This window comes from Fictibacillus sp. WQ 8-8 (assembly GCF_024494405.1).
GTDB lineage: Bacteria > Bacillota > Bacilli > Bacillales > Fictibacillaceae > Fictibacillus_C > Fictibacillus_C marinisediminis.
The window spans coordinates 1-55341 of record NZ_JAMXKG010000019.1 but is presented as its reverse complement, the minus strand read 5'-3'; the positions used below and the strand labels follow the sequence as shown (position 1 = coordinate 55341).

Sequence of the window (55341 nt, the reverse complement as noted above, 5' to 3'; positions counted from 1 at the left end):
TGTGCCAGGAATGTGGGTATGAATCACCGAAATGGATGGGAAAATGCCCGGGATGCAACAAATGGAACACAATGGTGGAAGAAGTCATCAAGCGTGATACCCAGACAAGAGGCCTGACAACTTCTTCGGCTTCAGGCACCCAGCAAAAGCCCCAATCCATAGTTGATATAAAAAGTGAACAGGAGCCGCGCATCAACACTCATACGATTGAGCTGAACCGGGTGCTCGGCGGAGGGATTGTTCCTGGTTCATTGGTGCTCGTTGGAGGAGATCCTGGAATCGGGAAGTCCACCCTTCTGCTGCAAACCTCGGCAAAACTGGCCCAGCACGGGCAAAAAGTGCTTTATATTTCAGGTGAAGAATCAGTAAAACAGACGAAACTCCGGTCTGATCGGCTAAATATATCGGCGGGAGATCTTTTTGTCCTGGCTGAAACTGACCTTGATCTTATTGAAAAAGCCGTAACAGAAATCAATCCGTCGATCGTCATTATCGACTCCATACAGACGGTCTACCGTCCGGAGGTCACAAGTGCCCCGGGAAGTGTCTCTCAGGTCCGGGAGTGCACGTCCCATTTTATGAGGATTGCCAAGACGAAAGGGATTGCTATTTTTATCGTCGGACACGTAACGAAGGAAGGTGCGATTGCCGGACCGAGAATGCTTGAGCATATGGTGGATGCGGTGCTTTACTTTGAAGGTGAGAGGCATCACACGTACCGAATCTTGCGTGCAGTCAAAAACCGCTTTGGATCAACCAATGAGATCGGCGTGTTTGAGATGAAGGAGCTTGGGCTGTCAGAAGTCCTCAATCCTTCTGAAATTTTTCTTGAGGAGCGTTCAAAAGGAGTAGCCGGATCGACTGTTGTTGCTTCTTTGGAAGGAACAAGGCCCATGCTTGTAGAAATACAGGCATTAGTATCTCCTACAAGTTTTGGAAATCCGAGAAGGATGGCAACAGGCATCGATCATAACCGAGTCTCATTGCTTATGGCGGTCCTTGAAAAAAGGGTGGGCCTCCTGCTTCAGAATCAGGATGCCTATTTAAACGTCGCCGGCGGTGTGCGTCTGGATGAACCAGCTGTTGATCTGGCCGTTGCCGTAAGCATAGCATCGAGCTTTCGGGATGCTCCTACCCGGCCGACAGATGTTATGATCGGGGAAGTCGGCCTGACAGGAGAAGTGCGCCGGGTTTCAAGAATCGACCAGCGGATTCATGAAGCTGCGAAACTTGGTTTCGAGCGGGCGATTATCCCGGATAAAAACCTCGGGGGATGGACAATCCCTAAAGGAATTGAAGTGATTGGTGTGTCTACTGTTGAAGAGGCATTGCACTATACTTTGGGAGGATAAGGTATGGATCATATACTAAGAGAAGCGATCATCAGCAACATGCTCCAGCTCGTTGCGCCAGGAACACCCCTCAGAGAGGGTATAGACAATGTACTCCGCGCCAATACTGGCGGCCTCATTGTTGTCGGCTATAATGATAAAGTTACACAGCTTGTTGACGGAGGATTCTCCATCAACTGTAAATATTCCCCGGCATCTCTTTATGAGCTCGCTAAGATGGATGGAGCCATCATCCTGAGTGAAGATGCCTCTCGCATCCTATATGCCAATACGCAATTGGTGCCTGACACGTCTATTCCGTCTACCGAAACCGGAATCCGGCACAGGACTGCTGAGCGTGTAGCCCGGCAGACCGGAAATCTTGTTATATCGATATCTCAGAGACGTAATGTCATCACACTCTATCAAGGTGTGATCCGCTATTCATTGAAAGACATCGGTGTCATTTTAACAAAAGCAAACCAGGCCATCCAGACCCTCGAAAAATACAAGGTTGTGTTCGACCAGAGCGTAACAAACCTTGGTGCTCTTGAATTTGAGGAGCTTGTGACATTTCAGGAGGTCTCCCAGGTCATCCACCGTATTGAAATGGTTCTAAGAATAAAGAGCGAAATCATAAAATATGTTAATGAATTGGGTGTAGAGGGAAGATTAATACGGATGCAGATGGAAGAACTTGTATCTAACATAGAAGATGAGGCAGTTCTTTTAATCAAAGATTATGTAAAAGACAGAAAACATGACCCGGCACACATTCTCCGTCAGCTCAAAAAGCTTTCCAGCGACGAGCTGTTTGATGAAAATGTCATTGTGAAACTGCTGGGACACTCCCCTTCTTCCAATGTGCAGGATGAAACCGTTCATCCGCGTGGCTACCGCATCCTTTCAAAGATTCCAAGGCTGCCGACGCTCATTGTGGAAAATTTAATCGGAACATTCGACAGTCTTCCGAGTATTTTGCGAGCTTCTATCAAAGAGCTGGATGAAGTAGAGGGCATCGGAGAAATCCGTGCCAAGAAAATTAAAGAAGGCCTGAAACGGATTCAGGAGCAGCTTTTTGTAGACAGGCATATATAAATGGGTAATTTTTATGGAAATTATCAAAAGAGCACGTTTCAAAACAGACAATCTGTAAATAATGGTTAAGGGAGGTGAAATGCATGCTTAAAAGATTTGTACAGCTGTTTTTTGTTGTTGTTGGTGGCATGCTTGGTTTTATCTATGTCCCTGACATTATCCGTATTCTCAATTTGGGTGATCTGCCGTCAGAATTGACTTCATCTTATGCGGGCGCCGTCTTAGGGGCACTTATATTCTTTTTATCTACGTTTTGGGTGACTGATTATATTGTTGGGCTGATCCGGTGGGTGGAAGAAACCGTCGTAAAAGCTCCGGTCACTGATGTTCTTTTTGGAACGATGGGACTTATATTCGGACTTATAGTTGCTTTTTTTGTACAACTTCCTCTTAATAACATCAATATTGTGGTGTTCAGTTCGGTTCTGCCCATATTTCTAACGTTGTTATTAGGCTACCTCGGTTTCCAGGTTGGTTTTAAAAAGCGGGATGAGCTGATTAATCTGTTCTCCATTAACCGCTCAGGAAAAGAACGGAAAAAGGATACGGAAGAAGAAAAGCTTAAAGGAAAATATAAGATTCTAGATACGAGCGTCATCATTGACGGAAGAATCGCGGATATCTGCCAGACCGGTTTCCTTGAAGGCCCGCTCATTATTCCTCGCTTTGTGCTGGAAGAACTTCAGCATATTGCCGACTCGTCCGATGTATTGAAACGGAACAGAGGAAGGCGCGGACTTGATATTCTCAACCGCATCCAAAAGGAACTCTCCATCAAAGTGGAGATCTACGAAGGCGACTTTGAAGAAGTGAGCGAAGTGGACAGCAAATTGGTGAAACTCGCCCAGCTTCTGTCCGGTATCGTTGTAACGAATGATTTTAATTTAAACAAAGTATGCGAGCTTCAAAATGTGTTAGTATTGAACATAAATGACCTTGCCAACGCGGTTAAACCGGTCGTATTGCCTGGTGAAGAATTGATCGTGCAGGTGATAAAAGACGGCAAGGAGCATAACCAGGGTGTTGGCTATCTTGATGACGGAACGATGATCGTGGTGGAAGAAGGCCGAAACTATATCGGTAAGACCATCGATGTCCTCGTGACGAGTGTACTGCAGACTTCTGCGGGACGGATGATTTTTGCCAAGCCGAAACTTCTGGAGAAAGCTTTATAATTAACGAGCTTACAAGAGAGCCATGGATTTCTCTGTACGCGGTATAGTGTGGTGGAGAAGGTTGTTGGAATATAGCGTAGTCATTCCTGCTGCAGGCCAGGGAAAAAGGATGAATGCAGGAAAGAACAAACAATGGATCGAACTGAACGGGAGACCGCTCATTGCTCATACACTTTCTGTATTTGAGCAAGATCCGTGGTGCCGGGAAATCATCCTGGCTGTGAATCGGTTAGAACAGGCTCAATTTCAAGAATTGGCTGAAAATGGGCGTTTTCAAAAGATTGCCCGGATTGTTGAAGGCGGGGCAGAACGGCAGCACAGTGTTTTTGAAGGATTAAAAGCAGTGCAGCACACGGACCTGGCACTGATTCATGATGGTGCACGCCCTTTTGTGGAAAGAGAAAACATTCATGAACTTGTGCTGAAAGCGAATGAAACAGGAGCGGCCATTTTGGCTGTTCCTTTAAAAGATACGGTAAAAAAAGCAACAGGCGGAACCGTGAGTGAAACGGTAGACCGTGCGAGCTTGTGGGCTGTCCAGACCCCACAAGCTTTTCGTCTTCCCGTCGCACTGGACGCTCACCGGGTGGCAGCTGAAGCTGATTTTCTCGGCACGGACGATGCCAGCCTCGTAGAAAAAATGAACTACCCTGTATCCATCGTCGAGGGAGATTATTTAAACATTAAATTAACAACGGTGCATGACATACTATTCGCCAATGCCATTTTGGCACAAAGGGAGAGGGAAAAACATGATTCGAGTGGGACAAGGCTATGATGTACACCAGCTCGTCGAAGGGCGCCCTCTGATTATCGGAGGTATCACTATTCCTTATGAAAAGGGGCTGCTCGGCCATTCAGACGCTGATGTTCTGCTTCATGCCGTAACCGACGCGTTGCTCGGAGCAGCGGGTGAAGGCGATATCGGCAAGCATTTTCCGGACACGGATGAGGCTTTTAAAGATGCGGATTCTAAAAAACTGCTTCAGGAGTCGTGGGAATTTGTAAAGAACAAAGGCTTTATTCTAGGAAACGTCGATTGCACAATCATTGCGCAAAAGCCAAAGATGGCTCCATATATTGAAGAGATGCGAAGTGTAATCGCCGGAATTTTCGGAGCAGAAACGGACCAGATTAATGTGAAAGCGACAACGACTGAGAAGCTGGGTTTTACAGGCCGCAGTGAAGGGATCGCCGCAAACGCAGTCATCCTTATTACAAAAATATAGACAAAGTGTTACAATGGGAAAAGCAAAAAAATATCGAGGTGGAATTGAAATGTCAAACGAAGTAAGGGTAAGGTATGCACCAAGCCCAACAGGACATTTGCATATAGGGAACGCAAGAACAGCATTGTTTAACTATTTGTTTGCCCGCCACAATAACGGCAAGCTTATCATCCGTATTGAGGATACTGACCAAAAACGAAACATCCAGGGCGGAGTGGAAAGCCAGCTGACGTACTTAAAATGGCTGGGCATCGATTGGGATGAAAGCATAGATGTAGGCGGGGAGTATGGACCGTATACTCAGATGGAGCGCCTGGATATTTACAAAAAATACTATGAGGACTTGTTAGACCGCGGTCTGGCTTATCCTTGCTACTGTACTGAGGAAGAGCTAGAAGCATCACGTGAGGAACAGGTCGCTAAAAATGAAACTCCGCACTATTCAGGCAAATGCCGCCATTTGACGGAAGATGAGCGTAAAGCGCTGGAAGCGGAAGGAAGAAAGCCAAGTATTCGTTTTGCTGTGCCGGCAGACCATACGTATGCGTTTGATGATATGGTAAAAGGTCATGTTTCGTTTGATTCCAACGGGATCGGCGACTATGTCATCGTGAAAAAAGACGGCATTCCGACTTATAACTTTGCAGTTGCCATAGATGATCACTTGATGAAGATCTCTCACGTATTGCGTGGAGATGATCATATCTCCAATACACCGAAACAGCTTATGGTATATGAAGCGTTTGGCTGGGAGCCGCCGGTGTTTGGCCATATGACGCTCATTTTTAATGAAAACCGCAAGAAACTGAGCAAACGCGATGAGTCCATCATCCAGTTTATTGAACAGTACGAACAGCTGGGATACATTCCTGAAGCTTTGTTCAACTTCATTACCTTGCTTGGCTGGTCTCCGGTTGGAGAAGAAGAGATCTTCACGAAGGAAGAGTTCATTGAAATCTTTGATCCTTCCAGACTGTCAAAAGCACCCGCTATTTTTGACAAGCAGAAGCTGCTTTGGGTAAACAACCAATACATGAAAAAGCAAGACCTTGAAACAGTGATGGAACTTACCCTTCCGCATCTTATTGAAGCAGGAAGGCTCAAAGAGAACATGACTGAGGAAGACCGCGAGTGGGCATCCAAGCTCATCGCCCTCTATCAGGAAAAATTAAGCTATGGCGCTGAGATCGTGGAACAGACAGATGTCTTCTTTAAGGATCAGATTGAATATGAAGAAGAAGCGCTTGAAGTTTTGAAAGGCGAAACGGTTCCTGAAGTCATCGCTGCCTTTAAAGGCCATGTCGAAGCGATCACGGATTTCTCTGCGGAGGAAGTGAAAGCGGCGATTAAAGCGACACAAAAGGAAACGAAGCAAAAAGGGAAAAATCTGTTCATGCCGATTCGCGTGGCGACTACAGGCCAGACGCATGGTCCAGATCTACCTCAAGCTATCTCATTGTTTGGCAAGGAAGAGATCCTGAAACGCCTGGATAAAACAGCATCCCGCCTATCATAATTTTTTGTCAGGCAAAATTAGTTAACATTTTGCTCCTAATGTAATATATTAAAAGAAATTAATTACAGCGACAGCAAGGATGAGGAGAGTAAGTTTGCCATTTTCCTATCAGAGAGAACCGCCATGGGCTGAGAGCGGTTTATGAAAAGGAAACTGAAATGCACCTCGGAGCCTTTTATCGAACCGATACAGTAGATAAAAGCGGCCCTCCACGTTACGGAGTACAAGGGGAACAGCAAAAATACGGCATTATATTCCGTTTTTGCTGTTAAACAGAGTGGAACCGCGCAAAAAGCGTCTCTGTGCATACGCACAGTGGCGCTTTTTTTGCTGGAGCGGGCAGAGCAAGGGCCATGGATAAGTTTACTGGCGGAAATGAAGGGTTTACTGTCCGAAAGTGCACATTTACTGTCTAAAATGAAAATTTACTGGCGAAAAGCACACGTTTACCGGCCGAATGGGGATTACGGTAAACTAGCGGTTCAGCAGCTGCAGGAGCTTCAGCTTTTCTCGATCCAGCTTCAGCAGGCAGGGCCTCGGCCGCTTCACACTCCCACCACAACACAAAAAGCGTGTTGCTGTGTAAGTGTTCCACCGTCTTTCGGCCCTAAACGCCTGCTTCAGCTTTTCTAACTAAGGGGGGATTACAATGTGGAAACGCATGAGGGAGGATATACAGGCTGTCTTTGAGAATGATCCGGCAGCGCGCAGCAAGCTGGAGGTGGTTCTTACCTACTCTGGCCTGCATGCAATATGGGCACATCGGCTGGCACATAAGTTGTTCAAACGAAACTTTTTGTTTTGGGCCCGCGTCGTTTCGCAGATCAGCCGCTTTTTTACAGGAATTGAGATTCATCCGGGTGCACAGATCGGGCACCGGTTTTTTATAGACCATGGTATGGGTGTGGTCATAGGGGAGACCTGTATTATCGGTAATGATGTTACCTTGTATCAGGGGGTAACACTTGGTGGTACTGGTAAAGAAAAAGGGAAACGCCACCCGACCATTGAGGACCATGCTTTAATTGCGACAGGTGCAAAAGTATTGGGATCCATCACAATTGGGAAACATTCTAAGGTAGGAGCAGGATCTGTTGTTTTGCGGGATGTACCTCCGAATTCGACAGTTGTTGGGATTCCTGGTCGGATTGTTATCCAGGATGGAATGAAAATTGGCAAAGAACTGGATCATTGTAACCTGCCTGATCCGGTGGCCTCTCAGTTCAGAGAGGTTCAGCAAGAGCTGGAACGATTGCAGGAAGAGATTGAACGTTTACGAAAGGGAAGTGAAGTACGATGAGTTTAGTTATTTATAATACGTTGACGCGTCAAAAAGAGGTATTCAAACCTCTCGAAGAAGGGAAAGTAAAGATGTATGTATGCGGACCAACCGTCTACAATTATATTCATATTGGCAACGCGCGTCCGGCCATCGTCTTTGATATCGTAAGACGCTATCTCGAATATCGGGGCTATGATGTAAACTTTATTTCCAACTTTACGGATGTGGATGACAAACTCATTAAGGCGGCAAAAGAGCTTGGTACTGGTGTGCCGGCAGTCGCAGAGCGTTTTATCCAATCCTATCATGAAGATGTTTGCGCGTTGGGTGTACAAAAAGCGGACCACCATCCGCGGGTGACCGAAACGATGCCTGAAATCATTGATTTTATCAGCAAGCTGATTGAAAAAGGTTATGCATATGAAGCAAAAGGCGATGTTTATTTTAAAACCCGCTCGTTTGAAGGATATGGCAAGCTTTCTCATCAGTCGATCGATGACCTTCGTTCGGGTGCACGTATCGAAGTGGGTGAAATTAAGAAGGATCCGTTGGATTTCGCATTGTGGAAAGCGGCGAAAGAAGGGGAGATCTTCTGGGAAAGCCCTTGGGGCAATGGACGTCCGGGATGGCATATCGAGTGCTCGGCCATGGCTAAAAAATACCTTGGTGATTCCATTGATATTCATGGCGGCGGCCAGGATCTTACCTTTCCGCATCACGAAAATGAGATTGCTCAGTCTGAAGCCCTGAACGAAGCACCGATGGCCAAGTATTGGATGCATAACGGCTATATTAATATCAATAACGAAAAAATGTCCAAATCGCTTGGGAATTTTGTTCTCGTCCATGACATGATCAAAGAATATGATCCTCAAGTCATCCGCTTTTTCATGATGGCGGTTCACTACCGAAATCCGATCAATTTCAGTGATGAACTGCTTCAAAGCGCACATGCCAGTTTGAGTCGAATCCGTACAGCATACGAGAACTTGAAACACAGACAGGAAGTCAGTGCTGACCTGGCGGAAGATACAGCAGTTTGGGAAGCGAAAGTTTCGCAGTTTAAAAAGGACTTCATTTCTGAGATGGATGATGATTTTAATACAGCCAACGGAATTGCTGTCTTGTTTGACGCGGCTAGGGAAGCTAACGTTTACCTGCAGTCTGAAAACACATCCAAAAGTGTGCTGTCTGATTTTATCACCCTCTTTGAAGAGCTTACCGGGGTACTTGGTTTGGCCCTGTCAGCAGAAAAAGAACTGCTTGATGAAGAAATTGAAGCACTGATCGAAGAACGCAACAAATCAAGAAAAGACCGTAATTTTGCGAGAGCAGATGAAATTCGTGACCAGCTGAAGGATATGAACATCATCCTGGAGGATACTCCGCAGGGTGTCCGCTGGAAGAGGCAATAAATGAGCAGACAGATTTCGAGTTCGGATATAAAACAACTGAACGGGATGACGCTGGCTTACATGGGAGATGCTGTACTTGAAACATTTGTACGGCATCACCTCATCCATACCGGCCAGGTGAAACCGAACCGGCTTCATACCCTGGCAACCAAATATGTTTCAGCCAAGGCCCAGGCTTCTGTTGTTCTTCGCTTGCTTGACGAGAAATTTTTTGACGAAGAGGAAGTTAGTGTCATTATGCGGGGCAGAAACGCAAAGCAAGGTTCCGTGCCCAAAAACACAGATGTACAAACGTACAGGTATGGGACAGGCTTTGAAGCGATTATTGGCTATCATCATCTGCTTGGGAATGAAGAGCGGTTACAGACCATTTTTGAAAAAGTAGTTTCTTTCGTCGAACAGGCGGGAGAGGGAGGAAAAAAATGAGCGAAGAATTTATTATTGGCAGAAACCCTGTACTTGAGGTATTGCGTGCGGGAAGAGACATAAACAAAATATTTGTAGGTGAAGGCTCACAGAAAGGGCCGGTCAGCCAGGTCATTCATATGGCGAAGGAGAACAATGTCCTCGTGCAGTTTGTTCCGAAGCGCAAACTCGATCTGCTGAGTGACGGGGGCAATCACCAAGGAGTGATCGCTGCAGTTGCCGCATACGAATATTCAGAGATCGATGATTTATTTAAAAAAGCAGAGGAAAAAGGTGAAGAGCCTTTCTTCATCATCCTTGATGAGATTGAAGATCCCCACAACCTCGGATCCATTATGCGTACGGCAGACGCAGCAGGCGCCCACGGAATTATCATCCCTAAGCGGAGGGCGGTCGGATTGACGGCCGCTGTAGCAAAAGCCTCAACTGGAGCGATCGAATATATTCCGGTCGTGCGTGTGACCAACATCGTACAAACAATGAAAGAGCTTAGGGAGCGCGGCATTTGGTTTGTAGGAGCCGATATGAAAGGAAAGGAAGATTACAGGGAAGCCGGACTTGATATGCCAATCGGACTTGTCATCGGAAGTGAAGGCAAGGGCATGGGCAGGCTGGTTAAAGATACGTGTGACTTTCTTGTACGGCTGCCGATGGAAGGGAAAGTTACTTCTCTCAATGCTTCAGTCGCAGCCGGCCTTTTATTGTATGAGGTTTACCGCAAACGCCATCCGCTGTCATCTAATGGATAGTATTTTACTCGTTGATGGCTATAATGTCATAGGCGCCTGGCCTGAACTCCGGTCATTAAAGGATACGGACTTTGCAAAAGCACGCGATATACTGATTGAAAAAATGGCAGAGTATCAGGCCTTTACAGGCTGCCGGGTCATCATTGTATTCGATGCCCATATGGTAGCTGGAATGGAGAAGAAAGCAAAGAATTACAAGGTTGAAGTGATTTTCACAAGGGAAAACGAAACGGCCGATGAAAGAATCGAGAGGCTGGCTTCAGAGTACAAAAATGTGAATACACGCATCTTTGTAGCAACCTCCGATTATACGGAGCAATGGGTTGTTTTTGCCAAAGGCGCTTTAAGAAAGTCATCCCGAGAGCTAAAGGTCGAAATGGACGATATAGAGAAAAGAATTGAGCGGAAAGTCAAGAAAGCGAGAGAACGAAACTTTTCCAGCATCTCCCTGTCCGAGGAAGTAGCTGAAATATTCGAAAAATGGCGAAGAGGTCAAAAATAAACAATCTTGACGCTTTTTCATGACATGCTGTATAATATTGTTATATTTTGCCTTGCATTCAGGCTCTGACGGGGGGATTGTCGTGAGCATTTACCTCAAAGAAATGACGGTTCTGGATTATGAACAGATTGAAGATGAAAGTCTGGTTGAACATGTCCATGAAGGAGACAGTGCTGCACTGGAATTTTTAATTAACAAGTATAAAAATTTCGTGCGCGCAAAAGCTAGATCCTACTTTTTAATCGGAGCTGACCGGGAGGATATTATCCAGGAAGGCATGATTGGCCTTTATAAGGCAATCAGGGATTATAAAGAGGACAAGCTTTCATCCTTTAAGGCTTTTGCCGAACTGTGCATCACGCGGCAAATGATAACGGCTATTAAGACAGCCACAAGGCAGAAACATATTCCGCTCAATTCCTATGTATCATTGGACAAGCCGATCTATGATGAAGAATCGGACAGGACGCTGATGGATGTAATTTGCGGGACGAAGGTTACGGATCCGGAAGAGTTGATCATTAACCAGGAAGAGTTTGATGATATTGAACTGAAAATGGGAGAGATATTGAGTGACCTCGAGCGGAAAGTGCTGATGCTCTACCTGGACGGAAGGTCGTATCAGGAAATTTCGATCGATCTGGACAGGCATGTGAAATCGATCGACAATGCATTGCAGCGGGTGAAGAGGAAGCTCGAACGATATCTTGAGTTAAGAGAAATAACGTTATAAGCAGGGATCCCCCTGCTTTTCTTTTTTTATTTCAATAAAGTTTTCCGGAACGCGAAAGGGCACGATCTTCTCTCATGAGCCGTTCCGACCTTCATTGACAAGCCTTTTGGGCTGTGATAATGTGGTAAAAGTAGTATAGATATTGTGGATGAGTGGGTCTTAACAGCATGGAAGGTGTTATTATGCGAAAAAAAGTTATTTTAGCCTGCGGTCAATGCAACAGCCGAAATTATACCACCATGAAAAACCAGGCAGAAAATCCTGAACGTATCGAGGTTAAAAAGTTTTGCAGTCATTGCAATTCGCACACTACCCACAAAGAAACGAAATAAAAGGCTGGCTAGCCGGCTGTTTTCAAAGTAAGAAAGGTAAGACTGTGAGGAATTCGGCAGGGCTATGTCTAGCTGCAGCGCCCACCCAGATCGCTTCCGCTTTTCTTACTCATATATCAATCAGGTAATGGGGGTAACATGATGGCTGACATTGCTGAAAAAACAAGGAAATCACCTGCAAAGTTTTTATCCGATGTTAAGAAGGAAATGAAAAAGGTAAGCTGGCCGAAACGTGATGAGCTGATCCGCTATACAACTATAACGGTCGTAACAGTGGTTTTGATGGCAATCTTTTTCTGGGCAGTTGATCTTGGTATTTCGAAGCTTATTGAACTCATTTTAGACTAGTTTGATTATATAGAAACATAACTGGATACAATGCTAGAGTATATCCGCTTAGGAGGGAAAGGACACGGGTTGTCCCGATGAATATGGAAAAAAACTGGTATGTCGTTCATACTTATTCAGGGTATGAAAACAAAGTGAAAACGAACCTGGAAAAGCGCGTGGAATCAATGGGAATGTCGGACAAGATCTTCCGTGTACTGGTTCCTGTTGAAGAAGAAACAGAAATCAAGAACGGCAAAACAAAAACCGCTATGAAAAAGGTGTTTCCTGGATATGTTTTGACTGAAATGGTCATGACGGATGATTCATGGTATGTGGTTCGAAATACGCCGGGTGTTACAGGATTCGTCGGATCTGCAGGAGCGGGTTCAAAACCGACTCCGCTCTTGCCTGAAGAGGTTGAACACATTCTTAAAGGCATGGGCATGGAAGAGCCTCGCATCGAAGTGGATTATGAGCTGAAGGAAGCGGTCAAAGTTAAAGAAGGACCGTTTGCTGACTTTGTCGGTACCATCGAAGAAATCGATCCGACAAAACGAAAACTCAAAGTTCACGTGAATATGTTTGGCCGCGAAACCCCGGTTGAATTAGATTTCAACCAGGTCGTCAAGCTTTAATTTTTGAAGTAATTTCAAAAACACTTGAAATCCAACTTAAAAAGTGATAGACTTTTTAATGTTTGATATTTCTAAACAACTGCTTTCTCCTAAGCAAGGGGGAAGCGTATTTTTGAGTGGGAGGGTATATCATACCCATATACCACATCACGGACTTAAGGAGGTGTGTCGCGTGGCTAAAAAGGTTATTAAAATGGTAAAGCTTCAGATCCCTGCTGGCAAAGCAAATCCGGCACCACCGGTTGGACCTGCACTAGGACAAGCTGGTGTTAACATCATGGGATTCTGTAAAGAGTTTAACGCTCGTACTGCTGATCAAGCTGGTTTAATCATTCCGGTTGAAATCACGGTTTTTGAAGACCGTTCATTTACATTCATCACTAAAACTCCTCCGGCTGCTGTTCTACTTAAAGTAGCTGCTGGAATCGAGTCTGGTTCAGGTGAGCCGAACAAGAAAAAAGTTGCAACTGTAAAACGTGATAAAGTTCGCGAAATTGCAGAATCAAAAATGCCTGACCTAAACGCTGCAAATGTTGAATCTGCAATGCGTATGGTTGAAGGTACAGCACGCAGCATGGGAATTGTTATCGAAGACTAATTCTAATGCTTCCAAAGGGTTGCGAGTAAAGGAGACATCCTACCGGTAACGGTTCGCAACCTTTATTAATGGAACCAAAGCCGGACGGAACGCGCGATAATCATCGGCGTTCCCAAAAAGGCATGGCGGCCTCAAAATCTCGAGAGACCGCTTAAGTGGGAGGAATATCCGCTAAACCACATAAGGGAGGAAATTTTTACAATGGCTAAAAAAGGAAAGAAATACCAAGAAGCGGCTAAATTAGTAGACCGCCAAAAATCTTATGAAGCTTCTGAAGCAATCGAGCTTGTTAAAAAGACTGCGACAGCTAAGTTTGATGAGTCTGTAGAAGTAGCAGTACGTCTTGGAGTAGATCCTAAGAAAGCGGACCAACAAGTTCGTGGCGCTGTAGTACTTCCGCACGGAACTGGCAAAACTCAACGTGTGCTAGTATTTGCTAAAGGCGAAAAAGCGAAAGAAGCAGAAGCTGCTGGAGCAGATTTCGTAGGCGATACTGACTACATCAACAAAATCCAACAAGGTTGGTTTGATTTTGATGTAATCGTAGCAACACCGGACATGATGGCTGAAGTTGGCCGTCTTGGACGCGTATTAGGGCCAAAAGGTTTAATGCCTAACCCTAAAACGGGTACAGTTACATTTGAAGTTGAAAAAGCGGTTAACGATATTAAAGCTGGTAAAGTAGAATATCGTGTAGATAAAGCTGGAAACATTCACGTGCCGATCGGTAAAGTTTCTTTCGACAACGACAAGTTGGCTGAGAACCTTGGTACAATCATCGACACATTGCTTAAAGTGAAACCAGCTGCTGCGAAAGGGACTTATGTTCGTAACGTAGCAATCTCTTCAACAATGGGACCTGGAATCAAAGTTAACCCATCTAACTTTTCTCTTAAAAAATAGTTGACACACATTAATTAGACTGTTATAGTTGTTAATGTTGTAAATAAATATCTATGTCATGCCGTAGACAGCGGGGGCTTAATGCTTAATTATCCTGCCGAGGTGTGTAGCACAGAATAAATCAATTATTGATTGCTTAATTTCTGACACTACGCCTTCATGTCTAACATGAAGGCTTTTCTTATGGCTACGGTATGAAGATGACTAGACTATTCTACAGGAGGTGTAAGGATGAGCAGTATTCTTGAAACTAAGAAGCAATTGGTTTCTGATATCGCTGGACAATTGCGTGAGAGCAAATCAACAATTCTTGTTGACTATCGCGGTTTGACTGTAGCGGCAGTAACTGAGCTTCGTAAACAACTTCGTGATGCTGGGATCGAGTTTAAAGTATACAAAAACTCAATGGCTCGACGTGCAGCTGACGAAACTGGCTTATCTGAGCTTAACGAGCATTTGGTTGGTCCTACAGCGATTGCGTTCAGCAATGACGATGTAGTAGCTCCAGCTAAAATTCTTAACAACTTTGCTAAGGAAAATGATGCTCTTGAGATCAAAGCAGGTGTAATTGAAGGCCGTATCGCATCGGTTGAGGAAGTTAAAGCTCTTGCAGATCTTCCATCACGCGAAGGACTTCTTTCTATGGTACTCAGCGTGCTTCAAGCGCCAATTCGCAACTTTGCGTTGGTTACTAAAGCAGTTGCTGAACAAAAGGAAGAACAAGGCGCATAAGCTTTGCGTTTTAACTGATTTATAGATTTAACTAACTAAGGAGGAAATTATAATGTCTAAAGAAATCATTGAAAGCTTAAAAACTATGACAGTTTTAGAACTTAACGACCTAGTTAAGGCAATTGAAGAAGAGTTTGGTGTTACTGCTGCAGCTCCTGTAGCTGTAGCTGGTGGAGCTGCTGGTGCAGAGGCTGCTGCTGAGCAAACTGAGTTTGATTTAGTTCTTACAAGCGCTGGCGCTTCTAAGATCAAAGTTATCAAAGTAGTTCGTGAGCTTACAGGCCTTGGTCTTAAAGAAGCTAAAGAACTAGTTGACGGCGCTCCAAGCAATGTTAAAGAAGGCATTGCTAAAGAAGAAGCTGAAGAAATGAAAGCTAAACTTGAAGAAGTTGGAGCTTCTGTAGAAGTTAAGTAATTTTAAATCAAAAAGGGTTCGCCAACAGGCGGACCTTTTTATTTGGAAGATAAGAAAGCATGAAAACTATGGAGTATTCGGCGCAGTATTGTCCAGCTCCAGCGCCCAGGGCTGAAAACGTATTTCTTGTTTTCAGCATAAGTCCTCGGAGGACGAATTGAAAAACCACAATTCGTCTTAGGTCGCTTCACTCTTGCCCCTCAACACAAAAAGCGTGTTTCTGTGCATGAGTTCCGGCGCTTGTCGGACTTAAACGGGGCACTTGCGCTTATCTTGAGTAATCTTGGTCATACTGATAACAGGAATTCCTTTTAAGGAAAGGAAGATGAACATGGGTGGTCATTATTATTCTGAGCGGCCGGACGTAAAGAGCGATCCGAAAAACTGGACGTTTACGCTTAGAAACCATGAGTTCAAATTCACATCTGATTCCGGTGTCTTTTCAAAAAAGGAAGTGGACTTCGGAAGCCGATTGCTGATTGAAGAATTTGTATCTCCGGGAATTGAAGGAGATTATTTGGATGTTGGATGCGGCTATGGACCGATTGGACTCGCGATTGCTAAAGAAAATTCTGGCCGGCGTGTGCTGATGGTGGACATTAACGAGCGCGCCCTGGAATTGTCTGCGGAAAACGCGAAGAAAAACGGGATCTCCAACATCGAAGTGCGAAAAAGCAGCCTGTTTGAAAATGTTGCAGAAATGGGATTTGCGGCCATTCTTACAAACCCGCCCATCCGTGCAGGAAAAAAGGTTGTCCATCAGCTGTTTGAAGATTCGTATGATAAATTGCAGACTGATGGGGAATTATGGATCGTCATTCAAAAGAAACAAGGTGCTCCATCTGCGATTGAAAAACTTCAGTCCGTATTTGCGGAAGTGGAGACTGTTTCAAAAAGTAAAGGGTACTATATTATTCGAGCGATAAAACGTTGACTCTGTATGGAGTCTATGCTAATATTATAAAATGCCAATGAATTCACATTTTCTGCCCTTGTGTTCAAATGCAGAAAAAACCTCGATATTATAACCTTTTAAGGTATATCAAGAGAAGAATTTGGACAAAATTATATAATCTGTTGCTCGATTGAAATTGTGGTTTTTATAAAAACCCTTTTTCTTTTTGTCTTTCTGACATTCAATAATAGAATGTTAGAGTATATAGGAACAAGAAAAAACGCTGGATTTGAGGGGTGAATCAGTTGACAGGTCAACTAGTTCAGTTTGGACGCCACCGCCAACGAAGAAGTTACGCAAGAATTAGCGAAGTGCTTGAATTACCGAACTTAATCGAAATTCAAACTGCTTCCTATCAATGGTTTCTTGATGAGGGACTGCGTGAAATGTTCCAGGACATTTCGCCGATTGAAGATTTCACTGGAAATCTCGTGCTAGAGTTTATTGACTATAGTCTCGGAGAGCCAAAGTATCCTGTGGAAGAATCAAAAGAGCGTGATGTAACTTATGCTGCGCCGCTTCGTGTAAAGGTGCGTCTCATTAATAAAGAGACTGGCGAAGTGAAAGAGCAAGAAGTATTTATGGGAGATTTCCCGTTAATGACAGATACAGGCACGTTTGTGATCAACGGTGCTGAACGTGTAATTGTTTCCCAGCTTGTTCGTTCACCAAGTGTCTATTACAGTGAAAAGATTGATAAAAACGGTAAAAGGGGTTTCACTGCCACTGTTATACCAAACCGAGGTGCCTGGCTTGAGTTCGAAACAGACGCCAAAGATATAGTATATGTGCGCATTGACCGCACTAGGAAAATTCCTATTACCGTATTGCTTCGCGCATTAGGGTTTGGGTCTGATCAAGAAATCATCGACTTGCTTGGGGAAGATGAGTATTTAAGAAATACCCTTGATAAAGACAATACAGAAGGTACGGAAAAAGCACTCCTAGAAATCTATGAGCGCCTTCGCCCCGGCGAACCTCCTACTGTTGATAACGCCAAGAGTTTGTTAGACTCACGCTTCTTTGATCCGAAGCGTTATGATCTTGCAAGTGTAGGACGTTATAAAATCAATAAAAAGCTTCATATTAAAAACCGCTTATTCAACCAAAAGCTGGCTGAAACCCTGGCTGATCCAGAAACGGGCGAAGTGCTTGCTGAAGCAGGGACACTACTCGACCGCCGTACGCTGGACAAGATACTTCCTTATCTTGAGAACGGCATTGGTTTCCGTCATGTGACTCCGGCAGGCGGGGTAGCTGAAGATCAGGATATTCCGCTTCAGTCTATTAACATTTATGCTCCGGATGATGCTGATGGAGAGCGCGTTATTAAAGTAATTGGCAATGCTTATGTTGAGAAATCAGTTAAGAACATTACGGTTTCTGACATCATTGCATCTATTAACTACTTCTTCAACTTGCTTCATAGTGTTGGTAATACAGATGATATTGACCACCTTGGAAACCGCCGCTTGCGCTCTGTGGGCGAGCTTCTCCAAAATCAGTTCCGCATCGGGTTGTCCCGTATGGAACGTGTTGTTCGCGAACGTATGTCGATACAAGATACAAATGCGATTACACCACAGGCACTGATCAATATTCGCCCTGTTATTGCTGCGATCAAAGAGTTCTTCGGAAGCTCTCAGCTTTCTCAGTTTATGGACCAGACCAACCCACTTGCAGAACTTACGCATAAACGCCGTCTTTCAGCCCTAGGGCCCGGCGGACTTACGCGTGAGCGCGCAGGGTTCGAAGTCCGTGACGTTCACTACTCCCACTATGGCCGTATGTGTCCGATTGAAACACCTGAGGGACCGAATATCGGTTTGATCAACTCATTATCAAGCTATGCAAAAGTAAACGAGTACGGCTTTATTGAAACACCATATCGCCGTGTAGATCCTGAGACTGGTAAAGTAACAGGACGAATCGATTACCTGACAGCTGATGAAGAAGACAACTATGTGGTAGCACAGGCGAACTCCCTTCTTGGTGAAGACGGGGAATTCCTGAACGAAGACGTCATCGCACGTTTCCGCGGTGAAAACACCATTGTCAGACGCGATCGCATCGACTATATGGACGTATCACCGAAACAGGTCGTATCCGCCGCTACAGCTTGTATTCCTTTCCTTGAAAATGATGACTCCAACCGTGCACTGATGGGTGCGAACATGCAGCGTCAAGCGGTTCCTCTAATGGTACCGGAAGCACCAGTCGTCGGAACAGGAATGGAGCATGTGTCTGCAAAAGATTCTGGTGCGGCTGTTATCTGTAAATACGAAGGAATTGTTGAGAAGGTTACTGCGAAACAAGTCCAAGTACGCCGCATTGAAACTATTGACGGGAAAGAAGTAGAAGGTCAGCTTGACCGCTACAACTGCCTTAAATTCATTCGTTCCAACCAAGGAACTTGCTATAACCAGCGTCCGATTGTCAGTAAAGGCGACCGTGTAGTTAAAGGAGAAATTCTTGCAGACGGACCATCCATGGAAAAAGGAGAACTCGCTCTTGGGCGAAACGTTCTTGTCGGCTTCATGACATGGGAAGGCTATAACTATGAAGATGCGGTCATCATGAGCGAACGACTGGTAAAAGATGATGTATACACATCCATCCATATTGAAGAATATGAATCAGAAGCCCGTGATACGAAATTAGGTCCGGAAGAGATTACAAGAGATATCCCGAACGTAGGGGAAGAAGCTCTTCGCAATCTGGATGACCGTGGAATTATTCGTATCGGTGCGGAAGTGAAAGATGGAGACATCCTCGTAGGTAAAGTTACACCTAAAGGGGTTACTGAACTTACAGCTGAAGAACGCCTTCTTCACGCGATCTTTGGTGAAAAAGCGCGTGAAGTCCGTGATACATCACTTCGTGTGCCTCACGGCGGAGATGGAATCATTCTGGATGTTAAAGTATTTAACCGTGAAGACGGCGACGAGCTTCCTCCAGGAGTGAATCAGCTGGTGCGTGCTTATATCGTACAGAAGCGTAAGATTCACGAAGGAGATAAGATGGCGGGCCGCCACGGAAATAAAGGTGTAATCTCCCGCATCATGCCGGAAGAAGATATGCCGTTCCTTCCAGATGGAACACCCATTGATATCATGTTGAACCCTCTGGGTGTACCTTCCCGTATGAACATCGGCCAGGTGCTTGAGCTTCACCTTGGTATGGCTGCAAGACAGCTTGGCGTTCACATGGCAACACCGGTATTTGACGGTGCACGTGAAGAAGATGTTTGGGCAACCATTGAAGAAGCGGGAATGGCCCGAGATGGTAAAACCGTTCTTTATGACGGAAGAACTGGAGTTCCGTTTGACAACCGTGTTTCAGTTGGTGTCATGTACATGATCAAACTGGCTCACATGGTCGATGACAAACTTCACGCACGTTCTACTGGACCATACTCCCTTGTTACCCAGCAGCCGCTCGGTGGTAAGGCACAGTTCGGTGGACAGCGTTTCGGTGAGATGGAGGTTTGGGCACTCGAAGCATATGGTGCTGCTTATACTCTTCAAGAAATTCTTACCGTCAAATCCGATGATGTTGTGGGCCGTGTGAAAACATACGAAGCCATCGTCAAGGGTGAGAACGTACCAGAACCTGGAGTTCCTGAATCATTCAAAGTATTGATCAAAGAGCTTCAATCACTCGGAATGGACGTTAAGATCATGTCCGGTGACGATAAGGAAATTGAAATGCGCGAGCTTGATGATGAAGAAGATCAAGCAAGTGAAAAGCTTAATTTAAATCTTGAATCTTACACTGTAAGTGAATAAAAACAGGATATCATAAGGGAGGTTTGCTCCTTGATAGACGTAAACAATTTTGAGTATATGAAAATAGGCCTCGCTTCTCCTGATAAGATCCGTTCTTGGTCAAGAGGAGAAGTGAAAAAACCAGAAACGATCAACTATCGTACACTTAAGCCTGAAAAAGACGGTTTGTTCTGTGAACGAATTTTCGGACCTCAAAAGGACTGGGAATGCCATTGCGGAAAATACAAACGTGTCCGCTATAAAGGTGTCGTATGTGATCGCTGTGGCGTAGAAGTAACTCGTGCTAAAGTTCGACGTGACCGTATGGGTCACATCGAACTTGCTGCACCTGTTTCGCACATTTGGTATTTCAAAGGAATACCAAGCCGTATGGGTCTTGTACTCGATATGTCTCCAAGAGCACTGGAAGAAGTTATTTACTTTGCATCTTACGTGGTGACAGATACGGGTGAAACGCCGCTGGAGAAAAAGCAGCTGCTTTCTGAAAAAGAATACCGTTCATACCGTGAAAAATACGGTCAAGGGTTTACTGCACAAATGGGCGCAGAAGCCATCAGACGCCTTCTTGAAGACATCGACCTTGTAAAAGAAGTCGATCAGCTGAAAGAAGAGCTGAAAACTGCACAGGGACAGCGTCGTACCCGTGCAATCAAGCGTCTTGAAGTGCTTGAAGCGTTCCGTCATTCCGGCAACGAACCGTTCTGGATGATCCTGGATGTTCTTCCTGTTATTCCGCCTGAGCTTCGCCCAATGGTGCAGCTTGACGGAGGACGTTTTGCAACATCTGACTTGAATGACTTGTACCGCCGTGTTATTAACCGTAATAACCGTTTGAAGCGTCTTTTGGATTTAGGTGCGCCGAATATCATCGTACAGAATGAAAAACGTATGCTTCAAGAAGCGGTAGATGCTCTAATCGACAACGGACGACGCGGCCGTCCTGTAACAGGTCCTGGTAACCGTCCGCTAAAATCACTATCCCATATGTTAAAAGGGAAACAAGGCCGTTTCCGTCAAAACCTTCTTGGTAAGCGTGTTGACTACTCTGGCCGTTCCGTTATCGTAGTAGGTCCTCACCTTAAGATGTACCAATGCGGTCTTCCTAAGGAAATGGCACTTGAGCTCTTCAAGCCTTTCGTTATGAAAGAGCTTGTTGCCAAAGGTCTTGCTCACAACATTAAGAGCGCGAAACGCAAGGTTGAACGTGTTCAGGCGGAAGTATGGGATGTTCTTGAAGATGTAATCAGAGAGCATCCGGTATTGCTGAACCGTGCCCCGACTCTTCACAGACTAGGGATCCAGGCGTTCGAACCTACACTGGTTGAAGGACGCGCTATCCGTCTTCACCCACTCGTATGTACAGCTTACAACGCTGACTTTGATGGTGACCAAATGGCGGTTCACGTACCTTTATCAGCTGAAGCACAAGCTGAGGCACGCATTCTTATGCTGGCTGCACAAAACATCTTGAACCCGAAAGATGGTAAACCGGTTGTTACACCATCTCAGGATATGGTACTGGGTAACTACTACCTTACGATGGAGCGTGCAGGTGCGATTGGTGAAGGGTCTGTGTTTAAAGATGCGAACGAAGCAATCGTTGCGTACGAAAATGGCTATGTCCATCTTCATACCCGTATTGCTGTTCCGGTATCCACTTTAAACAAGCCTTCATTTAAAGAACACCAGCAAAATATGATGTTAATGACGACTGTCGGAAAACTTCTCTTTAACGAGATTCTTCCTGAGTCATTCCCATACATCAACGAGCCAACAACAGCTAACCTGCAAATTGAAACGCCTGAGAAGTATTTCCTTCCTCAAGCTGCGAACATCAAAGAAGAAATCGCTAAGCATGATGAAGTAGAGCCGTTTAAAAAAGGAATTCTCGGTAAAATCATTGCAGAAGTGTTCAAACGATTCAAAATTACTGAAACATCCAAGATGCTTGACCGCATGAAAGAGCTTGGATTCAAATATTCAACAAAAGCAGGGATTACCGTTGGTGTTTCTGACATCGTCGTATTGCCTGAGAAACAAGTCATCCTATCCGCAGCTGAAGAAAAAGTTACTACGGTAACGAAACAGTTCCGCCGCGGTCTGATTACAGAAGACGAGCGTTATGAGCGCGTCATCAACATCTGGAGCCAGGCAAAGGATGAGATTCAGCAAAAACTAATGCTTACCCTTGATAAGAGAAACCCAATCTTCATGATGAGTGACTCTGGTGCCCGTGGTAACGCATCTAACTTTACACAGCTTGCCGGTATGCGTGGTCTCATGGCCAACCCGGCTGGTAAAATCATCGAATTGCCGATCAAGTCCAGTTTCCGTGAAGGTCTGACGGTACTCGAATACTTTATCTCTACACATGGTGCGCGTAAAGGTCTTGCCGATACAGCACTTAAAACAGCTGACTCAGGTTACTTGACTCGCCGTCTTGTAGACGTAGCTCAGGACGTTATCGTCCGTGAAGATGACTGTGGAACGGACCGTGGTCTAACAGTTGCGGCTATTAAAGAAGGCAATGAAGTAATCGAGAACCTATACGAGCGTTTAGTCGGGCGTACAGTGTTCAGAACAGTGTACCACCCGGAAACAAACGAGGTTCTTGTCAGCAAAAACGAGCAAATTACGGAAGATTCAGCAGCAGCAGTAGTTGATGCAGGAATTGAAGAAGTAACGCTTCGTTCAGTATTTACTTGTGATACCCGTCACGGTGTTTGTAAAAAATGTTACGGACGCAACCTGGCAACAGGATCTGATGTTGAAGTCGGTGAAGCTGTCGGTATCATCGCTGCCCAATCAATCGGGGAGCCAGGAACACAGCTTACAATGCGTACCTTCCATACAGGCGGGGTAGCAGGAGACGATATCACTCAAGGTTTACCGCGTATCCAGGAGTTGTTTGAAGCACGTAACCCGAAAGGTCAGGCGTTAATCTCTGAGCTTGAAGGTACAGTGATCAATATTAATGAGTCTAAAGAGAAGCGTGAAATCCTTGTTCAAGGTGAGATTGAAACTAGATCTTACACTGTGCCATACGGCGCCCGCATTAAAGTTGCAGAAGGCGATGCTGTGGTTGCAGGGCAAGTTCTTACTGAAGGTTCAATCGACCCGAAAGAATTGATCAAAGTTAAAGGTGCAGAAGGCGTTCAAGAATACTTGCTGCGTGAAGTTCAAAAAGTATACCGTATGCAAGGGGTAGAAATTGGCGACAAACACGTAGAGGTAATGGTTCGCCAGATGCTTCGTAAAGTCCGTATCATTGATGCCGGCCACACTGATGTTCTGCCAGGCGCATTGATGGATATTCACGCCTTTACCGATGTGAACAGAAAGGTTCTTCTTCAAGGCGGCATTCCTGCTACAGGACGCCCTGTATTGCTTGGTATTACCAAAGCATCTCTTGAAACTGAATCGTTCTTGTCTGCAGCATCCTTCCAGGAAACAACACGTGTCCTGACAGATGCAGCAATCAAAGGTAAACGTGATGAATTGCTCGGATTGAAAGAGAACGTAATCATCGGTAAGCTGATCCCGGCTGGTACTGGAATGTCCCTTTACAGAAATGTAGGAATGGATTCTCCTGTATCAACAGAAGAAAGTGAAACTGCTGATCACGAAGCAACAGAGCTAGTCTCACAAGATTAATAAGAGAAGTGTTGACATTGGGAGCACAACAGTGATATTATATCTGAGTGCTCCTAAGAATTGTTACTTTGGAGGATATAACGATGTCTTATGAAAAAGTGACACAGGCTTCTGATTTTATCGTAGGAACTAAGCAAACCATTAAGGCTTTGCAAAACGGGGAAGTTAAAGAGCTCGTCGTTGCCGATGATGCTGACCCTCGTGTAACCGGTAAAGTATTACAGATTGCACAGGAAAGACTTGTCCCGATTACGAGAGTCGATTCCATGAAAAAGCTTGGCAAAGCTTGCGGAATTGATGTTGGAGCCGCAACTGTTGCGATAAAAGGATAAAATAAATGTTTTTGCGACGTCACCCGCGTGGCCTCTCGCAAAAACTTTCTTTTGTCCAAAGATGAACCACCTGGTTCAGTGGTCTTAGAAAAACGTAAGGAAAGGAGGAAAAAACAAATGCCTACAATTAATCAATTGGTTCGTAAAGGCCGTGAGTCAAAAGGTAAAAAATCTGACTCTCCAGCTCTTAACAAAGGCTACAACAGCTTCAAAAAAGCTCAAACCAACGTTTCCTCTCCGCAAAAACGTGGAGTATGTACTCGTGTTGGTACGATGACACCGAAGAAACCAAACTCGGCTCTTCGTAAATACGCTCGTGTACGTTTAACCAACGGAATTGAAGTGACTGCTTACATCCCTGGGATCGGGCACAACCTTCAAGAGCATAGCGTAGTGTTGATCCGTGGCGGACGTGTAAAAGACTTACCAGGGGTACGTTACCACATCGTTCGTGGTGCGCTTGATACTGCTGGTGTTAACAACCGTATGCAAGGCCGTTCTAAATACGGAACTAAGCGTCCTAAAGCTGCTAAAAAGTAAGCTTTTAAATAATGCGTAAATAAATAGGAGAAAGGAGGGGACACAATGCCTCGTAAAGGACCTGTATCTCGTCGTGATGTGTTGCCTGATCCAATTTACAAGTCTAAACTTGTAACTCGTCTAATCAACAAAATTATGATTGACGGTAAAAGAGGAGTAGCACAAACCATTCTTTATAATGCATTTGACATTATCAAAGAACGTACAAACACAGAACCTATGGAAGTATTCGAACAAGCTCTTAAGAACATCATGCCTGTACTTGAAGTTCGTGCCCGCCGTGTTGGTGGAGCTAACTACCAAGTTCCAGTTGAAGTTCGCCCTGAGCGCCGTACGACTCTAGGACTTCGCTGGTTAACAAACTACGCTCGTCTTCGTGGGGAAAAGACAATGGAAGAACGTCTTGCTAACGAAATCATGGATGCTGCTAACAATGCTGGAGCATCAGTGAAGAAGCGTGAAGATATGCACAAAATGGCAGAAGCGAACAAAGCGTTTGCTCACTACCGCTGGTAAAAATACAAGAGACAGTTTCTTAACTGTCTCTATCACACTATAAAAAATCATTTTCCTATGTATAGGAAGGAGAGAAATTCATGGCAAGAGAATTCTCCTTAAAAAATACGCGTAATATCGGTATCATGGCTCACATCGATGCTGGTAAAACAACGACAACTGAACGTGTACTATACTATACAGGTCGTATCCATAAAATTGGTGAAACTCATGAAGGAGCTTCACAAATGGACTGGATGGAGCAGGAACAAGAGCGCGGAATCACAATTACTTCCGCTGCAACAACTGCTCAGTGGAAAGGTCACCGTATCAACATCATTGATACTCCTGGACACGTAGACTTTACAGTAGAAGTAGAACGTTCATTGCGTGTATTAGACGGAGCTGTAGCTGTACTCGATGCTCAGTCTGGGGTTGAACCGCAAACTGAAACAGTATGGCGTCAAGCAACAACTTACGGGGTTCCCCGTGTAGTATTCGTTAACAAAATGGACAAGATCGGTGCTGACTTCCTTTACTCTGTAAAGACTCTTCATGACCGTCTTGGTGCAAATGCGCACCCAATTCAGCTTCCTATCGGTGCTGAAGACCAATTTGAGGCAATCATCGACCTAATCGAGATGAAAGCTGTATTCTACGGAAACGACCTTGGAACTGACATTGAAGTAGGCGAAATTCCTGCTGAACATGTTGAGCTAGCTGAAGAGTACCGTGGAAAACTTATCGAAGCGGTAGCTGAGCTTGATGAAGAATTGATGATGAAGTACTTAGAAGGCGAAGAGATTACAAACGAAGAAATCAAAGCAGGTATCCGTCAAGGAACTTGTAACGTTGAATTCTACCCTGTAATCTGTGGATCTGCATTTAAGAACAAAGGTGTTCAGCTAATGCTGGATGCAGTTCTTGACTACTTGCCAGCTCCAGTCGATGTAGAAGCAATCAAGGGTACACTCCCTGATTCTGAAGAAGAAGTAACTCGCGAATCAAGCGACGAAGCTCCATTCTCTGCATTGGCATTTAAAGTTATGACTGACCCTTATGTCGGTAAACTTACATTCTTCCGCGTATACTCCGGAACATTGAACTCAGGTTCATATGTACAGAACTCTACTAAAGGCAAGCGTGAGCGCGTTGGACGTATCCTTCAAATGCACGCAAACCACCGTGAAGAGATCTCTGCAGTATATGCTGGTGATATCGCAGCAGCTGTAGGTTTGAAAGATACAACAACTGGTGATACTCTCTGTGATGAGAAATCCCAAGTTATCCTAGAATCTATGGTATTCCCTGAGCCGGTAATCCACTTATCTATCGAGCCTAAATCTAAGGCCGACCAAGATAAAATGGGTATGGCCCTTGCGAAACTTGCTGAAGAAGATCCTACTTTCAGAACTGAAACTGACGAAGAAACTGGACAAACGATCATCGGGGGAATGGGTGAACTTCACCTTGATATCCTTGTTGACCGTATGAAACGTGAATTCAAAGTTGAAGCTAACGTAGGTGCTCCACAGGTTGCTTACCGTGAAACAATCCGCCAAGCGGCTAAAGTTGAAGGTAAGTTCGTCCGTCAGTCCGGTGGTCGTGGACAATACGGTCATGTTTGGATCGAATTCGAACCAGGTGAAGAAGGATCTGGATTCGTATTCGAAAACAAAATCGTCGGTGGTGTTGTTCCTCGTGAATACGTCCCAGCGGTACAAGCCGGTATCGAAGAATCAATGAAAAATGGTATGCTTGCAGGATTCCCATTGCTTGATCTTAAAGCAAGAATCGTTGACGGTTCATACCATGACGTTGACTCCAACGAAATGGCGTTTAAAATTGCCGGATCAATGGCACTTAAAAACGCGAAAGCAAAATGTGACCCTGCAATTCTTGAGCCGATCATGAAAGTTGAAGTAACGGTTCCTGAAGAGTACATGGGAGACATCATGGGTGACGTAACTTCCCGACGCGGACGCGTTGAGGGTATGGAAGCCCGCGGTACTGCTCAAATCGTTAAAGCGATGGTACCACTAGCTGAAATGTTTGGTTATGCAACATCTCTTCGTTCTCGTACACAAGGGCGCGGAACTTATTCCATGCACTTCGATCATTACGAAGAAGTACCAAAATCAATTTCAGAAGAAATCATCAAAAAATCAACTGGTCAATAATTTTTGCCAGTTGTAACATGCTTGCTTTTCATGTAATCTAAAATAGGCAGACAACCTGTCTGTTTTATAAAAAAAATAAATTTTTTTACACATATTAAGGAGGAATCTTTCTCATGGCTAAAGAGAAATTTGATCGTTCCAAAACGCATGCCAATATTGGTACAATCGGTCACGTTGACCACGGTAAAACAACTTTAACAGCTGCAATTACTTCTGTACTTGCAAAGAAATCTGGTAAAGGTCAAGCTATGGCTTACGACCAAATCGACGGTGCTCCAGAAGAGCGCGAACGTGGAATCACAATCTCAACTGCACACGTTGAGTACGAAACTGATTCTCGTCACTATGCACACGTAGACTGCCCAGGACATGCTGACTATGTTAAAAACATGATCACTGGTGCTGCACAAATGGACGGAGGGATCCTAGTAGTATCTGCTGCTGACGGCCCAATGCCACAAACTCGTGAGCACATCCTTCTTTCTCGTCAAGTAGGTGTACCTTACCTAGTAGTATTCTTGAACAAATGTGACATGGTTGATGACGAAGAGCTTCTTGAACTAGTTGAAATGGAAGTTCGTGACCTTCTTACTGAGTACGATTTCCCAGGAGACGATGTTCCTGTAATCAAAGGTTCTGCTCTTAAAGCTCTTGAAGGAGACGCTGAGTGGGAAGCTAAAATCATCGAACTTATGGACGCAGTTGACGAGTACATCCCAACTCCTCCACGTGACACTGAAAAACCATTCATGATGCCTGTTGAGGACGTATTCTCAATCACTGGCCGTGGTACTGTTGCTACTGGACGTGTTGAGCGTGGACAAGTTAAAGTCGGAGACGTTATCGAGATCCTTGGTCTTACTGAAGAGCCAAAATCAACAACTGTAACTGGTGTTGAAATGTTCCGTAAACTTCTTGACTATGCTGAAGCTGGTGACAACATCGGTGCACTTCTTCGTGGGGTTTCCCGTGACGATGTTGAGCGTGGACAAGTTCTTGCTAAGCCAGGAACTGTTAAAGCTCACACTAAATTCAAATCAGAAGTATACGTACTTTCTAAAGAAGAGGGTGGACGTCATACTCCATTCTTCTCTAACTACCGTCCTCAGTTCTACTTCCGTACAACTGACGTAACTGGTATCATCCAACTTCCAGAAGGAACTGAAATGGTTATGCCTGGAGACAACATCGAAATGACTGTTGAACTAATCGCTCCAATCGCGATCGAAGAAGGAACTAAGTTCTCTATTCGTGAAGGTGGACGTACAGTAGGCGCTGGAGTAGTAGCATCTATCCAAGCGTAAGTTCATTTCTCAAAAAAGCATCCCTTTATGGGATGCTTTTTTTATGTTGCTTAAAACAGAAGGCTTAGCTGTGTTTTATTTATATAGAAGAAACCCGTTTTTTATTATTGGTAATTCCCGATCAGACCCTTGCTTTTACAGGGTTGAGGGCCTATAATAGAAAAAGTGTGCGGCTGATGAAAATATTTATAAGAATAGCTTGCAATGGGCAGCTGTTTTTACTATAATAAGTAATGTTGGTCATTCATTTGCGATGATCCGGAAGGTTGCTGACACACCCGGCCCCATTGCCATGGCGGATGTCTGTCAGGTTAAATTTCCGTGGGAGTAAGGTCTGTTTATCAAAATGGGCGAATAAAGGAGGGAAAATAATGGCAAAGCAAAAGATTCGTATTCGATTAAAAGCATATGATCACAGAATTCTTGATCAATCTGCTGAGAAAATTGTTGAGACAGCAAAACGTTCTGGTGCAAAAGTATCCGGACCAATTCCGCTTCCAACTGAAAAAGCTATTTACACAATCCTGCGTGCGGTGCACAAATATAAGGATTCTCGTGAGCAGTTCGAAATGCGTACTCATAAGCGTTTGATCGATATCATCGAACCAACGCCGCAAACTGTTGATTCATTAATGCGTTTGGATCTTCCATCTGGCGTTGACATTGAAATCAAACTATAAGAATTAACATATAAAAAATTTAAAACAATCAATAGGAGGTGTGACTAATGGCCAAAGGAATCTTAGGTAAAAAAGTAGGAATGACTCAAGTATTCGCAGAGAACGGTGATCTTATCCCAGTTACTGTAGTTGAAGTTACTCCAAACGTTGTTCTTCAAAAGAAAACTGCTGAAAACGACGGTTACGAAGCAATCCAATTAGGATTTGATGATAAGAAAGAAAGCCGTGTGAACAAGCCTGCAAAAGGGCATGCTGCTAAAGCTAACACAAACCCTAAGCGCTTCGTTAAAGAATTCCGCAATGTACAAGGCGCGGATTTTGAAGTTGGTCAGGAAGTCAAGGTAGATATTTTCGCAGAAGGTGACGTTGTAGACGTAACCGGAACATCAAAAGGTAAAGGATTCCAAGGTGTAATTAAACGCCACGGACAATCCCGCGGACCTATGAGCCACGGTTCCCGTTACCACCGTCGTCCTGGTTCTATGGGTGCAGTTGACCCTAACCGTGTATTCAAAGGTAAAAACCTACCTGGACGTACAGGCGGAGATACAATTACTGTTCAAAACCTAGAAGTTGTAAAAGTTGATGCTGAGCGCAACTTACTTCTAATCAAAGGTAACGTACCTGGTGCGAAAAAAAGCTACGTTACAATCAATGCAGCTGTAAAAGCTAAAGAAGCTAAATAAGAAGGGAGGATACATCGATGCCTAAAGTAGCTATTTACAAACAAGATGGTTCTCAAGCTGGCGATTTAGAGCTTAATGCTTCCGTTTTCGGTATTGAACCAAACCAAAATGTATTATTTGATGCTGTAATCATGCAGCAAGCGTCACTTCGTCAAGGTAACCACGACGTGAAAAACCGTTCTGAAGTTGCCGGTGGTGGACGCAAACCATGGAGACAAAAAGGAACTGGACGTGCTCGTCAAGGTTCAATCCGTTCTCCGCAATGGGTAGGCGGTGGAGTCGTTTTCGGACCAACGCCAAGAAGCTATTCTTACAAATTGCCTAAGAAAGTTCGCCGTTTAGCTATTAAATCTGCACTTTCTTCAAAGGTAATCGATAATAACCTAGTAGTTCTTGATGCTCTTTCTTTGGATGCTCCAAAGACTAAAGACATGAAGCAAGTACTGACAAATCTATCCGCAGATCGCAAAGCACTTGTTGTGACAGGAGATTTCAACGAATTTGTTGCTTTATCTGCTCGTAACATCCCTGGTGTAACTGTTGTTACAGCAACTGGTGTTAATGTGCTTGATGTGCTTAACCACGACAAGCTTGTTATGACAAGAGACGCTGTGGAAAAAGTAGAGGAGGTGCTTGCATAATGGATGCACGTGATATTATTAAGCGCCCCGTAATTACAGAGCGTTCTACTGAAATTATGGCTGACGGAAAATACACTTTTGAAGTTGACACTCGCGCAACAAAGACTCAAATCAAAATTGCGTTGGAAGACATTTTCGGAATTAAAGTTGCATCAGTAAACACTGCGAACTACAAAGGGAAATTCAAACGTGTAGGTCGTCATACTGGTTATACTTCAAAACGTAAAAAAGCAATCATTACTTTAACTCCAGGAAGCAAAGAATTGGACTTCTTTGAAGGAGTTTAAGATCAACAAGTAAAGGAGGGAAACACAAATGGGTATCAAAAAGTTTAAACCGATCACTAACGGTCGCCGTGGTATGACTCAGCTTGACTTTGCTGAAATTACTACTGACCAACCAGAAAAATCATTGCTTGCACCACTAAGCAAAAAAGCCGGACGCAACAACCAAGGTAAACTTACTGTTCGTCACCAAGGCGGTGGGCACAAGCGTAAATACAGAATCATCGACTTTAAACGCAACAAAGATGGAATACCAGGACGCGTTGCTACAATCGAGTATGATCCAAACCGTACTGCAAACATCGCGCTAATCAACTATGTTGATGGTGAAAAACGTTACATCCTAGCTCCTAAAGGACTTAAAGTAGGCCAAGAAATCATGTCTGGCGTTGGCGCTGACATTAAAGTAGGGAATGCACTTCCACTAGCGAACATTCCTGTAGGTTCTACAATCCACAACATCGAGCTAAAACCTGGCAAAGGCGGACAGCTTGCTCGTTCTGCTGGTGCTGAAGCTCAACTTCTTGGTAAAGAAGAAAAGTATGCTCTTGTTCGTTTAGGCTCTGGAGAAGTTCGTATGATCCTTCTAACTTGCCGTGCAACAATCGGTCAAGTAGGTAACCTTGAGCATGAACTTGTTAACGTAGGTAAAGCAGGTCGCTCTCGCTGGATGGGTATCCGTCCAACAGTTCGTGGTTCTGTAATGAACCCTAACGATCACCCACACGGTGGTGGTGAAGGACGCGCTCCAATCGGACGTAAATCACCAATGTCACCATGGGGCAAACCGACTCTTGGCTACAAGACTCGTAAGAAAAACAAAACAACCGACAAGTACATCGTACGCCGTCGTAAAAAATAACGTGTTTGTTCTACGGTTCAATCGAACCGTAGCGCAGTCGCGAAGGGAGGTTCACGTATGGGTCGCAGTTTGAAAAAAGGACCTTTTGTTGATGACCACTTAATGAAAAAAGTTGAAGGCTTGAACGAAACTAATGACAAAAAAGTTGTTAAAACTTGGTCTCGCCGTTCTACAATTTTCCCGGAATTCATCGGACACACATTAGCAGTATATGATGGACGTAAGCATGTGCCGGTTTATGTTACAGAAGACATGGTCGGACATAAGTTGGGTGAATTTGCACCAACTCGTACTTACAAAGGTCATGCCGCTGATGATAAGAAAACAAGACGTTAATTGAGGGGAGGTACACAAAATGCAAGCAAAAGCTGTTGCTAAACAAGTGCGTATTGCTCCTCGTAAGGCTAGAATTGTTATCGATCTGATTCGAGGTAAGCAAGTAGGCGAAGCACTTGCGATCTTACGCCTAACACCAAAAGCTGCTTCTCCAGTGATTGAAAAGGTGTTAAAGTCTGCTATCGCAAACGCGGAACACAACTATGAAATGGAACCAAACAACCTTGTGGTATCATCTGCATTCGTAGATGAAGGCATTACGTTAAAACGTTTCCGTCCTCGTGCAATGGGACGTGCAAGCCGTATTAACAAGCGTACTAGCCACATCACTATCGTTGTTTCTGAAAAGAAGGAGGGATAAGACGTGGGTCAAAAAGTAAATCCGATAGGACTACGTATTGGCGTCATCCGTGACTGGGAGTCAAAGTGGTACGCTGACAAAGACTATGCTGATCTATTACACGAAGATCTTAAAATTCGTAATTATATCGAAAAGCGTTTAAAAGACGCGGCTGTATCCGGCGTTGAAATCGAACGTGCAGCTAACCGCGTAAACATCACGATCAAAACTGCTAAGCCTGGTATGGTTATCGGTAAGGGTGGTACTGAAGTCGAAGCACTTCGTAAAGCACTTAACGAACTAACTGGCAAGCGAGTACATGTAAACATCTTTGAAATCAAGCAAGCTGATGTTGATGCTAAGCTTGTTGCTGAAAATATTGCTCGTCAATTGGAAAACCGTGTGTCTTTCCGTCGTGCAATGAAGCAATCGATCCAACGTTCTATGCGTGCTGGAGCAAAAGGAATCAAGACAGAAGTATCAGGACGTCTTGGTGGAGCAGATATCGCTCGTTCAGAATCTTACAGTGAAGGAACTGTTCCTCTTCATACCCTTCGTGCAGACATCGACTACGGAACTGCAGAAGCAGACACAACTTACGGTAAAATCGGCGTTAAAATCTGGATCTACCGTGGGGAAGTCCTTCCAACAAGAGGAACGAAAAAAGCGGAAGGAGGCAAATAATTATGTTATTGCCAAAACGTGTTAAATACCGCCGTGAACACCGCGGGAAAATGCGCGGACGTGCAAAAGGCGGAGCTGAAATAGCATTCGGCGAATATGGTTTGCAAGCTGTTGAAGCATCTTGGATCACAAACCGCCAGATCGAAGCAGCTCGTATCGCGATGACTCGTTACATGAAGCGTGGCGGTAAAGTATGGATTAAAATTTTCCCATCTAAACCTTATACAGCTAAACCTCTAGAAGTCCGAATGGGTTCTGGTAAAGGGGCGCCTGAAGGTTGGGTTGCTGTAGTAAAACCAGGAAAAATCATGTTTGAAATCGCTGGTGTATCCGAAGAAGTAGCTCGCGAAGCACTTCGTCTTGCTGCACACAAGCTTCCTGTGAAATGTAAATTTGTAAAACGCGAAGAAGTGGGTGGTGACACTAATGAAGGCTAATGATATCCGTAACTTGACCACTGCTGAAATTGAACAAAACGCTAAGTCTTTGAAAGAAGAGCTTTTCAATCTTCGCTTTCAACTAGCTACAGGTCAATTAGAAAACCCTGCCCGCATTCGTGAAGTTCGTAAAGCAATTGCCCGTGCAAAAACTGTTTTACGTGAAAGAGAGCTAGGGATTACTAACGCTTAACATTGAGAGGAGGTTCGCACAATGAGTGAACGTAACCAGCGTAAAGTTTATGTTGGCCGTGTTGTATCTGACAAGATGGACAAAACAATCACTGTGCTTGTAGAGACTTACAAAAAACACCCTTTATATAACAAGCGTGTTAAGTACTCTAAGAAATTTAAAGCTCATGATGAAAACAACACTGCAAGAGTAAATGATATGGTAAGAATCATGGAAACTCGTCCGCTTTCTAAAGACAAACGTTTCCGTTTAGTAGAAGTGGTTGAAGTAGCAGTAGTTATTTAATATATGTTCGGATCGAAAATGTATCCGAAAGGAGGTCAATTCGCATGATTCAACAAGAGACTCGTTTAAAAGTAGCTGACAACTCAGGTGCTCGTGAGTTACTTTGTATTAAAGTTCTTGGTGGTTCTGGACGTAAATACGCAAACGTTGGTGACATCATCGTCTGTTCTGTAAAATCCGCAACACCAGGCGGCGTTGTTAAGAAAGGTGATGTCGTTAAAGCGGTTGTTGTTCGTACGAAACGCGGAATGCGCCGTAACGATGGATCTTCCATCCGTTTTGACGAAAACGCAGCAGTAATCGTTCGTGATGACAAGGGTCCTCGTGGTACTCGTATTTTTGGACCAGTTGCACGTGAACTTCGTGACAAACAATTCATGAAGATCGTATCACTTGCTCCAGAAGTACTTTAATTATCAATAGAATGCAAGGCTCAAAAAGTAGGCTTGTAAGGAGGTGCAACACGCTCATGCCAATGCATGTAAAAAAAGGCGATAAAGTACAAGTGATTTCTGGTAAGGATAAAGGCAAACAAGGAGTAATTCTTGAAGCTTATCCGAAACAAAATCGTGTCCTTGTAGAAGGCGTTAATATCGTTAAGAAACACGCGAAACCGTCTCAGGCTAATCCACAAGGTGGAATCGTAAGCCAAGAAGCTCCGGTTCACGTTTCTAACGTAATGCCTCTTGATCCAAAGACTGGTGCTCCTACCCGTGTAGGTCACAAAGAAGTCGATGGTAAAAAAGTTCGTGTAGCTAAATCAGGTGAATTTTTAGATAAATAATAGCAGTGAAAGGAGGGCATCTTGATGAACCGTCTACAAGAGCGTTATAAAAGTGAGATTGTTCCTTCTCTAGTAGAGAAGTTTAACTACACTTCTGTAATGGAAGTTCCAAAGATCGAAAAAATCGTAATCAACATGGGTGTTGGTGACGCAGTTTCCAACTCTAAAGTATTGGACACAGCAGTTGAAGAGCTAACAGCTATCGCTGGTCAAAAGCCAGTAATCACTCGTGCTAAGAAATCTATCGCAGGCTTCAAGCTTCGTGAAGGGATGCCGATCGGTACAAAAGTAACTCTTCGCGGAGACCGCATGTTTGATTTCTTAGACAAACTAATCTCTGTTACACTTCCACGTGTACGTGACTTCCGTGGTATTTCAAAGAAAGCTTTTGATGGCCGTGGTAACTACACTCTTGGTGTAAAAGAACAATTGATCTTCCCGGAGATCGATTATGATAAAGTTAACAAAGTTCGCGGTATGGACATCGTTATCGTAACGACTGCCAACACGGACGAAGAGGCACGTGAGCTATTGACTCAAGTAGGAATGCCTTTCCAAAAATAATCTTTTAGCCAAAGGAGGTAAACCCGTGGCAAAGAAATCTATGATTGCTAAGCAACAACGCCAGCAAAAGTTCAAAGTGCAGGAATACACTCGCTGTGAACGATGCGGGCGTCCTCATTCAGTAATCCGCAAGTTTAAACTATGCCGTATTTGCTTTAGAGAACTTGCTTATAAAGGTCAAATTCCTGGTGTTAAAAAAGCCAGCTGGTAATACCCTGAACAAAGGGAAGGAGGTAAATATCAATGGTCATGACAGATCCAATTGCAGATATGCTTACTCGTATTCGCAACGCTAACACTGTTCGTCACGATAAATTAGAGGTTCCTGGCTCAACGATTAAGAAAGAAATCGCAGAAATCCTCAAGCGTGAAGGCTTTGTACGTGATGTGGAATACATTGAAGATAATAAACAAGGGATGATTCGCATCTTCCTTAAATACGGTTCTAACAATGAACGTGTAATTACTGGTCTTAAACGTATCAGTAAGCCTGGACTACGTGTTTATGCAAAATCAACTGAACTTCCACGAGTACTTGGAGGATTAGGGATTGCACTAGTATCGACTTCTAAAGGCGTTCTAACTGACAAAGAAGCTCGCCAGCAACAAGTCGGCGGCGAAGTATTAGCATACGTTTGGTAAAAATTAAGCAGCGAATGGAGGTGTCATTATGTCTCGCATAGGTAATAAACCTGTTGAAATCCCAAGCGGCGTAACAGTTGATTTGAAGGAGAACAACCTTGTCACTGTTAAAGGTCCTAAGGGTGAACTAACTCGTAAATTCCACAACGATATTAAAATCAATGTGGCTGAAAGCACAATCACTTTTGAGCGCCCGAGCGATCACAAAGAACATCGTGCTTTACACGGAACAACTAGAAGCGTACTTAACAACATGGTTGTTGGTGTTACAACTGGATATGAAAGAGCACTAGATATCATTGGTGTAGGTTACCGTGCTTCTAAGTCTGGTAACAAACTTATCCTTAACGTTGGATACTCTCATCCAGTAGAAATCGTTCCTGAAAAAGGAATTGACATTGATGTTCCTTCTAACACGAAAGTAATTGTTAAAGGTATCGATAAAGAACGCGTTGGCGAAATCGCAGCAAACATCCGTTCAGTACGTGCTCCTGAGCCTTACAAAGGTAAAGGTATCCGTTATGAAGGTGAGTTTGTACGACGCAAAGAAGGTAAGACTGGTAAATAAGGCCGTTAAGAAGTTAGCGGAAAGGAGTGCATAGGATGATCACTAAAGCGGATAAAAATGTCGCTCGTAAAAAAAGACATGCTCGTGTTCGCCGCTCTGTAATCGGAACAGCACAACGTCCTCGTTTGAACGTATTCCGTTCTACCAAGCATATTTATGCTCAACTGATCGATGATCAAAACGGAGTTACAATCGCATCTGCCTCTTCATTAGATAAAGGCGTTGATGTTAAAAACGGCGGTAACGTTGAAGCTGCTAAGGCAATTGGCGAAGCCATTGCTAAACGCGGTGCAGAAAAAGGCGTTAAAGTAGTAGTATTCGACCGTGGCGGATATCTATATCATGGACGTGTAAAAGCATTAGCTGATGCAGCCCGTGAGGCTGGGTTAGAATTTTAATAGAAGGAGGGAAACTGATGCGTATCGACCCTAATAAACTTGAACTTGAAGAACGTGTCGTAACGGTCAACCGTGTAGCGAAGGTTGTAAAAGGTGGACGTCGTTTCCGCTTTGCTGCAGTCGTTGTCGTTGGTGACAAAAATGGTCATGTCGGATTTGGTACTGGTAAAGCACAAGAAGTACCAGATGCTATCCGTAAAGCAATTGAAGACGCAAAGAAAAATCTTATTACAGTACCAGTTGTTCGTACAACGATCCCTCACCAAATTACAGGACAATTTGGCGCGGGAAAAGTATTGCTTAAGCCTGCTTCTGAGGGTACTGGAGTTATCGCGGGCGGACCTGTCCGTGCGGTACTAGAACTTGCTGGTGTTGGCGATATTCTTTCTAAATCTCTTGGATCTAACAACCCGATCAACATGGTGCGTGCTACGATCGAAGGATTAAGAAATCTTAAACGCGCTGAGGACGTTGCGAAACTTCGCGGCAAATCAGTAGAAGAGCTTTTAGGTTAAGGAGGGAATAGTAGATGGCTAAGAAATTAGAAATCACCCTCACACGCAGTGTTATCGGTCGTCCTGAGAATCAGCGTGTAACTGTTAAGACTCTAGGTCTTAGAAAAATGCATCAAACGGTTGTTCACGAAGATAACGCAGCAATCCGTGGAATGGTTAACAAGGTATCTCACCTTTTAACTGTTACTGAAATCGACGCGTAAAACGATAAATAAATCATGAGGAGGTGCTCAGATGAAACTTCATGAGTTGAAACCAGCTGAAGGATCCCGTTCAACACGCAACCGTGTAGGACGCGGTATCGGATCAGGAAATGGTAAAACCAGTGGACGTGGTCACAAAGGACAAAAGGCTCGTTCTGGTGGAGGAGTTCGTCCGGGATTTGAGGGTGGACAAAATCCATTAGCACGTCGTTTGCCTAAACGTGGATTCACAAACCCAACTCGTAAAGAGTACTCAATTGTTAATCTTGAAAAACTTGCTCGTTTTGAAGAAGGAACAGAGGTAACTCCAGAACTTCTTATCGAAACTGGCGTAGTAAGCAAAGAAAATAGCGGCATTAAAGTTCTAGGAAATGGCAAGTTAGGAGTTAAGCTTACAGTTAAGGCCCACAAATTCTCTGCTTCTGCTAAAGAAGCTATTGAAGCAGCCGGCGGAAAAACTGAGGTGATCTAATGTTCCGGACAATCTCCAACATTATGCGTGTGGGTGATCTGAGAAACAAGATTCTTTTTACACTCTTGATGCTGATCGTTTTCAGGATCGGAACATTTATTCCTGTTCCAGGTGTGAATCGCGAAGTTCTCCAGTTTGGCACTGAAAATAACGCAAGTATTTTTGGATTCTTGAACACGTTCGGTGGTGGAGCATTAAAAAACTTCTCCATCTTTGCAATGGGTATCATGCCATACATTACAGCATCAATCATTGTTCAGCTGCTTCAGATGGATGTGGTTCCTAAATTTACGGAGTGGAGTAAACAAGGGGAAGTGGGCCGACGCAAGCTGGCTCAGTTCACCAGGTACGGAACGATTGTCCTCGGCTTTATCCAAGCTGTAGGGATGTCAATAGGTTTTAACAACCTGTTCCCTGGGCTGATCTCAGATCCGGGAATCATGACGTATTTGTTTATTGCGTTAGTATTGACTGCAGGAACTGCCTTCTTGATGTGGTTAGGTGAGCAGATTACCCTTAAGGGAATTGGAAATGGGATTTCCGTTCTCATTTTCGCGGGGATTGTCGCAGCTATTCCTACAGCAGTTAACCAGATATATGCAGCGCAATTCAAAGGCGCAAACGATCAGCTGTTTATGCATATTGTAACTGTACTTCTGTTACTGATCGCTATTATCTTAGTTGTTGTCGGCGTTATCTTTATTCAACAAGGTTTGCGTAAAATCCCGATTCAGTATGCAAAACGAGTCGTCGGAAATAAGCCTGTTGGCGGTCAATCCACGCACTTGCCGATCAAAGTCAATGCAGCAGGAGTTATCCCGGTTATCTTTTCGATTTCCTTGATTATCACTCCGCGTACGGTTGCCGGCTTTTTCGAGCAAAACAGTGTGACCAAATGGATTGTCAATACGTTTGACTACACCCAGCCAGTCGGAATGATTATATATGCGCTTTTAATTATTGGATTTTCGTACTTCTATACTTTCATTCAAGTCAACCCAGAACAAATGGCAGACAACTTGAAGAAACAGGGCGGTTATATTCCCGGCATTCGTCCAGGAGCTAACACTCAGGCGTATATTACGAAAATTTTATATCGATTAACTTTTGTAGGATCTCTATTCCTTGCGTTGATCGCTATTCTCCCGGTAATCTTTACAGCAATTCCAGGGCTTAACCTTCCGCCTTCTATCCGAATCGGCGGAACGAGCATACTGATTGTTGTAGGTGTGGCATTAGACACGATGAAGCAGATTGAAAGCCAGTTGATCAAACGGCATTACAAAGGCTTCATTAAGTAGAGGAAAGGGAAGAGCCTTTTCTTCCCAAACCCTCAGTCTATTGACTAGATTAGTGACGTATGGAGGGATTAGATGTATCTTGTATTAATGGGATTGCCTGGTGCCGGTAAAGGGACACAGGCAGAACAAATTGTTGAACAGTACGGAATTCCTCATATTTCTACTGGAGATATGTTTCGCGCAGCGATAAAAGAAGGTACTCCTCTCGGTCTGAAGGCAAAGTCATATATGGATTCCGGCAACTTGGTTCCGGATGATGTAACGATCGGAATTGTCCGTGAACGTCTTGCCAAAGATGACTGTGAAAAAGGATTCCTGCTTGATGGTTTCCCTCGTACTGTTGCTCAAGCTGAAGCGCTTGAGGAAATTCTTCGCGATTTGGAACGCCAGATTGATTATGTACTCAATATTTCTGTTGATACAGATAAATTGATGCAGCGGTTGACTGGTCGCCGGGTTTGCCCGGAATGCGGAGCCACTTATCATGTGATTTTCAATCCGCCTAAAGTGGATGGAAAATGTGACAAGGACGGCACTGAATTAATTCAACGCAAAGATGATAACGAAGAGACTGTTCGTACCCGCTTGGAAGTAAACATGGAGCAATCCAAACCTTTGCTTGATTTCTATAAAGAAAAAGGTTACCTCAAGAACATTGATGGCGATCAGGAAATCAATAAAGTGTATAACGATATCAACAAACTTATTGGAGGGTTGGCAAAATGATTATCTGCAAAACGCCGCGGGAGATAGAAATCATGCGGGAAGCAGGGAGAATCGTTGCCCTAACTCACCAAGAGTTAAAGAAACACATTATACCTGGTGTGACAACGAAAGAACTGGATAACATTGCTGAAAAGTTTATTCGCAGCCAGGGTGCAATCCCTTCATTCAAGGATTATAATGGATTTACGGGAAGCATCTGTACTTCCGTTAATGAAGAGCTTGTACACGGAATCCCAGGAAGGCGTGTATTGAACCATGGCGACATTATCTCTTTAGATATTGGGGCGAAATACAAAGGCTATCATGGGGATTCAGCCTGGACGTACGGGGTTGGAGAGATTTCTGAGGAATCTCAAAAGCTTCTCGATGTAACCGAGCAATCTCTATTCAAAGGATTAGAGAAAGCGAAGGCAGGTGCCAGACTAACAGACATTTCTCATGACATTCAAGTATATGCAGAAGCTGAAGGGTTCTCTGTTGTACGAGAGTACGTGGGTCATGGAGTCGGCCAGGAATTGCATGAAGATCCGCAAATTCCTCATTACGGACCGCCCGGCAAAGGGCCGATCCTAAAAAAGGGAATGGTATTGGCTGTTGAGCCGATGATCAATGCTGGATCTCGTTACGTTCGAACATTATCCGATAACTGGACGGTTGTCACAACGGATGGCAAATGGTGTGCTCACTTCGAACATACCATCGCTATTACGGAGGAAGGTTACGAAATCTTAACAAAGATCTAGGTGAAGGTGATATAATGGTTAGCGATTCTGAATCGGTACCGCAAATAGGTCAGATGGTTCGAATCATAAAGGGAAGAGACGCTGAGAAATTAGGTGTCATTGTAAATATCCTGGATGATCGTTTTGTACTTATAGCCGATGGCGATAAACGCAAATATGATCGCGCCAAACGTAAAAACCTGATTCACTTAGAACTTCTTGATTTTATTTCTCCGGAAGTTGCAAGAAGCATTCTTGAAACAGGCCGTGTAACTAATGGCAAACTACGGTACGCAGTAGCGAAGTTTTCCGACGAGAAAGTCATTGCTCTGAAGAAGGGAGACCATATCGATGGCTAAAGATGATGTAATTGAGGTAGAAGGTACGGTAATCGAACCACTGCCAAACGCCATGTTCCGAGTGGAGCTTGAGAATGGACATAAAATTCTAGCGCACGTTTCTGGTAAGATCCGTATGCACTACATTCGTATATTACCAGGGGATAAAGTAACCGTAGAATTGTCTCCATATGACTTATCACGTGGTCGTATAACGTATCGCTTTAAATAAAAAATCGTACTCCGTGACATAAGGAGGTTTAAAAGATGAAGGTTAGACCATCAGTCAAACCCATTTGTGAAAAATGTAAAGTTATTCGTCGTAGAGGTACTGTTATGGTGATCTGCGAAAACCCGAAACACAAGCAAAAACAAGGTTAATCCAAGGAGGTGCTAAATTATGGCACGTATTGCAGGAGTGGACGTTCCACGCGATAAGCGTATTGTCATTTCACTAACATATATCTTTGGAATCGGGAAAGCTAAAGCACAACAAGTTCTTGCTGAAGCTGGCGTATCTGAAGAAACTCGTGTTCGTGATCTTACAGAAGATGAATTAAACAAAATTCGTGAAGCGATCGACAAAATTAAAGTTGAAGGTGACCTTCGCCGTGAAGTGTCTCTTAACATTAAACGTCTTATTGAAATCGGCAGCTACCGTGGGATCCGCCACCGTCGCGGTCTTCCAGTTCGCGGTCAGAATACGAAGAACAACTCTCGTACTCGTAAAGGACCTCGTCGTACAGTAGCGAATAAGAAAAAGTAAGAGTAAAGGAGGTAAACTCTAATGGCTAAGCAACGTAAAACTAACACACGTAAACGTCGTGTCAAAAAGAATATTGAGACTGGTATCGCGCATATCCGTTCGACTTTCAACAACACGATCATTACGATTACTGATACACACGGGAATGCAATCTCTTGGGCTACATCTGGCCACTTAGGATTCAAAGGTTCTCGTAAATCAACTCCGTTCGCAGCGCAAATGGCAGCTGAAACTGCTGGTAAAACTGCAATGGAAAATGGCATGAAAACACTAGAGGTTTCTGTTAAAGGCCCTGGTGCTGGCCGTGAAGCTGCAATCCGTGCCCTTCAAGCGGTAGGTTTAGAAGTAACAGCTATTCGCGATGTTACACCTGTTCCTCATAACGGATGCCGTCCTCCAAAACGCCGCCGCGTGTAACAATAGTTACACTCTTCGGTATAAAGTATGCATAGCCTGTCTATAATGGGTATGTATACTATTAGTTTTGGTGAAGAACACTAATTAGTTGTTTAAGTCGGGAATGCCATTGGGGAATTTCGGCTGGGTTCTGCCCGGTCGAGGTTCGACGTTTGAAGGAGGGTTTAGTTGAATGATCGAAATCGAAAAGCCAAGAATTGAAACGGTTGAAATCAGCGACGATGCCACATATGGAAAGTTTGTTGTTGAACCACTTGAACGTGGATATGGTACTACACTGGGCAACTCCTTACGTCGTATCCTATTATCCTCACTGCCTGGTGCAGCTGTTACATCAATTCAGATTAATGGAGTATTGCATGAGTTCTCAACAGTTGAAGGTGTTGTAGAAGACGTTACTACGATCATCCTTAACTTGAAAAAGCTTGCGATGAAGATTTATTCTGATGAAGATAAAACATTGGAAATAGATGTACAGGGTGAGGGAGTCGTTACAGCTGGTGACATTACACATGACAGTGATGTGGAAATTTTGAATCCGGACCTTCATATTGCTACTCTTGCAGAAGGCGCTCATTTCCAAATGAAGCTGAATGCAAAGAGAGGCCGCGGTTACGTTCAGGCGGAAGGCAATAAGAGTGAAGATCTTCCAATCGGAGTTATTCCGGTGGATTCAATTTACACACCAATTTCTCGTGTGAACTACCAGGTAGAAAATACCCGCGTTGGACAAGTGACAAACTATGACAAACTTACATTTGACATTTGGACAGATGGAAGCATCCGTCCTGAAGAGGCAGTTTCTCTTGGAGCGAAGATCATTACCGAACATTTGAATATATTTGTCGGACTAACCGATCAAGCGCAAAAAGCTGAAATTATGGTTGAAAAAGAAGAAGACCAAAAGGAAAAAGTTCTTGAAATGACGATTGAAGAACTTGATCTTTCTGTGCGTTCTTACAACTGCCTTAAACGCGCTGGTATTAATACAGTTCAAGAACTTGCTAATAAATCAGAAGAAGACATGATGAAAGTTCGCAACCTCGGTAAGAAGTCTCTTGAAGAAGTTCAAGAAAAACTTGACGAGCTCGGGCTTTCATTACGTGCTGACGATTAATCTGACAGACTAGAATTTGCTTTTTCACAGGTGACTGTTTTTATAAACAGCCCCTGTCTGCAAAAAGCACAGAAGGAGGGAATAGACATGGCATACCAAAAGTTGGGTCGTGTTTCAGCTGTTCGCCGCGCAATGCTGCGTGACTTAGCAACTGACTTAATTATCAACGATCGTATCGAAACAACAGAAGCACGTGCTAAAGAAGTACGTAAATTTGTTGAAAAGATGATCACGCTTGGTAAGCGTGGAGACCTTCACGCACGCCGTCAAGCTGCAAGTTTCGTACGAAACGAAGTAGCTAACGAAGAATCAGGACAAAAGGCAATTCAAAAACTATTTAGTGACCTTGGACCTCGTTATGCTGAGCGTAATGGTGGTTACACTCGTATCGCTAAAATCGGTCCTCGCCGTGGTGACGGTGCACCTATGGTCATCATCGAATTAGTTTAATAGTGAATAAAGGGCGGGACAGGGTCGTAAAGATCGTTTCTTGCCCTTTTTTTATTTGGTGAAAAATTCACCAAATAAAAAAAGTAAGCATCGAAGAAACAGTGCCTGGCACCGCAGTTCACTTTCAGGTGCCTTGCACGGCAAAATGCTTCCTGAAAGAAATGATGCCTGGCACGGTAAAGAAATGCCTGAGCACCATCAACAAAACCTTAAAGAAGATATTCCGAAGGATTACACTTACTTATGGGTTTTGGGTGTCTGTATTAGTTACTCCATTTAGGTGGTGTCAGGCACCTGAGTGTGAAAAGCGGTGCCTGACACCATTTCAAAGGAGCAAGACAGCTGAGCTGAGGGGGAGAAAAGCGTGAAGGAACTGATATCGGTCAATAACGTTTCCTTCCAGTACCCGAGCGAGGAGAAAACCACACTGGCGGATTTAAGCCTCTCGGTGTACCAAGGAGAATGGCTGGCGATTGTCGGCCATAACGGGTCCGGAAAATCTACACTGGCTAAATTGCTCAACGGACTGCTTCTGCCTTCTTCAGGAGAGATAAAGGTAGAAGACTACACAACGACAAACGAACAAGAACTATGGGAGATCAGAAGGCGGGTCGGCATCGTTTTTCAAAATCCGGATAACCAGTTCGTCGGGACAAGTGTCAGAGACGATGTGGCGTTTGGGTTGGAAAACTTCGGTGTGCCCCGTGAAGAGATGATTTCTCGTATTGAACAAAGCATTCAGCGTGTAAAGATGCAGGAGTTTATTGAAAGTGAACCTCACCATCTTTCAGGCGGCCAGAAGCAGCGTGTTGCCATTGCCGGCATCATTGCCCAAAAGCCGTCTATCATCATCCTCGATGAAGCGACTTCCATGCTGGATCCGATGGGCCGGAAAGAAGTCATCGACACGGTGAAACAACTGAACGAGGAAGAAGGGATTACCGTTATCTCCATTACGCATGATCTGGAGGAAGCGGTCCGTGCTGACCGGGTCATGGTCATGAAACAAGGTTCCATCCTCACGACAGGAAGTCCGAGACAAGTGTTCCAGAACGAGTCGTTATTGCTGGATGCCGGCTTGGATCTGCCGTTCTCCCTTAAACTCGGATTAGCGCTTAAGGAAAATGGGATAGGCTTAAAAGAACAACATTTAACACAGGAAGAATTGGTGGGTGCATTATGGACATTAAAATCAACAACCTAACCCATCGCTACAAGCCTGGAACGCCTTTTGAGCGGCTTGCACTAAAGGATGTGAATCTATCTATTCCATCGGGCTCATTCCTTGCAGTCATCGGTCACACGGGTTCTGGGAAGTCGACGCTCATTCAGCATTTGAACGGCCTGTTAAAGCCATCTGAAGGCACCATACAGGTTGGGGACCTGACGATTGCTGCCAATGAGAAAAAGAAACAGCTAAAAGCCCTGCGCAAAAGAGTAGGTATTGTCTTTCAATATCCAGAACATCAGTTATTTGATGAAACGGTGGAGAAGGATGTCATGTTCGGTCCGATGAACTTCGGGCAGAGTGAAGAAGCAGCCAGAAAAACAGCTCGAGAGATGGTTAAGCTTGTCGGGCTTCCGGATGAGGTACTGCAAAAGTCACCTTTTGACTTGAGCGGCGGACAGATGCGGCGGGTAGCTATCGCAGGTGTTCTTGCGATGCAGCCTGAAGTGCTGATTCTGGATGAGCCGACAGCGGGGCTAGATCCAAAGGGGCGCAAAGAGATCATGGACTTATTCCGTGCCCTTCATGATCAGCGTAAGACGACGACCATCCTTGTTACGCATTCCATGGAGGATGCTGCGTATTATGCGGACCATATTGTTGTCATGGATAAAGGATCCACCTATCTAGAAGGCACTCCTGCGGAAATCTTTGATAAACGGGACGAGCTTCAGGCCGTTGGGCTGGATGTGCCGGAAACGGTGCAGTTTTTGCTCAAGTGGCAGGAATTGACGAAGAATCCAATGAAACTATCCTCTTTTACCATTGAAGAAACAGCTAAAGCCATTGCGGCTGACTTCGGCAAAGGAGGGTCAATATGCTAGATAACGTGATCATTGGGCAGTATATTCTTGGCCGTTCCGTCATCCACAAGATGGACCCGCGTGCGAAGCTGCTCAGCATCTTTTTGTTTATTTTCGTGGTCTTTCTGGCCAATAACTGGCTGACCTATGTCCTGCTCGGCATTTTTGCAGCGGGTGCTATGCTGTCATCCCAGGTATCGCTCCGTTATATCTATAAAGGGCTTAAACCCATTTTTCTTATTGTCATTTTTACATTCATCCTGCACATTGTGATGACGAAGCAAGGCGATGTCATCTACCACCTGGGATGGCTGAAGATTTATGAAGGCGGCTTAAAGCAAGGGGTATTCATCTCACTTCGTCTCGTCTATCTCGTGGTCATCACATCATTGCTGACGCTGACGACCACACCGATCGATATAACAGATGGACTTGAATACTTACTGTCTCCTTTTAAAAAGATAAAGCTGCCCGTTCATGAGTTTGCCCTCATGATGTCCATTTCTCTCCGCTTCATTCCTACGCTGCTGCAGGAAACGGAGAAAATCATGAAGGCACAGATGGCCCGGGGTGCAGAGTTTACAACTGGTCCTATAAAAGAGCGCGTCAAAGCGTTTGTTCCGCTGCTGGTGCCTTTGTTTATCTCATCCTTTAAACGGGCGGAAGACCTGGCTCTCGCAATGGAAGCCCGCGGTTACCGAGGGGGAGAGGGCAGGACGAGGCTGCGCATTCTGGAATGGAGATTCAGGGATACAGCCTCTCTGCTCATTCTGCTCGCATTGGCCGTCGTTCTTTTCGTATTCCGAACGCATTAATCTTAAGGGAGTTTGATGTATGCAGCGCTGGAAAGCTACCGTAAGCTATGATGGCACCTTGTTTGCCGGCTATCAGGTGCAGCCGGAGGGCCGTACTGTACAGAGTGAGATTGAACGGAGCCTGGCCAAAATGCATAAAGGCGAGGATCTGCGCATCTCGGCTTCTGGAAGGACAGATGCAGGAGTCCATGCCATTGGGCAGGTATGTCACTTTGACAGCCCGTTGGCCATTGCCGGAGACCGTTGGCAGAAAGCCCTGAATGCGCTGCTGCCCAGTGATATACGCATCACGAAAGTGGAAGCTGTTGCTCCGGATTTTCATGCGCGTTTCAGTGCACAGAAGAAGGAGTATCATTATCGGCTATTGACCTGCAGTCAGCCAGATGTTTTCCGCCGGCATTATGCGTATCATTTTCCTTATTCTCTAAATCGTGGCGCCTTGGAAGAGGGCATGAGGATGTTCTTGGGAACACACGACTTTACATCGTTTTCCTCGGCCCGTTCCACTGTTGAGGACAAAATACGTACCATCTACCGTTTTGAAATGGACACGTCTACAGACGAGATCATTTTTAAAGTGAGCGGGAGCGGTTTTTTGTATAACATGGTCCGAATCATGATTGGCACTCTTCTTGATGCAGGCCAGGGCAGGATCGAGCCGAAGGAAATCGAAGCGATGCTGCAGGAGAAGAACCGGATTGCTGCAGGAAAGACGGCTCCTCCGCACGGTTTATACTTATATCACGTCACCTATTAAAATTCTAAAAAATCACCTAGTGATTTTATAAAAAATTACCTAGTGATTTTCTAAAAAATCACCTTATAAATTTCTCGACACACTTGACATCGTTGTTTATATGTTATAAGATATTCTTTGGTATTTCTAAGATTATCTCCCTGCCCCGGAAGATAATTCGGCGAAATGTTTAGTAATTCAAAAATGTTCAGCGAACCGTATTTTACTGTGAGTTTGAACAGCATTCATAAAAAAATTGAGCGATTTAGCGAATGAAGATACAGGAGGGAAAATTCATGCGTACGACATTCATGGCGAAAGCTTCTGAAGTAGAACGTAAGTGGTTATTGATCGACGCTGAAGGAAAGACATTAGGTCGTCTTGCAAGTGAAGTTGCAGCAATCCTTCGCGGAAAACACAAACCAACTTTTACACCACATGTTGATACTGGAGATCATGTAATCCTAATCAACGCAGAAAAAATTCATCTAACAGGTAAAAAGTTAAGTGACAAGATTTACTACCGTCACACTGGACACCCAGGTGGACTTCGCACAAGAACTGCATTAGAAATGCGTACAACTCGTTCTGAGCAAATGCTTGAATTAGCGATCAAAGGTATGCTTCCTAAGAACAGCCTTGGCCGTCAAATGATCAAAAAGCTTCACGTATATGCTGGAGCTGAGCACCAACACCAAGCACAAAAGCCAGAAAAATACGAATTACGCGGATAATAAAAGGGAGGTATTCACGTGGCACAAGTACAATATTACGGTACTGGGCGTCGTAAGCACTCCGTTGCTCGCGTACGTTTAGTTCCTGGTGATGGCCGTATCGTAATCAACGGTCGCAGCATTGACGAATATTTCGGTTTAGAAACATTAAAACTTATCGTAAGACAGCCCCTTAACGAAACAGCTACAGAAGGTAACTACGACGTTCTTGTAACTGTTCAAGGTGGAGGATATACAGGACAAGCAGGAGCAATCCGTCATGGTATCTCTCGCGCTCTTCTACAAGCAGATCCAGAATTCCGCGGCAACCTTAAGTCTGCTGGATTCTTGACTCGTGACGCTCGTATGAAAGAACGTAAGAAATACGGTCTTAAAGGCGCTCGTCGTGCACCACAGTTCTCAAAACGTTAATCTTTGCGTTTCAAGGCTCTCAACCAATTGGTTGGGGGTCTTTTTTGTTGTTCAGCCACTAAATCTTCATTTTGAGCTCATGTTCCTTTCGCTACTCGTAAACAATAGCTGTAACAGACCGAGTTTTCTGAAGGAGGGATATGATGTCGGAGTTAATGGAGGTATTTTGGAGGACCTTGCTGGCTTTTGCTTTGTTTTTAGGAATCGCCCGGCTGCTTGGAAAGCAAACATTGTCGTATTTGACACTGAATCATTTTATAGCTGCTGCCACTCTTGGGTCGATCACCGCTAACCTGGCATTTAATCTTAATATCGAGACATGGCATGCAGTACTCGCGATGATTACCTTCTTTGTTGCCTCCATCCTCATTTTGCTTTGGACGGTAAAAAGCAGAAAGGCGCGCAGGTGGATATCGGGAGAACCGACAGTGCTGATTGAAGACGGAACCATTTTGGAAAAAAACATGGGGAAAGCAAAATTTACGATTGATAACCTGAACCAGCTTCTTAGAGAGAAGGGGGTATTTGATATCAATGAGGTCCAATATGCTATCCTGGAAACAAACGGAGGCATCTCTGTTCAAAAAAAGCCGCCATTCAGAATGCTCACGCAACAAGACATGAGTATTGCTTCCCAAAAGAATGACGCACAGTTTCCTGTGGAGCTTATTATGGAAAAACAAGTTCTGACGAAAAACCTTATGCAGAATAATTTATCGGAAGCATGGCTGCAGGAGGAGTTAAACAAGAAAAACCTCATCCTGTCAGAGGTTTACTATGCGGTAAAAGGAACGAACGGCAACCTGTATATTGACTGTTATAAAGACAAGCTGGAGGCTCCGATTGATAAGGAATAACGGTTAAACAAGCGTTTAAGCTTTTGATCCGTCCAGCTTCAACCCCTAGATACCCGTGTACTTCGGTCTTTGTCAGAAAATAAAAAGCGTTTTATGACAAAGACCTCCAGTGCTTATCGTCTCTAAACATTCAGCATCTCTTTTTTCCCATCATTTACGCAGGATGATGCTTTACTCTTTTGCAAAAGATGTAGTTAAGGGTGAACCCATTAATTATATAGATATGTGATTGGCGCATCTGCGCGGGAAGAGGAAAAATGATGGCGATTGTAATTACAACATTTAGGGAGAAGCAGCGTACGAAAAAAGCGGAGTACGAAAGAAAAGTGCTAAGAGATCTTTCGCTAGGAAAGATCAAAAAGGAATTCCAAAGCCTGTATCAGCCCTTCTTTCAATATTCTTTGCTGTATCAGCAGGACATTGAAGACGCCTGCATTGATCTGGCGATTGATGCCTACTTGCTTGGGGCCGCGTACAGCCGGTTTGCGTATCACGGGGAATCGCTGGATGGCATTAAGAAACGCAGCCAACAGGCTGAAAAGGAATTGACGGACAGCCTCTTTGAATATTGGCAGTTCTGGTGCTGGGGAACAGAACAGATGATGGAATCTCTATACATGTGCTGTGAAGTGTATATCCAGCATTGGTGGCTCGAAGGATACTGGAACGGAGAGAAAAGATACAGAATGAAGCTTCATTAAGTTATATTCATCGTCTTGTCCCATATATATAGACATATATGACTGTTTATTAGGGGGCAAAAATGAAGAAGCGGGTAAAGCAAGTTGCCTTTGCCTTAGGTTTTACACTTCTGCTATTTATCTTAACGTACCAGTTTACGGAAAACCGGTCTTGGAAATCGTGGAACCTGCCGCTATCGGGTAAGGTAATCGTGCTGGATCCAGGACACGGCGGAATGGATGGCGGGGCAGTCGGCAGTGACGGTGTGCTGGAAAAGGACATCTCATTGGATATATCGCTTAAGTTGAGGGATTATTTGCAGGAATCCGGGGCTCTCGTGATAATGACGAGGGAAAGAGATAAGGATTTAAGCGGTAGAGACTCTGGGCGAATTCGGGCCCGGAAATGGGAAGATTTACGAAAACGAAAAGAAATCATCAATGGATCCAACGGGGACTTATATGTGAGCATTCATCTAAATGCTTTGCCCTCCAGCCGATGGAGAGGCGCACAAGTATTTTTTAATCCCGCTGACAAAAAAGGGGAAGCGGCCTCTAAATTTATTCAAAATGAACTTAAACGCAACCTTCAGAATACCAACCGGATTGCCAAATCCATTGATGGCATCTATTTGATGCGGACGAGCAAACTGCCGGCAACATTGGTCGAAGTTGGCTTCTTGTCCAATCCGAACGAGCGGGAGCTGCTTAAAACCAAGTCCTATCAGCATAAGGTTTCTGCATCAGTTTACCAAGGCATCCTTCGTTATTATACAAAAGAAAAGATACCTGATTAAGGTGCGAGCCCTTCAGCTTGCACCTTTTAGCTTATGAGTCAACGATTAAAGCCATTTGTGCTATACTGAATATGAAAATGAAATCGAATACATGCAAAGGAAGTGTCTTTACCATGACAGAAGAGAAAGTAATTGAACTTTTATCTCATATTCAAGACCCTTTTTTACATAAAAGCCTGACAGAATCAGGGGCGATTCAAGAAATAAAAGTAAAGGAAAGCTACGTAAGCTTAAAAGTAGCTTTGCCTCAAACAGGAACACCTGAACAGATGATGCTTCAGCAGGAAATCGTTAATATTCTAAAAGGTGCTGGATTCGAATCAGTCGGCCTGAGGTTTGAAGAACGCAAACCCGCTCAGGAAGCCCAAAAAGCGGCACCTGGTGTACCGTCTTTGCTAGCGCCGGAAAGTAAGACAGAATTTATCGCGATTGCCAGCGGTAAAGGCGGAGTTGGAAAATCCACCGTATCCGTAAACCTGGCCGTTGCTCTTGCCCGTCTCGGCAAAAAAGTAGGATTGATCGATGCGGACATTTATGGGTTCAGTGTTCCGGATATGATGGGTATCACAGAACGGCCGAAAGTAGTGGGCGAAACCATACAGCCGGTCGAACGTTTCGGTGTAAAAGTCATTTCCATGGCCTTTTTCGTTGAGGACAATGCACCTGTTATCTGGCGCGGACCTATGCTCGGCAAGATGCTGATGAATTTCTTCAGTGAAGTAGAATGGGGAGAACTGGACTACGTTTTGCTGGATCTGCCGCCGGGAACCGGAGATGTGGCCCTGGATGTTCATAAGATGCTGCCTAAATGCAAAGAAATCATTGTTACCACTCCGCATGCAACAGCAGCTTTCGTTGCGGCAAGAGCGGGAACAATGGCATTAAAAACCGATCATGAGATCATCGGTGTTATTGAAAATATGTCCTTTTTTGAGAGCCAGCTGACTGGAGAAAAAGAATATGTATTCGGTAAAGGCGGTGGAGAGCGCCTTTCAGAAGAACTCGGAATCCCAATGCTTGGCCAGCTTCCACTCGGCCAGCCTGATATTAACGAAGATGACTTTGCACCAAGTATCTATGCTGCGGATCATCGTCTTGGAAGAGCTTATGAAGACATCGCACAAAAGGTCATCGATCAGGTTAAATAAAACAAAACCTCGTACTGAAATCCAGTACGAGGTTTTTTAACGGTTATTGGCCTCCGCCGCCTCCGCCGCCTTGCTGATTCTGCTGCTGAGCGCCCTGTTGTCCTTTTTTGGAGGTGGCCTGATCAATTTCGTCGTGTGCAGCTTTTTGCAGCATCTCAGCTAATTGAGCACGCACAATCGGGCTTTCGAAGGTTTCCATCATGACTTTCTTTACTTCTTTTCGGTATTGAGGGGAATTGGCAAGGTCCAATAGTTCTTGTCCCATCTTGGGATCTCTCATAATGTTCATGATCTGTTGCTGATAAGAAGGGTCTTTCATTAGACCTTTCATTAACTTTTCGTGTTCTGGCTTCATGCTTTTTGCATAAGCCGCAGCAAATTTAGGATCCTTAAAGGCTTGTTTCCAAAATTGTTCGCCTTTGGGAGATAACAGCTCTTTCTCGATCGTCTGTTTAATTAATGCCTGATCAAGCAATAGCTGTTCCTTCATTTTTTCATCAGATAATACATCTTTAATGGCCTTTTTGCCGTCATCTGTTTTTAATATATCCACCAGCATCTTTTTGGTTGCATCATAATCGATGTTCTGGGAACTGCTTCCTTGTGCTTCATTTTGCGCACAGGCGCTTAGGGCAAAAAGAAGAAAACAGAAGAGACATGGGATCCACGTTTTTTTCACGTCTGCTCCTTCTCCTTTCTATTAGGTCTTACCTTTAGGTTGGGTGTTTTGAGAAGATTTATGCAGAACAAATATAGGAAAACAGTATGGCTTTTTTGGGGTAGGATTGGTACAATCGATAACGGTTACATTTGGATTGGAGGCAATCACGTGAAGTCAAGAAACTGGGTCTTTTTATTTATTACTACGTTGCTCTTAGGAATTGGCTGCGCTATTGTGGCAGGTTTGATATCACAATTTCCGCAAAGCGGAGGTGTGAAAGAGTTTTTTATCTATATACTCGGTCTTGTTGGTTTTGGCGCATTGTTCAGTGTGTTTAGCCAAATGGGCTTTTTTGCGTACTTAACGGTTCACCGATTCGGTTTGGGAATATTTAAATCGCAATCCCTTTGGAATGGTGTACAGATCGTTCTTATTATTGTTGTTCTCTTTGACTTATTTTATCTGCGGTATACCGCGTTTCATAAAGCGGGACAAAGCCTTGCTTCCTACAGCTTAATTCCAATCGGCGTGCTGATTCTAGGGTTTGCGGTGGCTTATCTTAAACAAAAGCAAACCAACAAGGGAGCATTTGTCCCAACGCTGTTTTTCATCATCGTCGTTACGACGATGGAGTGGGTCCCAGTTTTAAAAACAAACGCTCCAAGTGCCATGTGGATGGCATTTGCGGCTCTTGGTGCCTGCAATACTTATCAGATCTTAATGCTGCACCGGCTCATCAATCAAAATACAGGAACAAAATCAAAAACTTCCGCTGTCTAGGCGGAAGTTTTTTTGTGAGAATTAATGGACTTCCTGGCTTTGTGCCTGAGTGTTGGCAATCATTTCACCAACGCTGACAAACGAATAACCTTCCGATTTTAATTTGCTGATAATTTCTGGCAGGGCTTTATGTGTCTGCTTGACTGAGTCAGAAGCATGCAGGAGAAGGATATCTCCAGGTTTCACGTGACCAGTCGCATTTTGCACGATCTTTTCGACTCCGGGATTTTTCCAGTCTTTCGTATCGATGCTCCAATGCACAACAGAATGGTGAGTACCTTCTGAGACTTCAAGGACCCGTTTATCAAAATTGCCATTCGGCGGACGAAGGAGCGTCGTTGTTTTTCCGGAAACCTTTTTGATTTTTTCCTGTGCGATTAAGATGTCTCTTCGAATTCGGGGAACTTCCCAATCCGTATAGTTCTTATATTGATAACCGAGGCTGGCAATTTCGTGCCCATCTTTTACGATTCGTTCAATAATTTCAGGATGCCTTTCCGCCCAGGCGGCAGAAACAAAGAAGGTGCAATTTTTGATTCCTTGTTTTTTCAGTACGTTTAAGATAGGAATAGCTCTCTTGTCTCCCCAGCTGATATCAAACGTCAGCGCGACTTTGTTCCCTTTTTCTTCACCTTTATAGATTGCCCGGGGCCCATCTTTGGATGAAAAAACAGATAATTGCTCTTGTCCCATAAATGCAAGTGAAGCGGCAAAGAAGGCAGCAAACACAACGACCATATACTGCTTCACTTTCTTCCCGTTAACCACCATGAAAAATTTCATACCGTCCCCCCTAATCCTGTATATTGAGCTGATCCTTTTTCTTTTTCGTTTGCCAGAGCTGTCTGCCTAAGGAAATATATATGACCAGTGAGGACAAGATAGACCACAGACAGGAAACGGCCATTTATATACATAGAAAACAAGGGGGCGGGAACGATAGCTTAAAACAAACACTAAAGGAAGCTATGGTGGCGCAATGATAGGCTTAATGATGAATCGCAGGGAAGCAAAGGAATTCGAATATCTTCTAAAAAAAGAAATGGAAGAGCTTTTGTTTGATCTGCAAGATGACAGGCTGGATAAGATAGTAAAATCCGCAATCGAAGAAAGGTACCAGGTTCTCTTTAAGCTCTTTGCCAGGCTGGCCGAACCTGCAGAATGCGCGCGTTTCTGCAGAAGAAAACAGAGCCAATAACATGGCATAAAAGGATTCAAACACTTTTTTCAAATAAAGTGTTGACACTAAAAAGCGATACGTGATATAGTATTCCTTGTCGCCGCTGAGACGGTGATGAGCAACAAAATATCAACAAAATAATCGTTGACATGATGGTTGCAAAAATGTTAAAGTATAAAAGTCGCCAAAATGAGCGACACAAACTTGTTCTTTGAAAACCAAACAAAAGCCAGGTAAGTCAGGGATTTTATAATCCCATCAATTTTTAAACTTTAAGAGCTATATCAAACACTTTATTGGAGAGTTTGATCCTGGCTCAGGATGAACGCTGGCGGCGTGCCTAATACATGCAAGTCGAGCGGACCAAAGAGAGCTTGCTCTCTGAGGTTAGCGGCGGACGGGTGAGTAACACGTGGGTAACCTGCCTGTAAGACGGGGATAACTTCGGGAA

General features: G+C 44.2%; 73 protein-coding genes, 1 rRNA gene and 2 other annotated features (1 of these 76 only partly in view). Of the genes, 72 read left to right on the top strand and 2 right to left on the bottom strand.

Going from position 1 to position 55341, the window contains the following annotated elements:
• The 69 genes from radA to M1K46_RS22820 all read left to right on the top strand — a co-directional run.
• On the top strand, positions 1 to 1352 hold the 3' portion of the coding sequence (gene radA / locus M1K46_RS23160; RefSeq protein WP_091010582.1) for a DNA repair protein RadA. 25 nt of this gene lie to the left of the window's left edge; only the last 1352 of its 1377 coding nucleotides appear in the window; its start codon lies off the left edge, out of view; its stop codon occupies positions 1350 to 1352.
• Between the two features lie 3 nt (positions 1353 to 1355).
• Positions 1356 to 2429, top strand: a complete 1074-nt coding sequence (gene disA / locus M1K46_RS23155; protein ID WP_053356224.1) for a DNA integrity scanning diadenylate cyclase DisA — start codon at positions 1356 to 1358, stop codon at positions 2427 to 2429.
• Positions 2430 to 2512: 83 nt separating this feature from the next.
• Positions 2513 to 3604, top strand: coding sequence for a PIN/TRAM domain-containing protein (locus M1K46_RS23150; RefSeq protein WP_053356223.1), 1092 nt, complete (start codon positions 2513 to 2515; stop codon positions 3602 to 3604).
• A gap of 64 nt (positions 3605 to 3668) precedes the next feature.
• A complete protein-coding gene (gene ispD, locus M1K46_RS23145) occupies positions 3669 to 4382 on the top strand; it encodes a 2-C-methyl-D-erythritol 4-phosphate cytidylyltransferase (RefSeq protein ID WP_256227851.1) in 714 nt (237 codons plus the stop codon).
• Positions 4357 to 4833 carry a 2-C-methyl-D-erythritol 2,4-cyclodiphosphate synthase gene (gene ispF / locus M1K46_RS23140; protein WP_091010586.1) on the top strand — a complete coding sequence of 159 codons (477 nt, stop codon included), beginning with the start codon at positions 4357 to 4359 and terminating at the stop codon, positions 4831 to 4833. Before ispD ends, ispF begins: the two co-directional genes overlap by 26 nt.
• Positions 4834 to 4882: 49 nt before the next feature.
• Positions 4883 to 6349, top strand: coding sequence for a glutamate--tRNA ligase (gltX, locus tag M1K46_RS23135; protein WP_256227850.1), 1467 nt, complete (start codon positions 4883 to 4885; stop codon positions 6347 to 6349).
• 67 nt (positions 6350 to 6416) lie between these two features.
• Positions 6417 to 6654 (top strand) — a binding site (T-box leader).
• A 22-nt stretch (positions 6655 to 6676) separates the two neighbouring features.
• Complete coding sequence (locus M1K46_RS23130) at positions 6677 to 6982, top strand: hypothetical protein (RefSeq protein ID WP_091010590.1); 306 nt, start codon at positions 6677 to 6679, stop codon at positions 6980 to 6982.
• Positions 6983 to 6998: 16 nt separating this feature from the next.
• On the top strand, positions 6999 to 7649 hold the full coding sequence (gene epsC / locus M1K46_RS23125; protein WP_256227848.1) for a serine O-acetyltransferase EpsC: 651 nt from the start codon (positions 6999 to 7001) through the stop codon (positions 7647 to 7649).
• Positions 7646 to 9046, top strand: coding sequence for a cysteine--tRNA ligase (gene cysS / locus M1K46_RS23120; RefSeq protein WP_256227847.1), 1401 nt, complete (start codon positions 7646 to 7648; stop codon positions 9044 to 9046). The genes epsC and cysS overlap by 4 nt, the downstream gene beginning before the upstream one ends.
• The gene (locus M1K46_RS23115) at positions 9047 to 9472 is read left to right on the top strand and encodes a Mini-ribonuclease 3 (RefSeq protein ID WP_053356217.1); all 426 of its coding nucleotides are present in this window, start codon (positions 9047 to 9049) and stop codon (positions 9470 to 9472) included.
• Positions 9469 to 10221: a 23S rRNA (guanosine(2251)-2'-O)-methyltransferase RlmB gene (gene rlmB / locus M1K46_RS23110; RefSeq protein ID WP_256227846.1), complete on the top strand. Its 753-nt coding sequence runs from the start codon at positions 9469 to 9471 to the stop codon at positions 10219 to 10221. Before M1K46_RS23115 ends, rlmB begins: the two co-directional genes overlap by 4 nt.
• Positions 10214 to 10723, top strand: coding sequence for an NYN domain-containing protein (locus M1K46_RS23105; RefSeq protein WP_256227845.1), 510 nt, complete (start codon positions 10214 to 10216; stop codon positions 10721 to 10723). The genes rlmB and M1K46_RS23105 overlap by 8 nt, the downstream gene beginning before the upstream one ends.
• 82 nt (positions 10724 to 10805) lie before the next feature.
• Positions 10806 to 11456, top strand: a complete 651-nt coding sequence (gene sigH / locus M1K46_RS23100) for an RNA polymerase sporulation sigma factor SigH (protein WP_053356214.1) — start codon at positions 10806 to 10808, stop codon at positions 11454 to 11456.
• Positions 11457 to 11638: 182 nt separating this feature from the next.
• Positions 11639 to 11788, top strand: a complete 150-nt coding sequence (gene rpmG / locus M1K46_RS23095; protein ID WP_256227844.1) for a 50S ribosomal protein L33 — start codon at positions 11639 to 11641, stop codon at positions 11786 to 11788.
• Positions 11789 to 11929: 141 nt separating this feature from the next.
• Positions 11930 to 12136, top strand: coding sequence for a preprotein translocase subunit SecE (gene secE / locus M1K46_RS23090; RefSeq protein ID WP_053356212.1), 207 nt, complete (start codon positions 11930 to 11932; stop codon positions 12134 to 12136).
• A gap of 83 nt (positions 12137 to 12219) precedes the next feature.
• Positions 12220 to 12753, top strand: a complete 534-nt coding sequence (gene nusG / locus M1K46_RS23085) for a transcription termination/antitermination protein NusG (protein WP_053356211.1) — start codon at positions 12220 to 12222, stop codon at positions 12751 to 12753.
• Positions 12754 to 12925: 172 nt separating this feature from the next.
• Entirely contained in the window at positions 12926 to 13351 is a 426-nt protein-coding gene (gene rplK / locus M1K46_RS23080; RefSeq protein WP_053356210.1) for a 50S ribosomal protein L11, read from the top strand.
• Between the two features lie 201 nt (positions 13352 to 13552).
• A complete protein-coding gene (gene rplA / locus M1K46_RS23075; protein ID WP_053356209.1) occupies positions 13553 to 14254 on the top strand; it encodes a 50S ribosomal protein L1 in 702 nt (233 codons plus the stop codon).
• Positions 14255 to 14297: 43 nt separating this feature from the next.
• Positions 14298 to 14445, top strand: a sequence feature (ribosomal protein L10 leader region).
• 40 nt (positions 14446 to 14485) lie between these two features.
• Positions 14486 to 14986 (top strand): 50S ribosomal protein L10, encoded by a 501-nt coding sequence (gene rplJ / locus M1K46_RS23070; RefSeq protein ID WP_053356208.1) that lies wholly within the window; start codon positions 14486 to 14488, stop codon positions 14984 to 14986.
• Positions 14987 to 15038: 52 nt separating this feature from the next.
• Positions 15039 to 15401: a 50S ribosomal protein L7/L12 gene (gene rplL / locus M1K46_RS23065; RefSeq protein ID WP_256227843.1), complete on the top strand. Its 363-nt coding sequence runs from the start codon at positions 15039 to 15041 to the stop codon at positions 15399 to 15401.
• A gap of 331 nt (positions 15402 to 15732) precedes the next feature.
• Positions 15733 to 16335: a class I SAM-dependent methyltransferase gene (locus tag M1K46_RS23060; RefSeq protein ID WP_062240219.1), complete on the top strand. Its 603-nt coding sequence runs from the start codon at positions 15733 to 15735 to the stop codon at positions 16333 to 16335.
• 266 nt (positions 16336 to 16601) lie between these two features.
• A complete protein-coding gene (gene rpoB / locus M1K46_RS23055; protein WP_256227842.1) occupies positions 16602 to 20144 on the top strand; it encodes a DNA-directed RNA polymerase subunit beta in 3543 nt (1180 codons plus the stop codon).
• A 30-nt stretch (positions 20145 to 20174) separates the two neighbouring features.
• Entirely contained in the window at positions 20175 to 23798 is a 3624-nt protein-coding gene (gene rpoC / locus M1K46_RS23050) for a DNA-directed RNA polymerase subunit beta' (RefSeq protein ID WP_256227841.1), read from the top strand.
• 83 nt (positions 23799 to 23881) lie between these two features.
• Positions 23882 to 24130: a 50S ribosomal protein L7ae-like protein gene (locus tag M1K46_RS23045; RefSeq protein WP_053356203.1), complete on the top strand. Its 249-nt coding sequence runs from the start codon at positions 23882 to 23884 to the stop codon at positions 24128 to 24130.
• A gap of 117 nt (positions 24131 to 24247) precedes the next feature.
• Complete coding sequence (gene rpsL, locus M1K46_RS23040) at positions 24248 to 24670, top strand: 30S ribosomal protein S12 (protein WP_053356202.1); 423 nt, start codon at positions 24248 to 24250, stop codon at positions 24668 to 24670.
• Positions 24671 to 24715: 45 nt separating this feature from the next.
• A complete protein-coding gene (rpsG, locus tag M1K46_RS23035; RefSeq protein ID WP_053356201.1) occupies positions 24716 to 25186 on the top strand; it encodes a 30S ribosomal protein S7 in 471 nt (156 codons plus the stop codon).
• Between the two features lie 80 nt (positions 25187 to 25266).
• Positions 25267 to 27345, top strand: coding sequence for an elongation factor G (gene fusA, locus M1K46_RS23030; RefSeq protein ID WP_256227840.1), 2079 nt, complete (start codon positions 25267 to 25269; stop codon positions 27343 to 27345).
• A gap of 113 nt (positions 27346 to 27458) precedes the next feature.
• Positions 27459 to 28649, top strand: coding sequence for an elongation factor Tu (gene tuf, locus M1K46_RS23025; RefSeq protein ID WP_256227839.1), 1191 nt, complete (start codon positions 27459 to 27461; stop codon positions 28647 to 28649).
• 371 nt (positions 28650 to 29020) lie between these two features.
• Complete coding sequence (rpsJ, locus tag M1K46_RS23020; protein ID WP_053356198.1) at positions 29021 to 29329, top strand: 30S ribosomal protein S10; 309 nt, start codon at positions 29021 to 29023, stop codon at positions 29327 to 29329.
• A 47-nt stretch (positions 29330 to 29376) separates the two neighbouring features.
• On the top strand, positions 29377 to 30015 hold the full coding sequence (rplC, locus tag M1K46_RS23015; protein ID WP_256227838.1) for a 50S ribosomal protein L3: 639 nt from the start codon (positions 29377 to 29379) through the stop codon (positions 30013 to 30015).
• A 17-nt stretch (positions 30016 to 30032) separates the two neighbouring features.
• A complete protein-coding gene (gene rplD, locus M1K46_RS23010) occupies positions 30033 to 30656 on the top strand; it encodes a 50S ribosomal protein L4 (protein WP_053356196.1) in 624 nt (207 codons plus the stop codon).
• Positions 30656 to 30943: a 50S ribosomal protein L23 gene (rplW, locus tag M1K46_RS23005; RefSeq protein ID WP_053356195.1), complete on the top strand. Its 288-nt coding sequence runs from the start codon at positions 30656 to 30658 to the stop codon at positions 30941 to 30943. The genes rplD and rplW overlap by 1 nt, the downstream gene beginning before the upstream one ends.
• Before the next feature lie 28 nt (positions 30944 to 30971).
• Positions 30972 to 31802 (top strand): 50S ribosomal protein L2, encoded by an 831-nt coding sequence (gene rplB, locus M1K46_RS23000; protein ID WP_062240237.1) that lies wholly within the window; start codon positions 30972 to 30974, stop codon positions 31800 to 31802.
• Positions 31803 to 31859: 57 nt separating this feature from the next.
• Positions 31860 to 32138 (top strand): 30S ribosomal protein S19, encoded by a 279-nt coding sequence (gene rpsS, locus M1K46_RS22995; RefSeq protein WP_053356193.1) that lies wholly within the window; start codon positions 31860 to 31862, stop codon positions 32136 to 32138.
• Between the two features lie 19 nt (positions 32139 to 32157).
• Complete coding sequence (gene rplV / locus M1K46_RS22990) at positions 32158 to 32499, top strand: 50S ribosomal protein L22 (RefSeq protein WP_007203546.1); 342 nt, start codon at positions 32158 to 32160, stop codon at positions 32497 to 32499.
• 3 nt (positions 32500 to 32502) lie between these two features.
• Positions 32503 to 33162 carry a 30S ribosomal protein S3 gene (gene rpsC, locus M1K46_RS22985; protein ID WP_062240240.1) on the top strand — a complete coding sequence of 220 codons (660 nt, stop codon included), beginning with the start codon at positions 32503 to 32505 and terminating at the stop codon, positions 33160 to 33162.
• Between the two features lie 2 nt (positions 33163 to 33164).
• Positions 33165 to 33599, top strand: a complete 435-nt coding sequence (rplP, locus tag M1K46_RS22980; protein WP_062240243.1) for a 50S ribosomal protein L16 — start codon at positions 33165 to 33167, stop codon at positions 33597 to 33599.
• On the top strand, positions 33589 to 33792 hold the full coding sequence (rpmC, locus tag M1K46_RS22975) for a 50S ribosomal protein L29 (RefSeq protein ID WP_053356190.1): 204 nt from the start codon (positions 33589 to 33591) through the stop codon (positions 33790 to 33792). Before rplP ends, rpmC begins: the two co-directional genes overlap by 11 nt.
• Before the next feature lie 21 nt (positions 33793 to 33813).
• Positions 33814 to 34077: a 30S ribosomal protein S17 gene (gene rpsQ, locus M1K46_RS22970; RefSeq protein WP_053356189.1), complete on the top strand. Its 264-nt coding sequence runs from the start codon at positions 33814 to 33816 to the stop codon at positions 34075 to 34077.
• Between the two features lie 44 nt (positions 34078 to 34121).
• Positions 34122 to 34490 (top strand): 50S ribosomal protein L14, encoded by a 369-nt coding sequence (rplN, locus tag M1K46_RS22965; RefSeq protein ID WP_053356188.1) that lies wholly within the window; start codon positions 34122 to 34124, stop codon positions 34488 to 34490.
• A 62-nt stretch (positions 34491 to 34552) separates the two neighbouring features.
• On the top strand, positions 34553 to 34861 hold the full coding sequence (gene rplX / locus M1K46_RS22960; RefSeq protein ID WP_062240289.1) for a 50S ribosomal protein L24: 309 nt from the start codon (positions 34553 to 34555) through the stop codon (positions 34859 to 34861).
• A 24-nt stretch (positions 34862 to 34885) separates the two neighbouring features.
• Positions 34886 to 35425, top strand: a complete 540-nt coding sequence (gene rplE / locus M1K46_RS22955) for a 50S ribosomal protein L5 (protein WP_053356187.1) — start codon at positions 34886 to 34888, stop codon at positions 35423 to 35425.
• 25 nt (positions 35426 to 35450) lie between these two features.
• The gene (gene rpsN, locus M1K46_RS22950; RefSeq protein WP_007203538.1) at positions 35451 to 35636 is read left to right on the top strand and encodes a 30S ribosomal protein S14; all 186 of its coding nucleotides are present in this window, start codon (positions 35451 to 35453) and stop codon (positions 35634 to 35636) included.
• 32 nt (positions 35637 to 35668) lie between these two features.
• A complete protein-coding gene (gene rpsH / locus M1K46_RS22945; protein ID WP_053356186.1) occupies positions 35669 to 36067 on the top strand; it encodes a 30S ribosomal protein S8 in 399 nt (132 codons plus the stop codon).
• A gap of 28 nt (positions 36068 to 36095) precedes the next feature.
• The gene (gene rplF, locus M1K46_RS22940; RefSeq protein ID WP_053356185.1) at positions 36096 to 36635 is read left to right on the top strand and encodes a 50S ribosomal protein L6; all 540 of its coding nucleotides are present in this window, start codon (positions 36096 to 36098) and stop codon (positions 36633 to 36635) included.
• Positions 36636 to 36670: 35 nt separating this feature from the next.
• Entirely contained in the window at positions 36671 to 37033 is a 363-nt protein-coding gene (gene rplR, locus M1K46_RS22935) for a 50S ribosomal protein L18 (protein ID WP_053356184.1), read from the top strand.
• Between the two features lie 14 nt (positions 37034 to 37047).
• Positions 37048 to 37548 (top strand): 30S ribosomal protein S5, encoded by a 501-nt coding sequence (rpsE, locus tag M1K46_RS22930; protein ID WP_082316075.1) that lies wholly within the window; start codon positions 37048 to 37050, stop codon positions 37546 to 37548.
• Between the two features lie 14 nt (positions 37549 to 37562).
• Positions 37563 to 37751 (top strand): 50S ribosomal protein L30, encoded by a 189-nt coding sequence (rpmD, locus tag M1K46_RS22925; RefSeq protein WP_053356182.1) that lies wholly within the window; start codon positions 37563 to 37565, stop codon positions 37749 to 37751.
• 31 nt (positions 37752 to 37782) lie between these two features.
• Positions 37783 to 38223, top strand: coding sequence for a 50S ribosomal protein L15 (rplO, locus tag M1K46_RS22920; RefSeq protein ID WP_053356181.1), 441 nt, complete (start codon positions 37783 to 37785; stop codon positions 38221 to 38223).
• The gene (gene secY / locus M1K46_RS22915; RefSeq protein ID WP_062240248.1) at positions 38223 to 39524 is read left to right on the top strand and encodes a preprotein translocase subunit SecY; all 1302 of its coding nucleotides are present in this window, start codon (positions 38223 to 38225) and stop codon (positions 39522 to 39524) included. The genes rplO and secY overlap by 1 nt, the downstream gene beginning before the upstream one ends.
• Before the next feature lie 72 nt (positions 39525 to 39596).
• Entirely contained in the window at positions 39597 to 40250 is a 654-nt protein-coding gene (locus M1K46_RS22910) for an adenylate kinase (RefSeq protein WP_053356179.1), read from the top strand.
• Positions 40247 to 40993 (top strand): type I methionyl aminopeptidase, encoded by a 747-nt coding sequence (gene map, locus M1K46_RS22905; RefSeq protein ID WP_062240250.1) that lies wholly within the window; start codon positions 40247 to 40249, stop codon positions 40991 to 40993. Before M1K46_RS22910 ends, map begins: the two co-directional genes overlap by 4 nt.
• Before the next feature lie 14 nt (positions 40994 to 41007).
• The gene (locus M1K46_RS22900) at positions 41008 to 41331 is read left to right on the top strand and encodes a KOW domain-containing RNA-binding protein (RefSeq protein ID WP_053356177.1); all 324 of its coding nucleotides are present in this window, start codon (positions 41008 to 41010) and stop codon (positions 41329 to 41331) included.
• A complete protein-coding gene (infA, locus tag M1K46_RS22895) occupies positions 41324 to 41542 on the top strand; it encodes a translation initiation factor IF-1 (protein WP_007203527.1) in 219 nt (72 codons plus the stop codon). The genes M1K46_RS22900 and infA overlap by 8 nt, the downstream gene beginning before the upstream one ends.
• 35 nt (positions 41543 to 41577) lie before the next feature.
• On the top strand, positions 41578 to 41691 hold the full coding sequence (gene rpmJ, locus M1K46_RS22890) for a 50S ribosomal protein L36 (protein ID WP_007203526.1): 114 nt from the start codon (positions 41578 to 41580) through the stop codon (positions 41689 to 41691).
• Between the two features lie 19 nt (positions 41692 to 41710).
• Positions 41711 to 42076, top strand: a complete 366-nt coding sequence (rpsM, locus tag M1K46_RS22885) for a 30S ribosomal protein S13 (RefSeq protein ID WP_053356176.1) — start codon at positions 41711 to 41713, stop codon at positions 42074 to 42076.
• A gap of 21 nt (positions 42077 to 42097) precedes the next feature.
• The gene (gene rpsK, locus M1K46_RS22880) at positions 42098 to 42493 is read left to right on the top strand and encodes a 30S ribosomal protein S11 (RefSeq protein ID WP_053356175.1); all 396 of its coding nucleotides are present in this window, start codon (positions 42098 to 42100) and stop codon (positions 42491 to 42493) included.
• A gap of 172 nt (positions 42494 to 42665) precedes the next feature.
• Complete coding sequence (locus tag M1K46_RS22875; RefSeq protein WP_053356174.1) at positions 42666 to 43610, top strand: DNA-directed RNA polymerase subunit alpha; 945 nt, start codon at positions 42666 to 42668, stop codon at positions 43608 to 43610.
• Positions 43611 to 43697: 87 nt separating this feature from the next.
• Positions 43698 to 44060 (top strand): 50S ribosomal protein L17, encoded by a 363-nt coding sequence (gene rplQ, locus M1K46_RS22870; RefSeq protein ID WP_053356173.1) that lies wholly within the window; start codon positions 43698 to 43700, stop codon positions 44058 to 44060.
• A gap of 364 nt (positions 44061 to 44424) precedes the next feature.
• On the top strand, positions 44425 to 45264 hold the full coding sequence (locus M1K46_RS22865) for an energy-coupling factor ABC transporter ATP-binding protein (RefSeq protein WP_062240257.1): 840 nt from the start codon (positions 44425 to 44427) through the stop codon (positions 45262 to 45264).
• Positions 45240 to 46112, top strand: coding sequence for an energy-coupling factor ABC transporter ATP-binding protein (locus M1K46_RS22860; protein WP_062240259.1), 873 nt, complete (start codon positions 45240 to 45242; stop codon positions 46110 to 46112). The genes M1K46_RS22865 and M1K46_RS22860 overlap by 25 nt, the downstream gene beginning before the upstream one ends.
• Positions 46106 to 46906 (top strand): energy-coupling factor transporter transmembrane component T family protein, encoded by an 801-nt coding sequence (locus M1K46_RS22855; RefSeq protein WP_256227837.1) that lies wholly within the window; start codon positions 46106 to 46108, stop codon positions 46904 to 46906. Before M1K46_RS22860 ends, M1K46_RS22855 begins: the two co-directional genes overlap by 7 nt.
• 19 nt (positions 46907 to 46925) lie before the next feature.
• Complete coding sequence (truA, locus tag M1K46_RS22850; RefSeq protein ID WP_256227836.1) at positions 46926 to 47663, top strand: tRNA pseudouridine(38-40) synthase TruA; 738 nt, start codon at positions 46926 to 46928, stop codon at positions 47661 to 47663.
• A 275-nt stretch (positions 47664 to 47938) separates the two neighbouring features.
• Positions 47939 to 48376, top strand: coding sequence for a 50S ribosomal protein L13 (rplM, locus tag M1K46_RS22845; protein ID WP_007203517.1), 438 nt, complete (start codon positions 47939 to 47941; stop codon positions 48374 to 48376).
• A gap of 18 nt (positions 48377 to 48394) precedes the next feature.
• Positions 48395 to 48787 carry a 30S ribosomal protein S9 gene (rpsI, locus tag M1K46_RS22840; protein WP_053356167.1) on the top strand — a complete coding sequence of 131 codons (393 nt, stop codon included), beginning with the start codon at positions 48395 to 48397 and terminating at the stop codon, positions 48785 to 48787.
• Positions 48788 to 48930: 143 nt separating this feature from the next.
• Positions 48931 to 49644, top strand: coding sequence for a DUF421 domain-containing protein (locus M1K46_RS22835; RefSeq protein ID WP_256227835.1), 714 nt, complete (start codon positions 48931 to 48933; stop codon positions 49642 to 49644).
• 260 nt (positions 49645 to 49904) lie between these two features.
• Positions 49905 to 50345 carry a DUF2521 family protein gene (locus M1K46_RS22830; RefSeq protein WP_053356165.1) on the top strand — a complete coding sequence of 147 codons (441 nt, stop codon included), beginning with the start codon at positions 49905 to 49907 and terminating at the stop codon, positions 50343 to 50345.
• Positions 50346 to 50407: 62 nt separating this feature from the next.
• Complete coding sequence (cwlD, locus tag M1K46_RS22825) at positions 50408 to 51121, top strand: N-acetylmuramoyl-L-alanine amidase CwlD (protein ID WP_062240271.1); 714 nt, start codon at positions 50408 to 50410, stop codon at positions 51119 to 51121.
• 113 nt (positions 51122 to 51234) lie between these two features.
• On the top strand, positions 51235 to 52269 hold the full coding sequence (locus tag M1K46_RS22820; RefSeq protein ID WP_248251092.1) for a P-loop NTPase: 1035 nt from the start codon (positions 51235 to 51237) through the stop codon (positions 52267 to 52269).
• Positions 52270 to 52312: 43 nt separating this feature from the next.
• Here the strand turns inward: M1K46_RS22820 and gerD are convergent, their stop codons facing one another.
• Positions 52313 to 52948: a spore germination lipoprotein GerD gene (gene gerD, locus M1K46_RS22815; RefSeq protein WP_256227834.1), complete on the bottom strand. Its 636-nt coding sequence runs from the start codon at positions 52946 to 52948 to the stop codon at positions 52313 to 52315.
• Between the two features lie 150 nt (positions 52949 to 53098).
• Here gerD and M1K46_RS22810 point away from each other — a divergent pair, with 150 nt between their 5' ends.
• On the top strand, positions 53099 to 53710 hold the full coding sequence (locus tag M1K46_RS22810; protein WP_053356161.1) for a KinB-signaling pathway activation protein: 612 nt from the start codon (positions 53099 to 53101) through the stop codon (positions 53708 to 53710).
• A gap of 21 nt (positions 53711 to 53731) precedes the next feature.
• On the opposite strand, the gene pdaB is transcribed toward M1K46_RS22810, so the two are convergent.
• Positions 53732 to 54493: a polysaccharide deacetylase family sporulation protein PdaB gene (gene pdaB / locus M1K46_RS22805; RefSeq protein ID WP_062240283.1), complete on the bottom strand. Its 762-nt coding sequence runs from the start codon at positions 54491 to 54493 to the stop codon at positions 53732 to 53734.
• 196 nt (positions 54494 to 54689) lie between these two features.
• Here pdaB and M1K46_RS22800 point away from each other — a divergent pair, with 196 nt between their 5' ends.
• Complete coding sequence (locus M1K46_RS22800; protein ID WP_062240286.1) at positions 54690 to 54908, top strand: hypothetical protein; 219 nt, start codon at positions 54690 to 54692, stop codon at positions 54906 to 54908.
• A 275-nt stretch (positions 54909 to 55183) separates the two neighbouring features.
• A 16S ribosomal RNA gene (locus tag M1K46_RS22795) occupies positions 55184 to 55341 on the top strand; the annotation flags it as partial.

Bases quoted from the DNA above. Each gene is read 5' to 3' on its own strand.
- disA (WP_053356224.1), top strand. From the start codon at position 1,356: ATGGATCATATACTAAGAGAAGCGATCATCAGCAACATGCTCCAGCTC.
- M1K46_RS23150 (WP_053356223.1), top strand. From the start codon at position 2,513: ATGCTTAAAAGATTTGTACAGCTGTTTTTTGTTGTTGTTGGTGGCATG.
- ispF (WP_091010586.1), top strand. From the start codon at position 4,357: ATGATTCGAGTGGGACAAGGCTATGATGTACACCAGCTCGTCGAAGGG.
- gltX (WP_256227850.1), top strand. From the start codon at position 4,883: ATGTCAAACGAAGTAAGGGTAAGGTATGCACCAAGCCCAACAGGACAT.
- epsC (WP_256227848.1), top strand. From the start codon at position 6,999: ATGTGGAAACGCATGAGGGAGGATATACAGGCTGTCTTTGAGAATGAT.
- cysS (WP_256227847.1), top strand. From the start codon at position 7,646: ATGAGTTTAGTTATTTATAATACGTTGACGCGTCAAAAAGAGGTATTC.
- M1K46_RS23115 (WP_053356217.1), top strand. From the start codon at position 9,047: ATGAGCAGACAGATTTCGAGTTCGGATATAAAACAACTGAACGGGATG.
- rlmB (WP_256227846.1), top strand. From the start codon at position 9,469: ATGAGCGAAGAATTTATTATTGGCAGAAACCCTGTACTTGAGGTATTG.
- M1K46_RS23105 (WP_256227845.1), top strand. From the start codon at position 10,214: ATGGATAGTATTTTACTCGTTGATGGCTATAATGTCATAGGCGCCTGG.
- rpmG (WP_256227844.1), top strand. From the start codon at position 11,639: ATGCGAAAAAAAGTTATTTTAGCCTGCGGTCAATGCAACAGCCGAAAT.
- secE (WP_053356212.1), top strand. From the start codon at position 11,930: ATGGCTGACATTGCTGAAAAAACAAGGAAATCACCTGCAAAGTTTTTA.
- nusG (WP_053356211.1), top strand. From the start codon at position 12,220: ATGGAAAAAAACTGGTATGTCGTTCATACTTATTCAGGGTATGAAAAC.
- rplA (WP_053356209.1), top strand. From the start codon at position 13,553: ATGGCTAAAAAAGGAAAGAAATACCAAGAAGCGGCTAAATTAGTAGAC.
- rplJ (WP_053356208.1), top strand. From the start codon at position 14,486: ATGAGCAGTATTCTTGAAACTAAGAAGCAATTGGTTTCTGATATCGCT.
- rplL (WP_256227843.1), top strand. From the start codon at position 15,039: ATGTCTAAAGAAATCATTGAAAGCTTAAAAACTATGACAGTTTTAGAA.
- M1K46_RS23060 (WP_062240219.1), top strand. From the start codon at position 15,733: ATGGGTGGTCATTATTATTCTGAGCGGCCGGACGTAAAGAGCGATCCG.
- M1K46_RS23045 (WP_053356203.1), top strand. From the start codon at position 23,882: ATGTCTTATGAAAAAGTGACACAGGCTTCTGATTTTATCGTAGGAACT.
- rpsL (WP_053356202.1), top strand. From the start codon at position 24,248: ATGCCTACAATTAATCAATTGGTTCGTAAAGGCCGTGAGTCAAAAGGT.
- rpsG (WP_053356201.1), top strand. From the start codon at position 24,716: ATGCCTCGTAAAGGACCTGTATCTCGTCGTGATGTGTTGCCTGATCCA.
- fusA (WP_256227840.1), top strand. From the start codon at position 25,267: ATGGCAAGAGAATTCTCCTTAAAAAATACGCGTAATATCGGTATCATG.
- tuf (WP_256227839.1), top strand. From the start codon at position 27,459: ATGGCTAAAGAGAAATTTGATCGTTCCAAAACGCATGCCAATATTGGT.
- rpsJ (WP_053356198.1), top strand. From the start codon at position 29,021: ATGGCAAAGCAAAAGATTCGTATTCGATTAAAAGCATATGATCACAGA.
- rplC (WP_256227838.1), top strand. From the start codon at position 29,377: ATGGCCAAAGGAATCTTAGGTAAAAAAGTAGGAATGACTCAAGTATTC.
- rplD (WP_053356196.1), top strand. From the start codon at position 30,033: ATGCCTAAAGTAGCTATTTACAAACAAGATGGTTCTCAAGCTGGCGAT.
- rplW (WP_053356195.1), top strand. From the start codon at position 30,656: ATGGATGCACGTGATATTATTAAGCGCCCCGTAATTACAGAGCGTTCT.
- rplB (WP_062240237.1), top strand. From the start codon at position 30,972: ATGGGTATCAAAAAGTTTAAACCGATCACTAACGGTCGCCGTGGTATG.
- rpsS (WP_053356193.1), top strand. From the start codon at position 31,860: ATGGGTCGCAGTTTGAAAAAAGGACCTTTTGTTGATGACCACTTAATG.
- rplV (WP_007203546.1), top strand. From the start codon at position 32,158: ATGCAAGCAAAAGCTGTTGCTAAACAAGTGCGTATTGCTCCTCGTAAG.
- rplP (WP_062240243.1), top strand. From the start codon at position 33,165: ATGTTATTGCCAAAACGTGTTAAATACCGCCGTGAACACCGCGGGAAA.
- rpmC (WP_053356190.1), top strand. From the start codon at position 33,589: ATGAAGGCTAATGATATCCGTAACTTGACCACTGCTGAAATTGAACAA.
- rpsQ (WP_053356189.1), top strand. From the start codon at position 33,814: ATGAGTGAACGTAACCAGCGTAAAGTTTATGTTGGCCGTGTTGTATCT.
- rplN (WP_053356188.1), top strand. From the start codon at position 34,122: ATGATTCAACAAGAGACTCGTTTAAAAGTAGCTGACAACTCAGGTGCT.
- rplX (WP_062240289.1), top strand. From the start codon at position 34,553: ATGCATGTAAAAAAAGGCGATAAAGTACAAGTGATTTCTGGTAAGGAT.
- rplE (WP_053356187.1), top strand. From the start codon at position 34,886: ATGAACCGTCTACAAGAGCGTTATAAAAGTGAGATTGTTCCTTCTCTA.
- rpsH (WP_053356186.1), top strand. From the start codon at position 35,669: ATGGTCATGACAGATCCAATTGCAGATATGCTTACTCGTATTCGCAAC.
- rplF (WP_053356185.1), top strand. From the start codon at position 36,096: ATGTCTCGCATAGGTAATAAACCTGTTGAAATCCCAAGCGGCGTAACA.
- rplR (WP_053356184.1), top strand. From the start codon at position 36,671: ATGATCACTAAAGCGGATAAAAATGTCGCTCGTAAAAAAAGACATGCT.
- rpmD (WP_053356182.1), top strand. From the start codon at position 37,563: ATGGCTAAGAAATTAGAAATCACCCTCACACGCAGTGTTATCGGTCGT.
- rplO (WP_053356181.1), top strand. From the start codon at position 37,783: ATGAAACTTCATGAGTTGAAACCAGCTGAAGGATCCCGTTCAACACGC.
- secY (WP_062240248.1), top strand. From the start codon at position 38,223: ATGTTCCGGACAATCTCCAACATTATGCGTGTGGGTGATCTGAGAAAC.
- M1K46_RS22910 (WP_053356179.1), top strand. From the start codon at position 39,597: ATGTATCTTGTATTAATGGGATTGCCTGGTGCCGGTAAAGGGACACAG.
- map (WP_062240250.1), top strand. From the start codon at position 40,247: ATGATTATCTGCAAAACGCCGCGGGAGATAGAAATCATGCGGGAAGCA.
- M1K46_RS22900 (WP_053356177.1), top strand. From the start codon at position 41,008: ATGGTTAGCGATTCTGAATCGGTACCGCAAATAGGTCAGATGGTTCGA.
- infA (WP_007203527.1), top strand. From the start codon at position 41,324: ATGGCTAAAGATGATGTAATTGAGGTAGAAGGTACGGTAATCGAACCA.
- rpmJ (WP_007203526.1), top strand. From the start codon at position 41,578: ATGAAGGTTAGACCATCAGTCAAACCCATTTGTGAAAAATGTAAAGTT.
- rpsM (WP_053356176.1), top strand. From the start codon at position 41,711: ATGGCACGTATTGCAGGAGTGGACGTTCCACGCGATAAGCGTATTGTC.
- rpsK (WP_053356175.1), top strand. From the start codon at position 42,098: ATGGCTAAGCAACGTAAAACTAACACACGTAAACGTCGTGTCAAAAAG.
- M1K46_RS22875 (WP_053356174.1), top strand. From the start codon at position 42,666: ATGATCGAAATCGAAAAGCCAAGAATTGAAACGGTTGAAATCAGCGAC.
- rplQ (WP_053356173.1), top strand. From the start codon at position 43,698: ATGGCATACCAAAAGTTGGGTCGTGTTTCAGCTGTTCGCCGCGCAATG.
- M1K46_RS22860 (WP_062240259.1), top strand. From the start codon at position 45,240: ATGGACATTAAAATCAACAACCTAACCCATCGCTACAAGCCTGGAACG.
- M1K46_RS22855 (WP_256227837.1), top strand. From the start codon at position 46,106: ATGCTAGATAACGTGATCATTGGGCAGTATATTCTTGGCCGTTCCGTC.
- truA (WP_256227836.1), top strand. From the start codon at position 46,926: ATGCAGCGCTGGAAAGCTACCGTAAGCTATGATGGCACCTTGTTTGCC.
- rplM (WP_007203517.1), top strand. From the start codon at position 47,939: ATGCGTACGACATTCATGGCGAAAGCTTCTGAAGTAGAACGTAAGTGG.
- M1K46_RS22835 (WP_256227835.1), top strand. From the start codon at position 48,931: ATGTCGGAGTTAATGGAGGTATTTTGGAGGACCTTGCTGGCTTTTGCT.
- M1K46_RS22830 (WP_053356165.1), top strand. From the start codon at position 49,905: ATGGCGATTGTAATTACAACATTTAGGGAGAAGCAGCGTACGAAAAAA.
- cwlD (WP_062240271.1), top strand. From the start codon at position 50,408: ATGAAGAAGCGGGTAAAGCAAGTTGCCTTTGCCTTAGGTTTTACACTT.
- M1K46_RS22820 (WP_248251092.1), top strand. From the start codon at position 51,235: ATGACAGAAGAGAAAGTAATTGAACTTTTATCTCATATTCAAGACCCT.
- pdaB (WP_062240283.1), bottom strand. From the start codon at position 54,493: ATGAAATTTTTCATGGTGGTTAACGGGAAGAAAGTGAAGCAGTATATG.
- M1K46_RS22800 (WP_062240286.1), top strand. From the start codon at position 54,690: ATGATAGGCTTAATGATGAATCGCAGGGAAGCAAAGGAATTCGAATAT.